This is a genomic window from Pantoea sp. B566 (assembly GCF_024793925.1).
Classification (GTDB): domain Bacteria; phylum Pseudomonadota; class Gammaproteobacteria; order Enterobacterales; family Enterobacteriaceae; genus Pantoea; species Pantoea ananatis.
On sequence record NZ_JANUQL010000003.1, the window covers coordinates 287046 to 344716 of the forward strand.

At 55.7% G+C, this 57671-nt stretch carries 51 protein-coding genes (2 of these 51 cut by a window edge); 35 read left to right on the top strand and 16 right to left on the bottom strand.

The features are described from left to right. Positions 1–21: the start of a LysR family transcriptional regulator gene (locus NYE92_RS03090; protein ID WP_014605897.1), read on the bottom strand. The gene continues 915 nt to the left of window position 1, outside the view; only the first 21 of its 936 coding nucleotides appear in the window; its start codon is at positions 19–21; its stop codon lies beyond the left edge, outside the window. A gap of 93 nt (positions 22–114) precedes the next feature. On the opposite strand from NYE92_RS03090, the gene NYE92_RS03095 reads away from it, so the two are divergent. Beyond that, positions 115–837 (top strand): SDR family NAD(P)-dependent oxidoreductase, encoded by a 723-nt coding sequence (locus NYE92_RS03095; protein ID WP_072136727.1) that lies wholly within the window; start codon positions 115–117, stop codon positions 835–837. Positions 838–1047: 210 nt separating this feature from the next. Then, complete coding sequence (locus tag NYE92_RS03100) at positions 1048–1785, top strand: hypothetical protein (protein WP_014605895.1); 738 nt, start codon at positions 1048–1050, stop codon at positions 1783–1785. A 333-nt stretch (positions 1786–2118) separates the two neighbouring features. Here NYE92_RS03100 and araA read toward each other — a convergent pair whose 3' ends face one another. Beyond that, entirely contained in the window at positions 2119–3609 is a 1491-nt protein-coding gene (gene araA / locus NYE92_RS03105; RefSeq protein ID WP_014593649.1) for an L-arabinose isomerase, read from the bottom strand. Positions 3610–3620: 11 nt separating this feature from the next. Continuing rightward, on the bottom strand, positions 3621–5306 hold the full coding sequence (locus NYE92_RS03110) for a ribulokinase (RefSeq protein ID WP_259018507.1): 1686 nt from the start codon (positions 5304–5306) through the stop codon (positions 3621–3623). 365 nt (positions 5307–5671) lie between these two features. On the opposite strand from NYE92_RS03110, the gene NYE92_RS03115 reads away from it, so the two are divergent. From NYE92_RS03115 to NYE92_RS03135, 5 genes are all read left to right on the top strand, one after another. Continuing rightward, the gene (locus tag NYE92_RS03115) at positions 5672–6655 is read left to right on the top strand and encodes an arabinose ABC transporter substrate-binding protein (protein ID WP_013025702.1); all 984 of its coding nucleotides are present in this window, start codon (positions 5672–5674) and stop codon (positions 6653–6655) included. 144 nt (positions 6656–6799) lie between these two features. After that, positions 6800–8320, top strand: coding sequence for an L-arabinose ABC transporter ATP-binding protein AraG (gene araG / locus NYE92_RS03120; RefSeq protein ID WP_024471580.1), 1521 nt, complete (start codon positions 6800–6802; stop codon positions 8318–8320). Positions 8321–8332: 12 nt separating this feature from the next. Then, on the top strand, positions 8333–9319 hold the full coding sequence (gene araH, locus NYE92_RS03125) for an L-arabinose ABC transporter permease AraH (protein ID WP_013025704.1): 987 nt from the start codon (positions 8333–8335) through the stop codon (positions 9317–9319). A 72-nt stretch (positions 9320–9391) separates the two neighbouring features. Beyond that, on the top strand, positions 9392–10309 hold the full coding sequence (araC, locus tag NYE92_RS03130; protein ID WP_014593654.1) for an arabinose operon transcriptional regulator AraC: 918 nt from the start codon (positions 9392–9394) through the stop codon (positions 10307–10309). A 78-nt stretch (positions 10310–10387) separates the two neighbouring features. Continuing rightward, positions 10388–11428 carry an oxidoreductase gene (locus NYE92_RS03135; protein ID WP_014593655.1) on the top strand — a complete coding sequence of 347 codons (1041 nt, stop codon included), beginning with the start codon at positions 10388–10390 and terminating at the stop codon, positions 11426–11428. A 43-nt stretch (positions 11429–11471) separates the two neighbouring features. Here NYE92_RS03135 and add read toward each other — a convergent pair whose 3' ends face one another. The 3 genes from add to manA all read right to left on the bottom strand — a co-directional run bounded on the left by add (position 11472) and on the right by manA (position 15489). Next, a complete protein-coding gene (gene add, locus NYE92_RS03140; protein WP_028715104.1) occupies positions 11472–12467 on the bottom strand; it encodes an adenosine deaminase in 996 nt (331 codons plus the stop codon). A 214-nt stretch (positions 12468–12681) separates the two neighbouring features. After that, positions 12682–14181: a YdgA family protein gene (locus NYE92_RS03145; RefSeq protein ID WP_013025708.1), complete on the bottom strand. Its 1500-nt coding sequence runs from the start codon at positions 14179–14181 to the stop codon at positions 12682–12684. A gap of 132 nt (positions 14182–14313) precedes the next feature. Then, entirely contained in the window at positions 14314–15489 is a 1176-nt protein-coding gene (gene manA, locus NYE92_RS03150; RefSeq protein WP_013025709.1) for a mannose-6-phosphate isomerase, read from the bottom strand. Between the two features lie 198 nt (positions 15490–15687). On the opposite strand from manA, the gene fumC reads away from it, so the two are divergent. Further along, positions 15688–17085 carry a class II fumarate hydratase gene (gene fumC / locus NYE92_RS03155; RefSeq protein ID WP_259018508.1) on the top strand — a complete coding sequence of 466 codons (1398 nt, stop codon included), beginning with the start codon at positions 15688–15690 and terminating at the stop codon, positions 17083–17085. A 33-nt stretch (positions 17086–17118) separates the two neighbouring features. Here fumC and tus read toward each other — a convergent pair whose 3' ends face one another. After that, positions 17119–18048 carry a DNA replication terminus site-binding protein gene (tus, locus tag NYE92_RS03160; protein WP_072136731.1) on the bottom strand — a complete coding sequence of 310 codons (930 nt, stop codon included), beginning with the start codon at positions 18046–18048 and terminating at the stop codon, positions 17119–17121. 198 nt (positions 18049–18246) lie between these two features. Between tus and NYE92_RS03165 the strand changes: the two genes are divergently transcribed. Both NYE92_RS03165 and NYE92_RS03170 read left to right on the top strand, forming a co-directional pair. Beyond that, positions 18247–19431 carry an MFS transporter gene (locus NYE92_RS03165; protein ID WP_015700351.1) on the top strand — a complete coding sequence of 395 codons (1185 nt, stop codon included), beginning with the start codon at positions 18247–18249 and terminating at the stop codon, positions 19429–19431. A gap of 187 nt (positions 19432–19618) precedes the next feature. Beyond that, on the top strand, positions 19619–20113 hold the full coding sequence (locus NYE92_RS03170; RefSeq protein ID WP_014605889.1) for an Rrf2 family transcriptional regulator: 495 nt from the start codon (positions 19619–19621) through the stop codon (positions 20111–20113). A gap of 142 nt (positions 20114–20255) precedes the next feature. Here NYE92_RS03170 and NYE92_RS03175 read toward each other — a convergent pair whose 3' ends face one another. From NYE92_RS03175 to NYE92_RS03185, 3 genes are all read right to left on the bottom strand, one after another. Continuing rightward, positions 20256–21545 (bottom strand): dienelactone hydrolase family protein, encoded by a 1290-nt coding sequence (locus tag NYE92_RS03175; RefSeq protein WP_041455899.1) that lies wholly within the window; start codon positions 21543–21545, stop codon positions 20256–20258. A 108-nt stretch (positions 21546–21653) separates the two neighbouring features. Next, entirely contained in the window at positions 21654–24809 is a 3156-nt protein-coding gene (oqxB, locus tag NYE92_RS03180; RefSeq protein ID WP_015700347.1) for a multidrug efflux RND transporter permease subunit OqxB, read from the bottom strand. A 12-nt stretch (positions 24810–24821) separates the two neighbouring features. Next, positions 24822–25976 carry an efflux RND transporter periplasmic adaptor subunit gene (locus NYE92_RS03185; protein WP_015700346.1) on the bottom strand — a complete coding sequence of 385 codons (1155 nt, stop codon included), beginning with the start codon at positions 25974–25976 and terminating at the stop codon, positions 24822–24824. Positions 25977–26278: 302 nt separating this feature from the next. Between NYE92_RS03185 and NYE92_RS03190 the strand changes: the two genes are divergently transcribed. The 3 genes from NYE92_RS03190 to NYE92_RS03200 all read left to right on the top strand — a co-directional run bounded on the left by NYE92_RS03190 (position 26279) and on the right by NYE92_RS03200 (position 27426). After that, on the top strand, positions 26279–26626 hold the full coding sequence (locus tag NYE92_RS03190; protein ID WP_013025716.1) for a helix-turn-helix domain-containing protein: 348 nt from the start codon (positions 26279–26281) through the stop codon (positions 26624–26626). Positions 26627–26722: 96 nt separating this feature from the next. Next, positions 26723–27160: a ribonuclease domain-containing protein gene (locus NYE92_RS03195; RefSeq protein ID WP_014605886.1), complete on the top strand. Its 438-nt coding sequence runs from the start codon at positions 26723–26725 to the stop codon at positions 27158–27160. 2 nt (positions 27161–27162) lie between these two features. Continuing rightward, complete coding sequence (locus NYE92_RS03200; RefSeq protein WP_013025718.1) at positions 27163–27426, top strand: barstar family protein; 264 nt, start codon at positions 27163–27165, stop codon at positions 27424–27426. Here the strand turns inward: NYE92_RS03200 and NYE92_RS03205 are convergent. The 4 genes from NYE92_RS03205 to NYE92_RS03220 form a co-directional block, all read right to left on the bottom strand. Next, positions 27423–29798, bottom strand: a complete 2376-nt coding sequence (locus NYE92_RS03205) for a virulence factor SrfC family protein (protein ID WP_014605884.1) — start codon at positions 29796–29798, stop codon at positions 27423–27425. The genes NYE92_RS03200 and NYE92_RS03205 overlap by 4 nt on opposite strands. Continuing rightward, entirely contained in the window at positions 29795–32758 is a 2964-nt protein-coding gene (locus NYE92_RS03210; protein WP_014593666.1) for a virulence factor SrfB, read from the bottom strand. Before NYE92_RS03210 ends, NYE92_RS03205 begins: the two co-directional genes overlap by 4 nt. 2 nt (positions 32759–32760) lie before the next feature. Beyond that, positions 32761–34110 (bottom strand): SrfA family protein, encoded by a 1350-nt coding sequence (locus tag NYE92_RS03215; RefSeq protein WP_022622749.1) that lies wholly within the window; start codon positions 34108–34110, stop codon positions 32761–32763. A gap of 162 nt (positions 34111–34272) precedes the next feature. Continuing rightward, a complete protein-coding gene (locus NYE92_RS03220) occupies positions 34273–35448 on the bottom strand; it encodes a benzoate/H(+) symporter BenE family transporter (RefSeq protein WP_015700341.1) in 1176 nt (391 codons plus the stop codon). A gap of 92 nt (positions 35449–35540) precedes the next feature. Between NYE92_RS03220 and NYE92_RS03225 the strand changes: the two genes are divergently transcribed. Together NYE92_RS03225 and NYE92_RS03230 are read left to right on the top strand one after the other, a co-directional pair. Beyond that, positions 35541–36086, top strand: a complete 546-nt coding sequence (locus tag NYE92_RS03225) for a helix-turn-helix domain-containing protein (protein WP_014593669.1) — start codon at positions 35541–35543, stop codon at positions 36084–36086. Positions 36087–36238: 152 nt separating this feature from the next. Further along, on the top strand, positions 36239–36796 hold the full coding sequence (locus tag NYE92_RS03230) for an isochorismatase family protein (protein ID WP_259018510.1): 558 nt from the start codon (positions 36239–36241) through the stop codon (positions 36794–36796). A gap of 908 nt (positions 36797–37704) precedes the next feature. Here NYE92_RS03230 and pqqU read toward each other — a convergent pair. Next, entirely contained in the window at positions 37705–39831 is a 2127-nt protein-coding gene (gene pqqU / locus NYE92_RS03240; protein ID WP_161611181.1) for a TonB-dependent receptor PqqU, read from the bottom strand. 313 nt (positions 39832–40144) lie between these two features. On the opposite strand from pqqU, the gene NYE92_RS03245 reads away from it, so the two are divergent. Together NYE92_RS03245 and NYE92_RS03250 are read left to right on the top strand one after the other, a co-directional pair. Next, positions 40145–41077 carry an NAD(P)-dependent oxidoreductase gene (locus NYE92_RS03245; RefSeq protein WP_409035016.1) on the top strand — a complete coding sequence of 311 codons (933 nt, stop codon included), beginning with the start codon at positions 40145–40147 and terminating at the stop codon, positions 41075–41077. Continuing rightward, on the top strand, positions 41074–41856 hold the full coding sequence (locus tag NYE92_RS03250; RefSeq protein ID WP_259018513.1) for a helix-turn-helix domain-containing protein: 783 nt from the start codon (positions 41074–41076) through the stop codon (positions 41854–41856). The genes NYE92_RS03245 and NYE92_RS03250 overlap by 4 nt, the downstream gene beginning before the upstream one ends. On the opposite strand, the gene leuA is transcribed toward NYE92_RS03250, so the two are convergent. After that, positions 41777–43492: a 2-isopropylmalate synthase gene (gene leuA, locus NYE92_RS03255; protein ID WP_259018514.1), complete on the bottom strand. Its 1716-nt coding sequence runs from the start codon at positions 43490–43492 to the stop codon at positions 41777–41779. The genes NYE92_RS03250 and leuA overlap by 80 nt on opposite strands. Before the next feature lie 186 nt (positions 43493–43678). On the opposite strand from leuA, the gene NYE92_RS03260 reads away from it, so the two are divergent. The 18 genes from NYE92_RS03260 to NYE92_RS03345 all read left to right on the top strand — a co-directional run. After that, on the top strand, positions 43679–44701 hold the full coding sequence (locus NYE92_RS03260) for a dipeptidase (protein ID WP_259018515.1): 1023 nt from the start codon (positions 43679–43681) through the stop codon (positions 44699–44701). Positions 44702–44846: 145 nt separating this feature from the next. After that, positions 44847–44918: a pyrroloquinoline quinone precursor peptide PqqA gene (gene pqqA, locus NYE92_RS03265; RefSeq protein WP_009090272.1), complete on the top strand. Its 72-nt coding sequence runs from the start codon at positions 44847–44849 to the stop codon at positions 44916–44918. Positions 44919–44970: 52 nt separating this feature from the next. Then, positions 44971–45888 (top strand): pyrroloquinoline quinone biosynthesis protein PqqB, encoded by a 918-nt coding sequence (gene pqqB / locus NYE92_RS03270; RefSeq protein ID WP_014593676.1) that lies wholly within the window; start codon positions 44971–44973, stop codon positions 45886–45888. Between the two features lie 3 nt (positions 45889–45891). Beyond that, a complete protein-coding gene (gene pqqC, locus NYE92_RS03275; RefSeq protein WP_013025732.1) occupies positions 45892–46647 on the top strand; it encodes a pyrroloquinoline-quinone synthase PqqC in 756 nt (251 codons plus the stop codon). A gap of 2 nt (positions 46648–46649) precedes the next feature. Continuing rightward, a complete protein-coding gene (pqqD, locus tag NYE92_RS03280) occupies positions 46650–46928 on the top strand; it encodes a pyrroloquinoline quinone biosynthesis peptide chaperone PqqD (protein ID WP_013025733.1) in 279 nt (92 codons plus the stop codon). Beyond that, on the top strand, positions 46915–48057 hold the full coding sequence (gene pqqE / locus NYE92_RS03285) for a pyrroloquinoline quinone biosynthesis protein PqqE (protein WP_013025734.1): 1143 nt from the start codon (positions 46915–46917) through the stop codon (positions 48055–48057). The genes pqqD and pqqE overlap by 14 nt, the downstream gene beginning before the upstream one ends. Beyond that, positions 48057–50318 carry a pyrroloquinoline quinone biosynthesis protein PqqF gene (pqqF, locus tag NYE92_RS03290; protein WP_259018516.1) on the top strand — a complete coding sequence of 754 codons (2262 nt, stop codon included), beginning with the start codon at positions 48057–48059 and terminating at the stop codon, positions 50316–50318. The genes pqqE and pqqF overlap by 1 nt, the downstream gene beginning before the upstream one ends. A 118-nt stretch (positions 50319–50436) precedes the next feature. Next, on the top strand, positions 50437–51021 hold the full coding sequence (locus NYE92_RS03295; RefSeq protein ID WP_022622759.1) for a YceI family protein: 585 nt from the start codon (positions 50437–50439) through the stop codon (positions 51019–51021). Between the two features lie 522 nt (positions 51022–51543). Continuing rightward, positions 51544–52524, top strand: coding sequence for a 6-phosphofructokinase (locus tag NYE92_RS03300; protein ID WP_014593680.1), 981 nt, complete (start codon positions 51544–51546; stop codon positions 52522–52524). Positions 52525–52533: 9 nt separating this feature from the next. Then, positions 52534–52848 (top strand): PTS sugar transporter subunit IIB, encoded by a 315-nt coding sequence (locus tag NYE92_RS03305; protein WP_013025738.1) that lies wholly within the window; start codon positions 52534–52536, stop codon positions 52846–52848. After that, positions 52841–54208, top strand: coding sequence for a PTS sugar transporter subunit IIC (locus tag NYE92_RS03310; protein ID WP_014593681.1), 1368 nt, complete (start codon positions 52841–52843; stop codon positions 54206–54208). Before NYE92_RS03305 ends, NYE92_RS03310 begins: the two co-directional genes overlap by 8 nt. Next, a complete protein-coding gene (locus tag NYE92_RS03315; protein ID WP_014605870.1) occupies positions 54195–55037 on the top strand; it encodes a class II fructose-bisphosphate aldolase in 843 nt (280 codons plus the stop codon). Before NYE92_RS03310 ends, NYE92_RS03315 begins: the two co-directional genes overlap by 14 nt. Positions 55038–55103: 66 nt before the next feature. Continuing rightward, positions 55104–55373, top strand: coding sequence for a hypothetical protein (locus NYE92_RS03320; protein ID WP_126842968.1), 270 nt, complete (start codon positions 55104–55106; stop codon positions 55371–55373). Between the two features lie 9 nt (positions 55374–55382). Further along, positions 55383–55820 (top strand): PTS sugar transporter subunit IIA, encoded by a 438-nt coding sequence (locus NYE92_RS03325; RefSeq protein ID WP_013025742.1) that lies wholly within the window; start codon positions 55383–55385, stop codon positions 55818–55820. Beyond that, positions 55817–56458: a glucokinase gene (locus NYE92_RS03330; RefSeq protein WP_116219722.1), complete on the top strand. Its 642-nt coding sequence runs from the start codon at positions 55817–55819 to the stop codon at positions 56456–56458. Before NYE92_RS03325 ends, NYE92_RS03330 begins: the two co-directional genes overlap by 4 nt. Beyond that, a complete protein-coding gene (locus NYE92_RS03335) occupies positions 56409–56876 on the top strand; it encodes a thiol-disulfide oxidoreductase DCC family protein (RefSeq protein ID WP_014605868.1) in 468 nt (155 codons plus the stop codon). The genes NYE92_RS03330 and NYE92_RS03335 overlap by 50 nt, the downstream gene beginning before the upstream one ends. Before the next feature lie 115 nt (positions 56877–56991). Continuing rightward, a complete protein-coding gene (locus tag NYE92_RS03340; protein ID WP_014605867.1) occupies positions 56992–57399 on the top strand; it encodes a hypothetical protein in 408 nt (135 codons plus the stop codon). A gap of 12 nt (positions 57400–57411) precedes the next feature. Further along, positions 57412–57671: the beginning of a sorbosone dehydrogenase family protein gene (locus NYE92_RS03345; protein ID WP_014593685.1), read on the top strand. Its footprint extends 1042 nt past the window's final position; 260 of the gene's 1302 nt are visible here — the first part of the coding sequence; its start codon is at positions 57412–57414; its stop codon lies off the right edge, out of view.

A 57671-nucleotide genomic window follows, 5' to 3' on the forward strand; every position in this document is an offset into this window, starting at 1 on the left:
CATAAAGTCAGACCCTTGCATCAGACGCAATCTATTATTGCATCCTGTGCGTCTGGCTCAACTGTTCTTTGCGCATTAAAGTCGTTATTTCCGCAACCAGCAGGAGTAACGTCTATGACGCTTTATTCATCTCAGGCCGACAAGCCCAAAATGTTATTAATAGGTGCCTCACGAGGTATAGGGTTGGCCATGACCAGTGAGCTGCTCAGCCGCGGCTGGGAAGTGACGGCAACGGTGCGTAACAGCCATCCCGAGGCTATGCAGGATTTGTCTGCACGTTATCCGCATGCACTTACCATTGAACAACTGGACATCAACGATACCGATCAAATTTCTCAGCTTAATTCGCGGTTGCAGCATCGTTGCTATGACGCGCTTTTTGTGAATGCCGGAACGGCGAATCCCAACCAGAGTGAGACGATTGGAGAGGTCAGTACCGAAGATTTTATTCACGTCATGGTAACGAATGCGCTTTCGCCAATGCGGGTTGTTGAAACCTGTCAGGATCGGGTCAGAGCCAACGGACTGATTGGCGTCATGTCATCCGGTCAAGGTAGCGTGGGGGATAATGTGAAAGGGGGAAGAGAAGTGTATCGCGGCTCTAAAGCCGCGCTGAATCAATATATGCGAAGCTATGCGGCACGGCAGGCGCGCTCTCATCCGGACCGGGCTTTATTACTGCTGGCACCGGGCTGGATCCGCACGGCTCTGGGCGGTGAAGAGGGGGCCTTTAGCCTTGAGGAAACCCTGCCTGATATCGTGAACGTCATCGAGCACAAGCGGGGCCGACCGGGGCTGGAGTATCTGGATCGCTTTGGCAAGCCGGTGACGTGGTAAACCGCCATTCAGTGATGGAAAGGGTGATATTCAGGCCTCTTCTGTGAGGGCATCCGTGGGCACTGCTGAACCACAGGTGCCCGTCAGCTGCCTGAAGGTTCCCGCGTACCATCATGCTTAACCGACACTAAGCCATGAGTATTCATCAAAAATTAATGAAAAAATCCTAAAGCTTTTTCCCTTTTACCCGTTATAGAAGCTGGAATCCGGTTGGAAATCCTTAAAGAGACAATCGGAAACAAGGGCTTTTTACGTAAAGGGAATGCGATAAATATGAGCAAGTTATTAATAACGGGTACGTTGTCATTAGTCTTTCTGGTGGGATGCGCAGGTAAAAATAATGCTCAGGTCGTTAAGGCCGATAACGGCAGCACGCTGACTGTTGAGACGATTTATGCGCCAGTGGATATGAATAACAATCATTACTCAGACGTAAAACTGCGCGAAGTCACACCGGTGAGTACGGGTGCGGGTGTGGGCATGTCTGTGCTAACGGCAGTGTTAGGTGGGGGAATCAGCACCGGCTCCTTTGACAAAAACAGTTATAAAGGCACCTCTGTTGATGCGCTGCCCGAACCTACGGCGCACTATTTTACCCCAAAAGCCGTAGTGAAAATAAAAAGCTGGCTCGATAAAAATGGCAACGGATATGCTTATACACAGCCGCTGTTCATTGCCGCGGCGCAATGGTCACTGGTTTATAGCGATATGTCGGCCAATAACAGCAACTACGATTTAACCTACCGCGTGCTGTTCTATAAACGTCCGGAAGGCGGCAATATTCTCAGCGCCTATGTGGTATCAGAGTGTGCACCGAAACCGGCGACAGCACCGCTCAGTGACTGGAAGGCCAACAATTACGCTAAAGTGACCCAGGAAACGCAAAAGCTGATGGATGCCTGTGTTCTTGAGCTTGATAATCAACTGCCACGTTTATTGAAAAAATAAATGCCAGGCCTGCCTGCCGCTGTTACGTGGCAGGCAATGAGTGATCCAGGCCTGTGCCCTTTGTACAAAGAACGTCTAGCCCGTATGTTAATTTCTGCTGCCAGATAACCCTTTTGCATCAGCCTACTGACTGCACAGAAACAGGCTCGAATTGACGCAGAACCTCATAACGAAACAGATAAAAAAGAAGAAGCAAAGCCGTGACTCAAGGCGTACTGATCCGATTGTATTACCTCGGGTGATTCACGGTTGACCGCCTGAGTTGATAAGGTCGGCGGCAAGCCATAAAAAAACGGGCCAGCAATCTGACCCGTTCGCAACGTCTCAGCAATCTTAACGCTTCATATGGTAGTACGCATCGTTCCAGCGCAGGGCATCCTTAAACGCAGGCAACTGGGTATGTTCGTCAATCACCAGCACCTCAATGCCGTGCATCTCACCGTACAGATACATATCATCCAGGCTCAGTGCCTGACTGAACACGGTATGGTGCGCGCCGCCCGCCAGGATCCAGGCTTCAGAGGCCGTTGCCAGCGATGGCTGAGCTTTCCACAGCGCACGGGCCACGGGCAGTTTTGGCAGAGGTTTGGGCTGCTCAATGGCGTCCACTACGTTCACCAGCAGGCGGAAGCGGTCACCCATATCGATCACGCTGGCGTTGATGGCACGGCCTGCCGGAGTTGAGAAGATCAGTCGTGCTGGATCGGCTTTGTTGCCAATGCCCAGGAACTGAACGTCAATCAGCGGCTTCTCTTCCAGCGCGATGGACGGGCACACCTCCAGCATATGTGAACCCAGTACTAAATCGTTGCCCGGTGAGAAGTGGTAAGTGTAATCCTCCATAAAGGAGGTTCCGCCGGGACGATCGCCCGCCAGCACTTTGAAAATGCGCAGCAGGGCGGCCGTTTTCCAGTCCCCTTCGCCTGCAAAACCATAGCCCTGGCCCATCAGGCGCTGTACCGCCAGGCCGGGTAGCTGGGTCATGCCATGCAGCGTCTGGAAGTTGGTGGTAAATGCCATACAGCCTTCATCGTCCAGAAAACGCTTCAGGCCCAGCTCAATGCGCGCGGCATCCAGAACGTTTTGCCGCTTTTCACCGCCGACGGCGGCCACATCGGTGAAGCGGTACTGGCTCTCATACTCATCGACCAGTGCATTAACATCGCCATCGCTGACGCCGTTAATCACTTCGACCAAATCGCCCACGCCCCAGCCATTGACGGCATAGCCAAATTTGATTTGTGCCGCGACCTTATCGCCTTCCGTTACGGCCACTTCACGCATGTTATCGCCGAAACGGGCCACTTTCAGGTGCTGACTGGCCTGTTTGGCCAGCGCGGCGCGCATCCAGTTGGCCACGCGCTGTTGGCTGTGTTTATCCTGCCAGTGGCCGGTCACCACGCTGTGCTGCAGGCCCATACGTGCGCCGATAAAGCCAAACTCACGACCGCCGTGAGCGGTCTGGTTCAGGTTCATGAAGTCCATGTCCATGCTGTCCCACGGAATTTCGGCATTGAACTGGGTATGAAACTGCAATAACGGTTTCGTTAATACGTTTAAACCGCCGATCCACATTTTGGCCGGCGAAAAAGTATGAAGCCAGGTAATGATGCCCACACAGTTTTGATCGTGACTGGCGTCACGGCACAGCGACAGCGCTTCATCTGGCGATTTCACCAGCGGTTTGAGTGCCAGGCGCACAGGCAGCCCCGCCTGATTCAGACCTTCCACCACCTGACGGGCATTCTGCTCAACCTGACGTAACGTTTCCGCTCCGTAGAGGTGCTGTGTACCAATGACAAACCACACGTTGAACTGTTGCATAAACCACTCCTTTACTTAGCGGAAGCGGAACGTGCGGCATAATGAGGTTCTGCCGTCACGCACCATTGTTGATAGCGTTGATAAAGTTCCTGATAGCGCGCGACGCGCTGCGGATCGGGCTGCAGCGTGACGTCAATCGGGCTGGCCATCACGTTCTGTGCCTGCTCGACGTCGCGGTGAACACCGGCGGCCACGGCGGCGAAGATGGCTGCGCCCAGGGCGCAGCATTCATCTGAAGAGACGATATCCAGCGGGCGATTCATCACGTCGCAGCAGGCCTGCATAATGGCGGGAGACTTACGGGCAATGCCGCCCAGGGTCAAAATGTTCTCAACCGGAATATCCTGCTGCTCGAAGCACTCCATGATGGCGCGGGCGCCAAATGCGGTCGCCGCAATCAGGCCGCCAAACAGGGCAGGCGCATCGGTGCCGAGATTAAGATCGGTGATCACACCTTTAAGGCGCTGATTGGCGTTCGGTGTACGGCGGCCATTGAACCAGTCCAGCACCACCGGCAGATGATCCAATTGCGGATTGGCGGCCCAGGCGTCAGTCAGGTTTTTGATCAGCGACTTTTGCATCTCTGCCAGTTGCGGTTTCAGTTCAGGATGGTGCTGCGCCGCCTGCTGTAACGGCCAGCCGAGCAGGCGACTGAACCAGGCATAAATATCGCCAAACGCCGACTGTCCGGCTTCCAGACCCATGGCGCCCGGCACCACGCTGCCATCGACCTGTCCGCAAATGCCTTTGATCGCGCGGTCGGCCACCTTCTCAGTATCCGCAATCAAAATGTCGCAGGTGGAGGTGCCAATCACTTTCACCAGCGTGTAGGGCCGTGCGCCTGCGCCCACTGCACCCATATGACAGTCAAAGGCACCGCCTGAAATCGTCACCTGCTGGGATAAGCCCAGGCGCTGTGACCACTCGGGACTCAACGTGCCCACCGGCAAATCCGCGGTCCAGGTGTCTTTAAACAGCGGGGAGTCAAGCTGCTGAGTAAGATGGGGATCGAGCGCATTCAGAAATTCCACATCCGGCAAGCCGTTCCAGTCGCCGTGCCACAGTGCTTTATGACCGGCGGCGCAGCGTCCACGGCGCAGTTTTTCTGGGGCAACGGTATCGCTGAGCAATGCCGGTACCCAGTCGCACAGTTCAACCCAGGAGACTGCGGCCTCGCGCACCGCTGCATCGTGACGCGTCACGTGAAGGATTTTTGCCCAAAACCATTCAGAAGAGTAAATGCCGCCAATGTAACGGCTGTAGTCGGTAAAGCGGCCGCTACGGCACAGCTGATTGATCTCTTCGGCTTCTTCAATTGCCGTATGATCTTTCCACAGCACAAACATCGCGTTCGGGTTTTCAGCAAATTCAGGCCGCAGCGCCAGAACCTTGCCGTCACGGTCAACAGGCGCGGGTGTGGAGCCGGTACTGTCAACGCCGATACCGACGACGGCAGCGCGTTGTTCTTCACTCAACGCATTTAACACCTCGAGCATCGCCTGCTCCATGGCATCAATATAGTCTTGTGGATGGTGACGGAAGCGGTTGCTGTGAGGATCGCTGTAAAGGCCTTGCTGCCAGCGTGCATAGTTTGCCACGGCACTTTGCAGCTCCTGACCAGAGTGACAATCCACCGCCAGCGCACGCACCGAATCACTACCAAAGTCCAGTCCCAGGGTGATGGCTTCAGTACGCATTTGAATCTCCTGTTATGAATAAACCTCCTTATCCTGTGATGTGTAAGAAATAACGGTTAGTCACGGCTGGCTGAGAATATGCACTTTTCTGCCATCAGCAGTGAAATTGTGATCCATTGCAAAAGTTAAGAGACGGTTAAATTCGCTGAATATATGGATCATTCTGTCGTGATTTTAAGATGTGATACCGCTCTACATTTTTCTTCTCCATTCCCGCTAAAAATAGGCCAACGTTTAAGCAGGCTACCATCGCGGCTCGCGCTAACGTCCTGATTTACTTCTGTACCCCTAAAAGAAAGTTAACTGGTAGCGTTTACACCAATTCGTTTTTAACAGCGATAAAACAACTAGCGCCGGAGAGCATCATGCATAAATTCACTAAAGCGTTGGCAGCCATTGGGCTGGCAGCGGTTATGTCACAATCAGCTATCGCCGAGACCATGAAGCTGGGTTTTCTGGTCAAGCAACCCGAGGAGCCGTGGTTCCAGACGGAATGGAAATTTGCCGATAAGGCCGGAAAAGATCTGGGCTTCGAGGTCATCAAAATTGCCGTTCCGGACGGTGAAAAAACCCTCAATGCGATAGACAGCCTTGCGGCAAGCGGCGCGAAAGGTTTTGTTATCTGTACACCGGATCCCAAGCTGGGCTCGGCCATTATGGCAAAAGCACGGGGCTACGGACTGAAAGTGATTGCGGTGGATGACCAGTTCGTCAACGCCAAAGGCAAACCCATGGATAGCGTGCCGTTAGTGATGATGGCGGCGACCAAGATAGGTGAGCGTCAGGGTCAGGAACTCTATAAAGAAATGCAAAAACGCGGCTGGGACGCAAAAGACACGGCGGTGATGGCGATTACGGCGAACGAGCTGGATACCGCCCGTCGTCGTACCGGGGGTTCGATGGATGCGCTAAAAGCCGCAGGATTCCCGGAAAAACAGATCTACCAGGTGCCTACCAAGTCCAATGATATCCCTGGTGCATTCGATGCGGGTAACTCTCTGCTGGTTCAGCACCCGGAAGTGAAACACTGGTTGATTGTCGGCATGAACGACAACACCGTGCTGGGCGGCGTGCGCGCAACCGAAGGACAGGGCTTTAAAGCCGCTGACGTCATCGGTATCGGTATTAACGGTGTGGATGCGGTGAGTGAACTGTCGAAGGCCAACGCAACCGGCTTCTATGGATCTCTGCTGCCAAGCCCGGATATCCACGGTTATAAGAGCAGCCAGATGCTCTACAACTGGGTGAGCAAAGGTCAGGAACCGCCGAAATTCACTGAAGTCACCGACGTGGTGTTAATCACCCGCGACAACTTTAAAGCCGAGCTGGCGAAGAAAGGGTTGATGTAACAACAGGCTGCTGAGGCAGCACAGGTAAAGTCATTATCGGGCCACAGAGAAAGCAGGGGTTTTACAGCGTTACCCAATGGGGTAACAGGATAAATCCTTAACTGCCGGTGGCCCGAATCATCAACGCCATTTTTTGGAGAAACCATGAACACTGATTCAGCCTTTCTGTCGTTTCATGGCATCAGTAAAACCTTTCCCGGCGTCAAAGCGTTACAGGACATCTCTTTTGAGTGCCACGGTGGTCAGGTGCATGCGCTGATGGGAGAAAACGGTGCCGGTAAATCGACACTGCTTAAAATCCTCAGTGGTAGCTATCTGCCGAGCGGCGGTGAAATTCGTATCAAAGGAAAGCCGGTTAATTTTCAGCACACCACTGACGCGCTGGACGCGGGCGTGGCGATTATCTACCAGGAACTGCATTTAGTCCCCGAAATGAGCGTGGCAGAAAATATTTATCTCGGTCAGTTGCCGCACAAGCGCGGGCTGGTCAACCGAAAACTGCTGCGTTACGAAGCCGGACTGCAACTGAAAAACTTAGGCATGGACGTTGATCCCGACATGCCGCTGAAATACCTGTCTCTGGGGCAATGGCAGATGGTGGAAATTGCCAAAGCGCTGGCGCGCAATGCGCGCATCATCGCGTTTGATGAGCCCACCAGTTCACTGTCTGCACGGGAAATCGATAACCTGTTCCGGGTTATCCGTCAGCTGCGGGCAGAAGGGCGCGTGGTGCTCTACGTTTCGCATCGTATGGAAGAGATCTTTGCCCTCAGCGACGCCATCACCGTTTTTAAAGATGGCCGCTATGTTCGAACCTTTACCGACATGGCCAACACGCATCACGACGATCTGGTTCAGGCGATGGTCGGGCGTAATCTGGGCGACATTTATGGGTATTCGCCGCGTGAAAAAGGCGCCGTGCGGCTCGAACTGCAAAATGTGGAAGCGAAGGGCGTCAGAACGCCGATTTCGCTCAATGTGCACGCGGGCGAAATTGTCGGCTTATTTGGCCTCGTTGGCGCAGGGCGCAGCGAGCTGCTGAAAGGGCTGTTTGGCGCAACGCGACTGCGTGGCGGTCAGGTGCTGCTGGATGGCAAACCGCTGAAGCTCAGTGCCCCAATCGATGCTATCCGTGCTGGCGTGATGCTCTGCCCGGAAGATCGCAAAGCCGAAGGCATCATTCCGGTACATTCGGTCCGCGACAATATCAACATCAGCGCCCGTCGCCATAACCTGACCGCCGGATGCCTGATTAAAAACGGCTGGGAAGCCACGAACGCTGACCGTCATATTCGTTCGCTCAACATCAAAACACCGAGTGCCGATCAGCTGATCATGAACCTCTCTGGCGGCAACCAGCAAAAAGCCATTCTGGGGCGCTGGTTGTCAGAGGAGATGAAAGTGATCCTGCTGGATGAGCCCACGCGCGGCATTGACGTTGGGGCCAAGCACGAAATTTATAACCTGATTTATGCGCTGGCAAACAAGGGCATTGCGGTGCTGTTTGCTTCCAGCGATCTTCCGGAAGTGATGGGCCTTGCTGACCGCATTGTGGTCATGCGTGAAGGGGCTATCGCCGGAGAAATACTGCATGACGAGGCTACGGAGCAGCAGACGCTGAGCCTGGCTATGCCTAAAACGACACAAGCGGCCGCCGTGGCCTGACAGGAGAGTACCGTGACTTCATCCACGACATCTAATACGCCGCCAGCAGCGCCACGCCGTGGTCTGCATTTTGGTCGCATCTGGGACAATTTCGGCATGCTGGTGGTCTTTGCACTGCTGTTTATTGCCTGTGCTGTGTTTGTGCCCAACTTCGGCTCCTTTATCAATATGAAAGGCCTGGGGCTGGCCATGTCGATGTCCGGCATGGTCGCCTGCGGCATGCTGTTCTGTCTGGCATCCGGCGATTTCGATCTCTCGGTTGCCTCCGTTATCGCCTGTGCAGGCGTAGTAACGGCGGTGGTCATTAACATGACCGAAAGCCTGTGGATTGGCGTGGGGGCCGGGCTGCTGCTTGGAATGGCGACCGGCTTTATCAACGGTTTCGTGATTGCACGACTGAAGATTAACGCCCTGATTACGACCCTGGCGACAATGCAGATCGTGCGTGGTCTGGCCTACATTTTCTCCGATGGCAAAGCGGTCGGCATCGAAGACGAGCGCTTCTTTGTGCTGGGCTTCGCCAACTGGCTGGGCGTGCCTGCCCCCATCTGGATCACCCTGGCCACCATGGTGATTTTTGCCTTCCTGCTGAATAAAACCACGTTTGGACGCAACACGCTGGCTATCGGCGGCAATGAAGAAGCCGCGCGACTGGCAGGCGTACCGGTAGTGCGGACTCGTATCATTATTTTTATCCTTTCAGGTCTGGTTTCCGCCGCGGCGGGCATCATTCTGGCGTCCCGTATGACCAGCGGACAGCCGATGACCTCCATCGGTTATGAGCTGGTGGTCATTTCTGCCTGCGTCCTGGGCGGCGTATCCCTTAAGGGCGGAATCGGTAAAATTTCCTACGTGGTGGCGGGCGTGCTTATTCTTGGCACCGTCGAGAATGCGATGAATTTGTTAAATATCTCGCCATTCTCACAGTATGTTGTGCGTGGTTTGATACTGTTAGCCGCGGTGATATTTGACCGCTACAAACAAAAAAATAAAGTCTGATTTGGCGTGAAACCTTCCCGCGGACGCGAAAGGCGTCCGCGGGTGATCACTCAACGACGAAGTGAGGACATTATGTATCACCGTGAATTACCGGCAGAGCAGCAAAATCCCCTGCTGCCCGGATACGCGTTTAATGCCTGGCTGGTGGCGGGGTTAACGCCTATCACCGCGGATGGTCCGCTGGATTTCTTTATCGATCGCCCGCACGGCATGAAGGGCTATATTCTTAACCTGACCATCAAAGGCAAAGGCCGGGTATTCGATGGCGAAAAAGCCTTTGATTGTGAACCCGGTGAAATGCTGCTGTTTCAGCCGAAAACCGCCCACTATTACGGTCGTGCCCCCGACAGCCCGCAGTGGTTTCACCGCTGGGTCTATTTCCGGCCGCGCGCTTACTGGCATGACTGGCTGCGCTGGCAGGATGAGCAGGAAGGTGTAGGGCGCCTGCGGTTGCCCGAATCCCTGCGTGGCGAATTCGATCGCCTGTTTGCCACCATTGAACAAACCCATAACTCCTCACGCCGCTTTGCCGAAGAACTGGCGATGAATTTGCTGGAGCGCCTGTTGCTGCGTGCGGTGGAGGAAGATCCGCGGAATCACCAGCAAATTCGCGATCCGCGCATCATCGAAGCCTGCCAGTATGTGAACAATCATCTCGCCAGCGAGGTGAAAATTGAAGAAGTGGCTCGCCACGTCTGCTTATCGCCTTCGCGGCTGGCGCACCTGTTCCGTGAGCAGATGGGCGTGAATTTGCTTCGCTGGCGTGAAGATCAGCGGGTGATACGGGCCAAGTTGCTGCTGCAGACCACGCAGGAGCCGATTGCCAGCATTGGTCGCGAAGTGGGCTATGACGATCAGCTTTATTTCTCGCGCGTCTTCCGTAAACGTGTGGGCGTCAGCCCCAGTGATTTTCGTCGACGTAATCAGGACGTGCACGATAATTTAGCCAGTCAGCACGCCTGGACGGTCGCCCGCAGCACAGTCTCCTGATTTTAAGGGGAATCCTCCTTGTCCTGACGAGACTATTAGTCTTAAATCAGTCTGGTTAGCGAATAGAGAGGAAAAGGAATGAGCGAGAAACTGCGAGTTGGACTCATTGGATATGGCTTTGCCAGTAAAACATTTCATGCCCCGCTGATTGCGGGAACGCCGGATGTTGAGCTGGCAGCCATTTCCAGCAGCGATGCCAGCAAAGTCAATGCCGACTGGCCCTCCATAAAGGTGGTGGCCGATCCTCAGGCGCTGTTGGACGATCCCACCCTACAACTGATTGTCATCCCCACCCCCAACGATACGCATTTTCCCCTGGCCAAAGCGGCACTGAATGCGGGCAAGCACGTGGTCGTTGATAAGCCCTTTACCGTGACGTTGTCACAGGCGCGCGAGCTGGATGCGCTAGCCAAAGCCAAAGGGTTGTTGCTGTCTGTGTTCCACAACCGCCGCTGGGACAGCGATTTCCTGACGCTAAAAGCCTTACTTGCCGAGGGCGAGCTGGGGGAGGTGCGCTATTTTGAATCGCACTTTGACCGCTTCCGGCTGGAGGTTCGCCAACGCTGGCGTGAAATGAAAGGGCCGGGCAGCGGCATCTGGTTCGATTTAGGCCCGCATCTGTTGGACCAGGCGCTGCAGCTGTTTGGACCACCGGTGGCGATCAATGTGGATTTAGCTGAACTGCGTCCCGGCGCACAAACGACCGACTACTTCCACGCCACGTTAACCTATCCGCAGCGACGCGTGGTACTCCATGCCAGCATGTTAGCGGCGGCAGAGTCACCGCGCTATACGGTTCACGGTACGCGAGGTAGCTACGTGAAATACGGTCTGGACCCGCAGGAAGATCGTCTCAAAGCCGGTGATTTTCCGCCGAGCGAAGAGTGGGGCTACGACATGCGCGATGGCACGCTAACGCAGGTTGAGGGTGATAGCATGACCGAGAAAACCTGCCTGACACAGCCCGGCAACTATCCGGCCTACTATGCGGGGATCCGTGATGCTATTAACGGACGAGGCGCGAACCCGGTCACTGCTGAAGAGGCAATTCAGGTGATGGAGCTGATTGAGCGAGGGCTACAGTCGGCAGAAAAACGCCAGACGTTGTCTTTAAAATAGTCAATACGCAAAAAAAAGGCCGCTGAATCAGCGGCCTTGTTGTTTACTGCACCTTCGCCCGAATGGCCGCTTTTTCCGCCTCATTCAGGAAGGCAATCGTCAGGCCATTTTCCTGGGCCTGTCGCATCTGTGCCTGGCTTAACCCTGCCGCCGGGGCGGCATGCAGGTATTCATGGGCCAGCTCAATGCCTTGTACCGCAGGATCGTCGGTGTTAATCGTAGCCAGAACGCCGTGCTCCAGGAAGACTTTCAGCGGGTGCTGGGCCAGCGAGGACACGGTACTGGTTTGAATATTGGAGGTCAGGCAGGATTCGATGCCGATCGCGTGCTCCGCCAGGTAATCCATCAGCGCGCGATCTTCAATTGCTTTCACGCCGTGACCGATACGTTCAGCGCCTAATTCGCGAATGGCTTGCCAGATGCTTTCCGGGCCTGCTGCTTCACCAGCATGAACCGTAATGCGAAAACCGGCATCACGCGCGCGGGCAAAGTGGCTGAGGAATTGACTCCCCGGCGCACCCAGCTCGTCACCGGCTAAGTCGACGGCGGTGATATGGTCGCGGAAGGCCAGTAAACCGTTGAGCTCATCCAGACAGGCCTGTTCGCCAAACGTACGGCTCATGATGCCGGTTAAACGCACGTCGATATCATGCTGCTGGCATCCGGCTTTTATGCCATCAATGACCGCCTCGACCACGCCTGCAATCGGCAGATTATGGGTCATCGCCATGTAGCCCGGCGAGAAACGCAGCTCGGTGTAATGAATGCCTGCTCTGGCGGCATCTTCCACGTTCTCCCGCGCCACGCGCTGGCAGGCGTCAAGATCGCCCAGCACTTTTACGCCCCAGTCCAGCTTTTGCAGAAAGCTCACCAGATCCGGCTGTGTTTCCGTTACCTGCACATGCGGGCGCAGGGCTTCAAGCGTAGTGGCGGGCAAGGACAGGTTAAACTGGCGGCCTAAATCAAGAATGGTTTGTGCACGGATGTTGCCATCAAGGTGGCGATGAATGTCGGTAAGCGGAAGTTTTGAATCAATCATGGAGTGCACTCGTCCGGGTATCTGTAAAGTGCAGAGCATTATAAAAATATCTTGCGCAACAACGCCAGCAATTTGCGCAACAAGTGAGTCAGGTGCTGATAAATTGCGCAAAGTTGCGTGATGGGCACTGAATGAATTTACCAGCAGCGGCACACCCGCCAGGCATTGGCATAAAAAAGGCGGCCAAAGGCCGCCTGATTCCAGAAGATAACGCTTATTCTGGCATGCCTTCGTTGGTTGGCACGCCCAGCATGTAACGCGACATAAACTGTTCCAGCGTCATTTTGTCGCCGTTCATATTTACCTGGCCGTTAGCATACTGCAGGCTGGTAACGATATTGTTGTCCTGGGTTTGCGTCAGACGGAACATCTGTCCCATCGCTGCCAGGCCTTTGACCTGCTGATCCGCCAGCTTCTGCGCGTCGTCCGCCTGATAGCCCTCAGCCAGGCCAATATGGCGCATGGTTTCGGTTGCCATTGGCATATTCACAGAGAGTTTTAAATCCAGCGTTTTCAGCACGCGATCAACCGATGCGGCCAGCGTCTGCGGCTCGCCCGTTACCGTCGACGGATCGTTAAAATTAACGTTAAGATTAAAGGTGCTTTCGCCTTTATCGTTCTTCCAGCTCAGCGGTGCAACGCTAACGGTAGGCGCACCTTTTAACAGGGTAGGCAGATTATTCAGCAGAATGGCACGAACACCGTTCTGGAAACGAACCGGATCATCTTCCACGCCCGGCTGATTCATCAGCGTGGTCAGCTGTGCGTTGTAGTTGTCAGAGAAGGTTTTTACGCTTTGCGCATCGAACTGAGACAGCTTCATTTTTAATGCGAACTGGCCCAGATTTTGTTTCTGTACTTCCACGCCATCAATTTTATAGTTGATGTCGCCACTGATTTTGCCCGCTTTATTATCAAAAGCAGAATCACCGACCATCTTATTCAGGATCACCGCGTCCTGTCCGTTAACGGCGGCAGCCAGTTTATCCACGCTGATTGACTGATCGCCAATGCGAACGCCTTCGCTGGTCAGGTGCGTATCGGCTTTAAGCTTCAGTCCGTTTAACGTAAACATGACCGGCTGATCGACCTGGTTTTTGCTGGTGATCGCAATACTGTCGATGTCGCTGTCCAGCGAAACTTTATCGCCTTTGTTATCTGCGCTGATATTCACCGTGCCGCCGCTGGTGGCCGCGCGCTGCGCCGTTTGTGCATTTTGATAATCGATGGGCAGAATATTTACCGCGGTATCGGTGCTTCCACTGTATCCCACGCGGGTTTCAGCATTGATAAACGACTGGTTGTTGGTCAGCTCAAACAGTTTTTTTACCGCATCGGTGTTTGCCAGCGTGGTGTGAACAGAGGCCATGCTGGGAATGAGGTTGAATTTTTTCAGCTGGGCAAACGGGAAAGGACCGTGATCGATCTGTTCATTCAGAATGATGCTCTGGCCGGGTTTTAGCAGCGGGTTGTCTTCCGTCTGCGAGCTCGCCTGGATAACCACATTCATTTTACTGCTGAAAATGCCGCGTTGATAATCCTGATAGCTCACTTTAAGACGACTGTTCGGGGCCATCGCCGTTAACTGGGCATTGGCGTTCTGGATCATCTGATCCATATTGCTTTCCAGCTTTTTGCCGGTAAACCATGCCGCACCTGTCCAGACTACGCCCAGAGCAACTACCACACCAACGGCAACTTGAGTCTTTTTCATTGCTGAATCGTCCTTATCCTTGATTTCACCCGCCTGACAGACCGCGCCAAACGGCGGATGAAAAAGCGCCCACAGGCATTTTTAGCTAATAGATTGAAATAATAGCAGTTAAGCGCGGTGACGTCAGCCGTCTCAGCTTAACTCATTAAACACGCGTGCAACACGGCCGTGACCTGCAATGGTCAGAGACGGATCGCTGGCTGCCACGAAACAGGATTCGCCAGGTTTGAGCACCAGCTGCTGCTGACCACAGACGAGCGTCGCCTCGCCTTCAACGCAAAACAGCAACGCAGCGCTGTCCTGATGGACAGAAAGCGGCTCATCAGTAAGCGCATGAATAGAGAACGAAAAATCCTCCACGGGTACGGGGAAATGCAGGCTGTTTTCGTGCTGCTCGGGTTGCGTGAGCAGTTGACTGGCCGGCTTTTCTTTAAATGCAAGGTTGGCCATCAATTCTGGGATATCGATATATTTCGGCGTCAGGCCCGCGCGTAACACGTTATCAGAGTTGGCCATGACTTCCAGCGCGACGCCGTGCAGGTAGGCGTGCGGGGTTTCGGCAAACAGGAACATGGCTTCGCCGGGTTGCAGCGTGATCACGTTAAGCAGCAGCGGTGAAAACAGGCCACTGTCTTGCGGATACACTTCCGCAATGTCGTTGATAGTCTGCCATGGCTCGCCATGATGCTGCTGTGCGGCGGTCATCAGTACGCGCAACGCCTGCGTTTTTTCATCATCCTCAAGGGAAAGCAGGGTGGAAAACAGCTGGGCAAGATTCGCCAACGTGGGCTGGCGCAGGAACTGGGCGATCTGCGGATGTGCCTCGGCAACCGGCTCCAGCAGCGAAACCATTTCGTTCAGTTCGCGAAAACCGTTGATGGCTTTGAAGGGCGTCAGCGCATAGACCAGTTCGGGCTTGTGGTTAGCGTCTTTATAATTGCGTTCTGCGGAATTGAGAGGGACTGACGCGGCATTTTCACGCGCAAACCCCTCTTCGGCGGCGCGTTTGCTGGGATGCACCTGAATGGACAGCGGCTGATCGGCACACAGCACTTTAAACAAAAAAGGCAGCTCACCAAAGCGCTTAGCAACGGCATCGCCCAGCATCTGCTGCGGATTGGCCGCAATCACATCACGTAACGAACGGGGCTTGCCATGTTCTTCCACAGTCGATGGGCTTTTAGGGTGCGCACCCATCCACAATTCAGCCATCGGTAACTGCTTTGGATTGGCTATGCCATACAGCGAGGTTAAAGCGGTTTTACTGCCCCATGCATAATTTTGCAGGGAGTTAATCATTTTTTTCATTTTTTTAATTGCCTTACTGGCGGAAAAAGACTGCGCTTATTAAACCAGAAACCGCCATTGAAAATACATATCCCGCGCAAGAAGGATGCTAAGCTCGGAGGATGTTAAAAAATTGTGTAAGTTTAACCGCGTCAGACAGGGGCTAATCGACAACCGATGACGCTAAGTCTTATCTAAAACTGTGCTAAGGAGAGAATCATGGCAGCCAATCGCGTTGAAAAAGATTCAATGGGGCCAATTGATGTACCGGCTGAGAAACTTTGGGGCGCTCAGACACAGCGCTCACTGGAGCACTTCCGCATCTCGACAGAAAAAATGCCTGTCGCGCTGGTTCATGCGCTGGCAATGACCAAGCGCGCCGCCGCGAGCGTTAACCGGGATCTGGGCTTATTACCGGCCGAGCGGGCGGAAGCGATCGTGAACGCTGCCGATGAGGTGTTAGCGGACAAGCACAGTGACGAATTCCCCCTGGCAATCTGGCAGACCGGTTCAGGTACCCAGACCAACATGAACATGAATGAAGTGTTGGCTAACCGGGCCAGTGAGCTGCTCGGCGGAGAGCGCGGTATGTCGCGCCTCGTGCATCCTAACGACGATGTTAACAAGAGCCAGAGTTCGAATGATGTGTTTCCCACCGCCATGCACGTGGCGGCCGTCATTGCGGTGCGTGAACATCTGATCCCACAGCTGAACGTGCTTAAACAAACGCTGAGCGCCAAATCTGAGGCGTTTAAAGACATCGTTAAAATTGGCCGCACCCATCTCCAGGACGCCACGCCGTTAACACTGGGACAGGAAATCTCGGGCTGGGTTGCCATGCTTGAGCATAACCTCAGGCACATCGAACTGAGCATTCCGCACCTTGGAGAACTGGCGCTGGGTGGAACGGCGGTAGGAACCGGGTTGAATACGCATCCTGAATATGCCGTTCGCGTGGCTAAAGCACTGGCCGACCTGACCGGACAACCCTTCGTGACCGCGCCCAACAAATTTGAAGCGCTGGCAACCTGCGATGCGCTGGTGCATGCGCACGGCGCACTTAAAGGGCTGGCGGCGTCGTTGATGAAGATTGCCAACGACGTGCGCTGGCTGTCATCGGGCCCACGTTGTGGTATCGGTGAAATCGCTATTCCGGAAAATGAACCGGGCAGCTCCATTATGCCGGGCAAAGTGAATCCAACCCAGTGTGAAGCCCTGACAATGTTGTGCTGCCAGGTGATGGGAAATGATGTAGCGATTAACATGGGCGGTGCGTCAGGCAACTTCGAGCTGAACGTTTATCGTCCGATGATTATTCATAACTTCCTGCAATCGGTTCGTTTACTGGCCGACGGCATGGACAGCTTTAACCACCACTGCGCGACCGGTATCGAGCCGGTGCGTGAGCGAATTGAACAGTTACTCAACGAATCGCTCATGCTGGTTACCGCGTTAAATACCCACATTGGTTATGACAAAGCGGCGGAAATTGCCAAGCAGGCTCACAAGCAAGGCTTAACGCTCAAAGCCTCGGCGCTGAAACTGGGTTATCTGACTGAAGACGAGTTTGATGCCTGGGTTCGCCCGGAAGAGATGGTTGGCAGCATGAAGCAGTGAGTCAGGCACGTCAGGGCCTTCACGGCCCTGATATCACACCAGACAATCAACCCATAAGTGCAGCCGGGGGATCAGCAAAGACAGCGGTTCGGCGGCTGGCTTATAACGATGCGTAATATTGTCGGCATCATAATTCAGCAGCTCACCCAACTGCGGCACCTGGCTGCGGTCGCGGCACAGCACCAGAATCGGTGACGGGCAGGCCAGCTGGGTTTGCTTTTTCTCTTCTGCGCGCCAGATGCGCGCAATAGGCTGCACTTTCACCGGGCGTTTAATCTTGAGACGTGCTGAGGCGGGCAGGGCGCGGACATCTGCCAGCTCCTGTTGAACCTTTTCTGCCCACTGTTCTCGTGTCCAGGGCGCCTGGGCGCGGCCCGCTTTCAGGCTTTTTTCCAGTTGGGCAACGATCTCTTCCCGTTTCACGTTTTTAATCACCTGCTTATTGGCCCAGCCAAAACGTACACTTTCCGGTGCCGGGATCGCGGTGATGGTCCGGTAGGCATTCAGGGTGATTAGCCCTCGTAAATGCTGATGGACAAACTCAAAGCGGGCTTCAGAGGGCAGGCCGGACTCCACCGTAATCAGGTGCTCCAGCCGGGCTTTAAGGTGATTGATTCCCGCGATGCGCTCAGTGAGCTCCGTTTCTTCCTGTTCGCTGCACGCAATACAAAGCGCACCTGGCAAGCGCACGGCGGCTTTAGTACTGAGCTTTTCCGACTGATGTTGCATAAACAGCCGGCAGTAGTGATTCATGGCCATGTCTCGCGCCTGAATGCCAAGCAGCTGCTCAACGGCAAGTTGCGTCACAGGATCGTGCTCATGACCTTTTTCGACGGGCGGTAAACGAAAGACCCGGGCAATCAATAGCGGTAGCGACTCAATCTGCTGCCGCAAGGCACCTAACGCCTGCTCAAGATCTTTTACGCATTGCTGCATGTCAGTCACTAAATCGTAGCGCGCCATTCTGTTCTCCATAGTTACAACATGCTCAATGTGGCAGAAGTCGCAAGGCGCTGCAATAGCAACTGTAGTTACAACATACTATTGGTCATGTTGTTAAAACCGTGCCGCCATTCGGCGCAGGCAGGAAAAAGTGGCCCCCGTTTTTTCCATTGCATTAACATGTTATAAAAACGCTTCGCTCGCTAACGGATTCCCGACATGGACGTAATCAAAAAGCCCGGTTCATTCAGCATTGTCCTTATGGGGCTGGTTCAGATCCTCTCCTGGGGCGGATCCTTTTATCTGATGGCGGTGATGGCCGCGCCCATCGTGGCGGAGACCGGTTGGTCGCAACAGTGGGTTTATGGTGGGCTCTCGTTAGGCATTCTGGTTTCCGGGCTACTGGCTCCGCGCTGTGGGCACATGATTGCCCGGACCGGCGGGCGTTTGATGCTGGCGTTAAATGGCTTTGTGATGGCGGCAGGGTTGATCCTCATGGGGTTCAGCCATCATTTACCTGTGTTTTTATTGGCCTGGGTCATCATTGGCGTGGGCATGGCGATGGGGCTGTACGATGCGCTCTTTGCCACCCTGGGCACTCGCTATGGCGGACATGCGCGCAGCGCGATAACCGGCATAACGCTTATTTCCGGTTTCTGCACCAGCCTGGTCTGGCCGGGAACGGCACTGCTGATCCACTGGCTTGACTGGCGCGGCGCCTGTTTTGCCATCGCCGGACTGTTACTGGTTTGCGTTCTGCCCGTTTATCTCTTTGCACTGCCGCAGAGCAGTCTGCCCGTAGCGGTTAAACGTCAAAGCCCGCCTGCCGCTGAGGCCGATTTGCCTGTGGTACTGTTTCGCCTGCTGTGTGCCATTTTCACCCTGGCATCGGTCATCATGACGGCCATCTCCGTGCAGCTTATTACCCTGCTGGAAGCGAGCGGTTACAGCCTGGCCTCGGCGCTGGCGATCAGCGCCATACTGGGGCCGTGCCAGGTGGCTTCGCGGATTATCGATATGGTTTTCAAAGGGAGTCATCCCATCTGGACCACGTTTTTTTCTGTTGGATTCGTCGCGTTGGGCCTGGTGCTGCTGGCGCTGTTTCCTCAAACGGCGTTGTTCAGCATGATCCTTTACGGTGCAGGCAACGGCCTGCGTGCGATTGTGCGGGGCACGTTGCCATTGGTGATGGTCAAACCGGAAGCCTATGCCGTGCTCGCAGGCAGAATGGCGCGTCCGGCGCTAATGGGCCAGGCAATAACGCCGCTGGTGTTTGGCTATGTGTTTGCCACCCTGGGCGCAGACGCCACCTTATGGCTGCTTTGCACGCTCGCCGTGCTGAACCTGCTGATGGTGGTGGCGTTAAAAAAACGGCTTCCCGCACCGGTCAACGCAGCGCCTTAAGCGAATCGGCAAGCAGAATGGCGGTAAGCACCTTGTGCTGTTGACGGCTTCAGTGTGGTGAATATGTGCCTTGTCGCGGGCCTCTTGCTTCTAAAAACCCACCGCCTTTGTTATATTTACAGCTGATTCATTGTTCACTCATGCGGCAATACAACAACAAAAACGCACCGCAATTCAGGATACAAAGATGCTTGATTATCGCTTCCCGACAGCTTTGCAAATGGTTCTGAGCGTGGCGATGGCGGAGCAAATGGGAAAACGCTCTACCAGCGCGATTCTCGCTTACGGGCTTGAAGCAAACCCGAGTTTTATCCGCAAGTTGATGGTGCCATTAACGCGTGACGGCATTATTGTGTCTACGCTGGGACGCACCGGCTCCATTCATCTTGGCCGACCGGCGGCAGACATCACCCTGCGTGATATTTATGTTTCCGTCACTGATGATAAAAAACTCTGGGCTGCGCGCCCGGACGTCGCGCCGCGTTGCCTGGTCAGCGCCAACCTGTGCTGGTATTTTAAATCTATCGCAGAAGAAGCCGAGCAGGCCTCACTCGCGGTCCTGGCCAAACGCACGGTGGCCGATGCCTTAAATGAGCTGAAAACCCACGATACCAGCAACTGCACCGCCGTACCGGAACCGGATGTGGCAGAGCCTGAAAGCGAGTGCAAAAAAAGCCGCTGATGCGGCTTTTTTTATGTGTTGATTGTCCCTCAAGGAAACAGCGCTTTGCCGCGCGTCACATTTTGCCCGTCACCATGATTATCCCCCTGTTACAGGGCACTGTCCTTTCTGCCCGGCCCATCATTTTTTTTAGCGTGCAGGCTTAGCGTAAAACAACCGCATCACCGATGGCATACAGCCTGCAACTGCCTTTATCACCACGGTTAAAGGTATTGCAATATTCAAGGGCGATGCTGGCCGCATCGTCGCCGGTTCTGGCCCAATAGGCGCTTCCCCATGCGCCCTCCGGACCGATCGCGAAGGCTTTTTCATACAGACGGGACGAGGTGTAATGTTTAAACGCCTCCGCCCCGGCTTTATTTAACGCCGCAGGCACGGGCAAGGTGGTGTCGGGAAGAGAGACAACCTCTTGGTAAGGCAGATGATGCGCCTGTAGAAACGCGGAAACCGTCTGCCACCAAAATGCTTCAGGCGCACTATCCATGAAAACATGCCCATTCTTACCAAAGGGGGGCATTTCACGAAATTCAGCGCTGCCGCCCTGACGTCGATAGGCGTCATAAAACGTTCTTCCCATGTCAGGCGAGAAATCCTGATCGTTGGCAGAGTAGAGCCAGAGCGAGGGGAGACGTGCCGTTGCACCGTAGCGTTCGAATGCGGTAAGCAGACCCGGTCCATCACAAAGCGATTTATCTTTATTCGCGCCCCGGCCGCCGTCAAAATTAATGACCGCGCTAACGCCAGGCGGATTCGCCGCGCTGGTTGCCAGAACGGCAAAGCCGCCGGAAGACATGCCAGCCAGAATCGCGTTTTCCCGCGATGCCCAGGGCTGTCTTTGCAGTACAGCCAGCGCGGCCAGCAGATCCATCCGATCTCGCTGCCCGGCCAGCTGATGGCGCGGCTGCTCACATGAACCGCCCGCATATTCTGCGTTTCCGCTTGAGTGGCCATAGCCTTCGCGTAACACCACCACTGCAGCATAGCCGTGGCGTGCAAACGCCAGAGCCGTGCCTGACATACGGTTTGGATTCATGATGCCGCGATCAAAGGCCCGGGAGCCTTCAGTCCCGTTAGTTATCAAGACCAGCGGTGCGGCACCGGTTCCGCTGGGTCGGGTTACAAAGGCATCAAGCTCAGCGAACTGGCCATTGCTCAGCGTCACCTCAAGGGTAAGGGGCGCTCTTATCAGTCCATCAAATTGCTGGTATTGCGAAAGGGGCAAGCTAATTGAAGGAAGTGAAATCACAAACAGGCACAGAATCATCATATTGCGCTGAAAACGAAACGGCATTCTGAACATTTCCTTTTGCTTTTTGCTTTTGAAGGTCACAGGAGCGGGCGACAGATTATCAATCATGCGGGATATCGCGTCCGTCACATTATCAGCCATAACTATGTCATGCATGCGACGGCGAAATTCTGCCTCGCCCATTAACGGGGTTTTATTTTTAAAAGCAAAAGCGGTGCGCTAAGCAGGTAGGAAAGCACGAAGCCGGAGGGATGACAGCAGGCGGTGTTCAATCGCCCGCTGTCGACTCCGTTATGGCGCGTTCTGTAAGCGCTGCTGAGCGGCTTTACGCGTCACCAGCTTGCGCAGCGTCACGTAGAACACCGGCGTCAGGAACAGGCCAAACAGCGTAACGCCTAACATACCGGAGAACACGGTAACGCCGGTAACGCCACGCACTTCAGCACCCGCACCTTCACCCAGAATCAGGGGGATCGTGCCGGCAATAAAGGCGATAGAGGTCATTACGATAGGACGCAGGCGCAGACGGCAGGCTTCCAGCGCCGCTTCTGTAATGCCTTTGCCCTGAATCTCCAGTTCGCGGGCGAACTCCACAATCAGAATGGCGTTCTTACAGGCCAGCCCCATCAGCACGACCAGTCCAACCTGCACGAATACGTTGTTATCCCCACCGGTTAACCAGACGCCCACAAGGGCAGACAGCATGGTCACCGGCACAATCAGGATCACCGCAAGCGGCAGCGTCCAGCTCTCATACAGTGCAGCCAGCACTAAAAACGCCAGCAGGACAGCGACAGGGAAAACAATCAGGGCCGTATTACCCTGCGTCGCCTGCTGATAGCTGAGATCGGTCCATTCGATATTCATGCCGTTCGGCAGCAGCTGACCCGACATCGTTTCAAGTTGACGCATCGCCTGGGCCGATGAGAGCACGCGTGGATCGGCATCGCCGATCAAGTCAGCCGCCGGATAGCCGTTATAACGAATCACCGGATCGGGGCCGTAGGCCGTGGTGATGTGCACCATGCTGCCAATCGGCACCATCTCACCGCGGTCGTTACGGGTACGCAGGTTCGCGATGTCCTCAACGCTGTCGCGGAATTCCCCGTCGGCCTGCGCCATGACGCGCCAGGTGCGCCCAAAACGGTTAAAGTCATTAACGTAGGATGAACCCAGATAAGTTTGTAGCGTACTGAACAGATCGGTTAACGCTACGCCCTGTGCTTTCGCCTTATCGCGGTCAACCTGCACCTCCAGCTGTGGCACGTTGGCCTGATAAGAGGAGATCGGGAAATGCATGCCCGGCGTCTGCATAACCGCGCCCGAGAGGGTGTTAATCGCGGTCTGCAGTGCGCCATAGCCCAGTCCGGCCCGATCCTGAACGTAAAGGGAATAGCCCGAACCCTGGCCTAGCCCCAGGATAGGCGGTGGCATAATTGAAAAGCCAAATCCCTGTTGAATGCGGGAAATTTTCGCATTGATCTCCGCGTTAATCTGCGCCGCCGTTAGTTTACGTTCGCTGAACGGCTTCAGGCCAAAAAAGACCGTGCCGCTGTTCGGCGTATTCGTAAACTGCAACGCGTTCAGGCCGGGGAAGGCCACCGCATAGGCCACGCCTTCCGTTTGCAGGCCGATTTCGCTCATCTGACGAATCACTTCATCGGTGCGCGCCAGCGACGAGCCTTCCGGCATTTTGACGCCGCCGATCAGGTAAAGCTTGTCCTGAGTGGGAATAAACCCGCCCGGCACCGCATGAAACATCCAGCCCGCGCCAGCCAGTAACACCAGGTAAACACCAAACACCGCGCCGCGACGACGCAGGGTTTTCCCCACCATCGATTCATAGCCGTGCGCGCTACGCTGAAAGAAGCGGTTAAACGGGCGGAAAATCCAGCCAAACAGCCTGTCGATCAGGCGCGTCGGCATATCTTTGGGGGCCTGATGATCCTTCAGTAACATCGCGGCCAGTGCGGGAGAAAGGGTCAGTGAGTTGATGGCGGAGATCACGGTTGAAATCGCAATCGTGGTGGCGAACTGTTTGTAAAACTGGCCGGTCACGCCCGACAGAAACGCCATGGGCACGAACACCGCGCACAGCACGAGGGCGATGGCAATGATCGGGCCGGATACCTCACGCATCGCCTGATGGGCAGCGGCTTTGGGTGACAGTCCCATCTCAATATTGCGTTCAACGTTTTCCACCACCACGATGGCATCGTCCACCACGATACCGATGGCCAGCACCAGTCCGAACAGGCTTAGCGTGTTGAGCGAGAACCCAAGCAGATACAGCACGCTAAAGGTGCCGACCACGGATACCGGAACCGCCAGCAGGGGAATAATGGAAGCGCGCCAGGTTTGCAGGAACAGAATCACCACCAGCACCACTAAAAACACCGCTTCCAGCAGGGTTTGCACCACAGCCTTAATGGAGTCGCGAACAAACACGGTGGGATCGTAAGGCGCAGCCCACTTCACATCGTTGGGGAAACGGGTGGCCAGTTCATCCATTTTGGCACGCACCGCGTTTGACAGATCGATAGCATTGGCGCCCGGTGCCTGGAAAATACCAATACCGACGGCGTCTTTGTTATTGAGCTGCGAACGCAGGGCATAGCTGCCTGAACCCATTTCAATGCGCGCCACGTCACGCAGCCGGACCAGTGAGCCGTCCTCTGACGTTTTCAGAATGATATCGCCAAACTGCTGCTCGTTTTCCAGCCGTCCCTGCATATTAATGGACAGCAGAAAATCGCTCTGTTTTTTTAACGGTTCCGCCCCAAGTTGTCCCGCAGAAACCTGTACGTTCTGCTCCTGCATCGCTTTCACAACGTCAGAGGCGGTTAAGCCGCGCGCCGCCACTTTGTTGGGATCGAGCCAGACGCGCATCGCGTATTCACCCGCGCCAAAAATCTGGATTTGCCCCACGCCCGGCAGACGGGCCAGCTCATCTTTGACTTTCAGCGTGGCGTAGTTACGCAGATAGAGCGAATCGTAGGTGTTATTAGGGGAAAACAGATGCACTACTAAGGTCAGGGTCGGCGACATTTTTTGCGTCGTGATCCCGAGACGGCGCACGTCCTCCGGCAACCGCGCCTCGGCCTGGGCTACGCGGTTTTGCACCTGAACCTGGGCCTGATCCGGATCGGTACCCGGGCGGAAGGTCACGGTGGTCACCAGCACACCGTCAGAACCGGCCACGGACTTCATGTACATCATGTTTTCAACGCCGTTAATCGCCTCTTCCAGCGGCGTTGCCACGGAGTCGGCGATGGCTTTCGGGTTAGCGCCGGGATATTCGGCACGCACCTGCACGCTGGGCGGCACCACGTCCGGATACTCACTGATGGGCAGCAGCGGGATGGCGATCAGCCCGGTCATAAAAATCAAGACGGACAGCACGGCGGCAAAGATAGGCCGATCAATAAAAAAGCGGGAAAAATCCATAACAACCTCAGGTTATCGCGCGGCAGTCGCGGCCATATCGACGGTTTTTGCCGTTACCGGCATACCAGCCATAAACACTTTTTGCAGGCCGGCAACGATAACCCGATCGCCCGCCTGTAAACCGGTGGTAACGATGCGTAATCCGTCCGCCATCGCGCCGGGATGAACATCACGACGTTGGGCTTTACCCTGTGCATCGACCACATAGACATACTTGCGGTCCTGATCGGTCAGCACGGCTTTGTCGTCGATTAACACGGCATTAAACTGCGCGCTACCGGGAAGGCGAACGCGGGCAAACAGGCCGGGCGTATAGGTGCGCTGGCGGTTGTCCAGAAGGGCGCGCATGCGGATCGTACCGGTGCTGGCATTAAGTTGGTTATCAAGAAAATCGACGTTGCCGCGATGTGGATAACCCTGTTCTCCGGCCAGGCCGATTTCAACGGGCAGGGCATGCCGCTGTTGTCCCTGACGTGCCATAGCCTGATAGTGCAGGAAGGTGGTCTCATCGACGTCGAAATAGACGAACATCTTGTCCTGCGAAACCAATGTGGTCAGTACGCTGGCGCTGTCGCCAGCGGTGACAAGATTACCGGCAGTAATCATGGCCCGGCTGGCCCGTCCGTCGATCGGCGCGGTGACGCGGGTGAAATCCAGATTGAGTTGAGCCATGTCGACAGAGGATTCGGCGGCCAGGACATCAGCCTGAGCCTGACTGGCTGTTGAACGTCGCTGTTCCCACATCTCGCGTGACACCGCCTGTGTACCCACCAGCTTCTCGGTGCGAGCCGATTCGCTGCGTGTCAGGCTGGCCTGACTGCGCGCGCGGGCCAGCGTCGCTTTTGCCTGTTCCAGTGCGGCACGGTAGCTGCGATCGTCGATGGTAAACAGAACCTGACCTTTCCTGACCTCGTCGCCTTCATGATAATTAACGCTGTCGATATAACCCGAAACGCGAGGCCGGAGCTGCACGCTTTCTACGGCTTCAACGCGCCCGTTGAAGCTGTCCCATTGACTGACAGGCTTCACCAACACATCCGCAACGCTGACGTCGGGCGGCGGCGGCGGGGCATTTTTAGCCTGGCCCGTGTCACAACCGCTTAGCAGACTAACCAGCAGCCCCATTCCCAGCAGGGAAGATCCCTGACGAACCCAGTGAGTAATCATTTTTGTGATCCCGCGATGACAGTGAAATAAGGCCCGAAGGCCAATATTTGCAACTTCTATGGTTGCAATTTATCGCGAGGAGTGTAGGCTTGTGCGACTAAGAACTGCAAGAATTACTGATACACTTTATGTGCGGTTTTCAACGCCGCGATCGGTGCCTGACAGCAGCCAAAAATAAGCCCCATAAAAAGTGCGGCATTTAATGTATTAATTAAACTTGCATTAAATGGCATTGTCAGTCACGCTTTAAGTGTAACTGCAACTGATACTAATACTGTTCGCGCCGCGACGGGAGAATAAACATGATGAGTAACGCTTTTATTCACGACCTGATTAGCTGGATCGATAACAATATCGAAGCACGTCTCGATCTCGATACCGTTTCTGAGCGCGCTGGCTATTCAAAATGGCACCTGCAACGGATGTTTAAAGAGCACACCGGCTATCCACTGGGTGAATACATTCGCATGAAGAAGTTGAAAAAATCGGCCGACCGTTTGACCAGCACCAACGAGCCTATCCTGAATGTAGCGATATCGCTGGGATTTGACTCGCAACAGTCTTTTAACCGCAGCTTTAAGCGTCAGTACGGTGTTGCCCCGGGTGCATGGCGCCGTCACACTGTGCCTTCGCAGTCAGCCATGCAGTAAAAGCAGTTTACCGCCAGGGCCAGGCAATCTGGCCCGCGCTTTTTTATCGCCCGCTAAAGCTGTTATCATCTGCATCCTGTTTAAAGGGATGCCATCATGTCAAAAAAACTGTGGGTTGGACTGGTTCTGATCCTTGTTCTCTGTTGGGTGGGGTTAAGACCTTATCTGACGTCTGCACCAGCCAAAACATCGGCCTCGGATATCGCTGCCTTAACGGATGTGCGAACGGTCGCCCGTTGGGTGCTGCAGCATCAGCAATTGCCCGATTACTACATTACCAAAAAGCAGGCGCGTCGCCTTGGCTGGAATCCAGCGAAAGGGGACTTGTGTGAGGTGTTGCCGGGGCGGGCCATCGGCGGCGATCGCTTTTCTAACCGGGAACGAAAATTGCCTGAACGCGCCGATCGCCAGTGGTTCGAGGCGGATGTGAACTACCGCTGTGGTCACCGTGAGGCTGACAGGCTGGTCTACTCCTCTGATGGTCTGGTTTTCCTCTCGACCGACCACTATCGCACCTTTAAGCCGGTTCAGTAACCATGCTGACCTTAAGCTTTGATCTGCGCCAGCTCATCGATCGCGAGGCTTTCTATCATGCGTTTGCGGCGCAGAGCGATTGTCCTGCCGGATTTGGCAATAATCTGGATGCGCTATGGGACTGGCTGACCGGAGGAATGGCGTTGCCCGCCACGATTCATCTGCTGCATGCAGAACGGTGCAATGAGGAACTGGCCCCCGTAGTGGCGTTGCTGGAAGAGGCGGCGCAGTCGCTGGCGGGCGAGCTGCGCCTGATTTACGGTTAGTGGCGCAGTGGCTTAAGCAGGGCTGTAAGTGACTCTCGCGCTGCAACCGGCAGGTCGCCCCCACCGGTATAGCCATTGTTTTCGATAATCACGGTGTTAAGCCCCACCAGCCAGTCGTAAATATAGTAGGCCGTATGGTTTGCTGGCGCGGCGGAAAGCTTCGTCAGGCGCTGTCCTGCACTGAAATTAACGCTGGGTGCCGGCGGGCGCGAGAAAACAGGCTGCCCGCGATTGACCCGGCTGCCAGGACGTTCCGATTCCGGACGCTGCAGGAAGCCCAGCCAGGCCACAAAATCCCCCAGCACCGTCATCGCGCGCGTGACCTGACGGTCAGCACGTGATTCATGCGTCATGCTCTGCGCATCGGGTTCATGCAGCGCCTGCTGCAGGGACTGCAGAATACCGGTACGAAAGCTGGCCGTGATCAACTCTTCGATCAACCACTCCATCGTGGCTTTATCAATATTCAGTAAAGCCAGCAGGCTCTGATTTTCCGGCAGCTGACGCAGGTGGTTAAGCCACAGGCTAAACACCTGACGCGGGAATTGTGCCGAGCCCTGACCGAAGCTGGTCTGCTTCGGGGCGGGCTGTTCAACTTCGTTATCGCTGAACAAATCAAATTCAAAGCCAATACCAAACTGATTTTCCGGGGCCTGAATGCTGGACGTCGCCGCCGGAACGGATGAGGTGGACTGGTTGAGCCAGAGCTGACGCAGGGCCTCGCGGGAGGGCTGTAAGCGCTCAAGCAGTTCGCCATGTAAACCGGTGCGGTGTTGTAAACACTTCAGCAGTGTATCGGCGATGCTTTGCTTGCGTGCCGCCTGGTCGGGCGATGCACCCGCTTCCGTCCAGGGCTGAAGGCGACGCTCGACAACGGTGTGCTGAATTTGTGCCAGTTGAGCGATCAGCATATCGCGACGGGCTTCAGGCTGCATTTCTTCCTGTAGCCAGTCAGACATCCGGTCCACGCCTGCGCGATCCAGTGCCAGCATGGAACCCCATTGCTGACCCGGCTGCCCCACCTGACGCTGCACTGCCTCGTCGACGTTGATCTGCTGATGCCGCGCATCGTAAGGGGTAATAGCCCAAATAAGACGGGGTTTCTCGCCCGCCTCATTGACTGGCTGGTGACGCTGCCATTCCCGTAACGCCTGACTGGCGACGTCAACATCCTGACGCTGGCTGGCGGCGGTGCAGATTAACAGCAAATCGATACTCTGGCGGGCGGCATAAATGCCCGGTATCAGTGTACGTTTGTGCTCCAGCAGGCGTGCGCGTAGTGCATCCTGCTGCTGCAGGCGCTGGCGCTCTTCACGCAGGGCCGGATCGCTGGGCGTACCCGGTGCGGGCAGCTCCAGCATGTCTGCGTCATCATAGAGCGCGGTGCGCGGGGTGGAGCTAAGGGGAATAGTGACCTCAAGCGTGAGCAGGGCAAGTAATCCCAACGCCACGTTCTGCGGTTTACCCAGACGGTTGCCGTTTAACGGGCAAACCTCGATTGGCAGCGACTGATCCTGCTCGCTGGCGGGAACAATCAGCTGCTCCGCGGGCAACAGGGCGTTATCCGTCAGCAGGCTAAGCGGAGCCAGTACCCGGGTGCTGTTACGAAGCTGATGGCGCAGATGCAGTAAACTCCGCACCAGCTCATTCAGGGCGGGCTCGGCTGGCCACAGCAGTGAAAACAGCTGCACGCGGTCGTCAACGCTCAGCCAGGGTGCCAGTTCAACAGCCTGTGGCCAGAAGTGGCGATCCAGCTGTGCGTCATACAGGTGATGACGACGGCACCAGGACCAGAGCGTGACCAGCGCGTCGCTCTCCAGACCCGGCAGTGGCGTGGTTAAGCGATGGCGTTGCAGGCGTTGCAACACGCTGTCAATTTTTGCGGTGTCGGGCTGGGTGACACCTCCACCACAGGAGATGGCCAGGCGCAGCACGTCGGCCTCGCTTAGCAGCGTCAGCTCAACGGGCCACTCTGAAGAGAGGGGTTCCCGCTGGTGGGTAAAACGCGTTGCGGTGGCGAAGTCGAGATTGCCGGGATTCACATTCTGAAAATAATTCACCGGTTTATCACTTAACGCGGTGATCAACTGGCCCTGTGCATCGGCCACCATTTCCGTCAACAGCCAGGCTTTACCCGCCTGGGACTGGCCAAACAGCGCCAGCGTCACCGGGCGCGCAACCTGCTGCGCCAGTGCCTGGGCCTGTACACGAGCCTGCCGTAGCTGCAGGGTCAGGGTTTCGGCTTCCAGAGCCAGACGGGGCGACTGCTCGCGGGTATTCTCAATCCAGGCCAGGCTGCCGTTCAGGGCGTCCTGCAATAAACTCAGGCGTTTTGCCAGCGTCTGCGGCTGGCGGGGTTTTACCGATCTCATCGTTTACACACACTCCCGCTGTCAATCCAGTATTGCGCATTGGCATTGCCCGTGGCGGAGAGAGTATTGAGTTTGAGGCTCAGATGTTCAAGCGGAACACGCGTGCCATCATCCAGTTTAGCCTCGCTTAACACCAGATTTTCAGGGCCGGGCGCACCCGGACCGGCCTTCACGGCGAGCTTGACGCGCAGGACACTTTCCCCCGCAACCTTACGCGCCAGCGCTGCATCATTGAGCGTCAGGCTGTAGAGGGGCGAGGCAGGCCAGCGCTCATTATCTAACTGGCGGAATCCCAGGCACACGTTGCCGCGAATACGAAAGCTGGTTTTGCGATCCAGCGAAAACTGCTGATCGTCGAGGTCGATTTCGCTGTAGCACAGGTTTTCGTCCGTCAGCGCCTGATTTTCGTCCAGCATACCGAGATAACGAATGGTTGAATAAGGCTCAAAGTCGCCTGCACGGAACCAAAAGCTGCTCAGGCGCAAATCCAGCGCCAGCAGGCACAGCATTGCGCCGACCGCGGCGGTCGATTTGGGGTTATCAATGCGACCATGTTTATTAAACGGATACCAGTCGCTGGTGTGATAGCCCTCAAGCGATAAAATACGGCTGCCCGGCAGCGGCTGCAGATGACGTACCAGCGCCTGAATGCCGGGGAAGCGCGAAGGACGTCCGGTCAGCAACAGGACGTCACACTGGTAGAGTGACACCACTTCACACATAGAGCGCAGCGCCGGAATGATTGCCATGCGATGTTGCATAAACTCACCGTGCAACTGAGCCATGCTGACCACCAGCGGCACCTCAAGCAGATCAAAACGGCTGTTGCCGCCGAGTTCACGCTGAATTTCACCGTTAACAAACGCCAGCACCGCATCGGCAGGGCGCTGATCGACCAGTTCACCGAACAGCGCATTGATCTCGGCGTGACTTTCCAGCGGATCCCAGTTTTCGTAGCGCTCCAGTACCGCCTGAGCCAGCGGGATAAACAGCTGCAGCGTCGCCTGCTGGCGTAACGTGGCCTGTCCGTCCATGCGGCTGTCGTGACCAAACAGCTTGTTGATCAGCGGCTCCGCCAGGGTCAGCCCGGCTTTTTGCAGGCTCTGTTGCAGAGCGGGTAAAATCCACAGTTGGATCACGTCCAGCAGAATATCGTCACCGGCGACTTTGAAGCCTTCACGGAACAGCAGGCGCGGGGTGATTTTGACGTTATTACCCTGGCCGTCGTCAAGACGATACTGGGTAATCGCTAAATCGGTGGTGCCGCCGCCTATATCAATAGAGGCAATACGCAGGCTCTTGCCCGGCAGTTCATCCGCCTCACGCGGGCGGTCGGGACGTGCCATGCTGCTAAAGAAATCTTCTGCCCGTCCGGCAAAGTTCACCTGCGTCTCATTAAACAGCCACACCATCTGGCCACAGGTGGCTTCGTCCCATTCCATCTGCACATCCGGAACGGGCTTGCTGCTCTGGGCCTGGCTCTGCTCGGTAAAATCCTCATCGGCCGGGTGCCAGCCCTCGGCTTTCCACACCAGCGCGATGGCTTCCTGCATGCGGCGGCGGAAGATCTCCCGTTCAGGTTTTGGCATGGCGGACGGCAGGGTCAAAATAACGTGGCGCAGCTGACGCGGGGCATGGCTTTGCGGCATACGTTGGCGCTGTGCCGCACTGTTCATTTGCATTAGCGCCTGAGCCAGCAACTCACACAACATAAAGGTCATCAGCGAACTGCGGCTGTAGTGGGCGGAGAACACCGGTAAGCGTTCATCCACGGGCAGGGCGTACAGCGGCTGACCTTCATCATTCATTAACGAGGTAAACGGCGCGGCGCAGGCCTGAGGTTCCCCCTGCGGGCTCTGCTGATTAAAGCGCCAGCCCGGCTGATAGCGTGCTTCATCCCACAGGTAACGGCGTGGACTGGACAGGCCGGTACTGCCTTCCAGACCGGCGCGTTGCAGGGCCAGGCGACTGGCTTCACGCCCGACGCGGGTTAACGAGGGCCACATAAAAGCCTGCTCGCGGCCGCTTTCCAGTGAAAAATTGGCTTTACCAAAACGCGCTTCGGCAAATTCCAGCCGGCTGTCGAACAGTTCGTTATACACCCGATGCGGCTGAGACAGGTCGCGCATTTGCAGTTCATAGGTCTGCTTCAGGCCGTTGCTCTCTTCCGGATGGTCTTCCACCAGAATGCCGCAGGTGTGGGAATTCCCTACGTCGAGAATAATATCGACGTTGACCGCCGGGGTTTGCAGCGTGGCGGCCTGAATGTGGATCTCGGTCAGGTTAAGCTGCTCGCCCAGTAATTCCAGCAGGTTAAGGTAATGCGCCTGATATTCAAACTCGCGCAGTGCCTGGCTGATGGCCTGCTCCCGGCGATCGGCTACGCGGTCGGTGAAGGACTCACGCAACCAGCCATCAACCCAGGTATGGTCAAGGAATTCGCCCAGCTCGTAGTTATGCCAGGCCAGCGCAAAGGTCACGCCGTTCTGCGCATCGGAAGGCGTGAGTCCGAGTTGCTCGCCGCCGTCTTCATCAGCGACGCAGCGGGTATCGAAAGCCAGCGTGACGCGGTGCGTATTGCCGGTGCTGTCGGGTTTATCCAGGGCCACCAGACGCATGCGCGCCCAGTTTTCAGGGCCGCCAATAAAGCGGCGGCCCGATGCGCAACGCAGCATCGGCAGGGGCAACCAGCAGGCTTCCAGCAGCGTCAGCGAGTCTGACAGGGCGATGTCGGTTTCAGGACGAACCACTTCAGGCGCGCCACCGTCCTGTGGGTAAAGTAAAAATTTGCCGCTGTTGCCGTCCACGTTCAGTCGCAGCAATGGGCCGTTTGCCGTCTGGCGCACAAACTGGCGTCGTGCCTGGGGCGCGGAAAGCTGCAGACCAAAATCCAGGAACTGCACGCCGCTGTTCTCAATCAGAGAAATTTTCTGCTTATCATCGATCAGGGGAGCCAACATAGTTACTTACTCTCACGCTTAATCGTAATGGGATACACACGATCCGCACTGTACTGCGCTTCACAGACGGCCGCGCCAATGCTGGAATGACACACTAACAATGGCATACGGTAACGGGATTTGTCCGCGCACCGGGCAGTAAAGCGGCTCTCAATCACCAGGTTTCCTGCGCTGGTCATCGCGGCCGTCACGTCGGCCTTACAGGTGGTATTGCCCTGGCTGATCTGCACGCTGCCTTTCCCTTTATTGAACTGGAAACGCATCACCGGCGGTTTACCGGTCGGGGTTTTGATCTGTTCAATATCCACACGCCAGCGGCCATCAATGACCTGTACCTGTCCATCGCGCACGGCATCCGGCGTCACCACCAGATCGTCGGGTTTGGCGGGCACAGCAGGCACCACCACATTTGAAAGGGTTGATGAGGGCGCGGGCGCAGCGGAAGTCGGTGCAGCCGCAGTTGATGCATTTGCGACCACCGCCGCCGGTTTCTGCGGCAGCGTGGCAGACAGTTTTTCAGCAGACGCGACGACTGCCGGTGGCTTAGTGGCGGTAACCGGCGCGGGAGCCGGCGTGTTTTGCGCGACCGGTTGCGTGACCGTCACCGGTTCTGACTGAGGCAGATGCAAGATCACAGCGGTCGCTGCTGCCGCGGCAACCGCCAGGGTTGGAAGTAAATACCACAGGCGGAAAGGCCGACGACGCGCTGTCGCCGTGGGCGTAGGTTCTGGGGCCTGAACCGCGCTTTCCTGGACCGGCGGCGTCACGATCTCCGGCTCCGGTGCGACAACAGGTTCGGGTTCAGAGGCGGCAGCGATCGTCACCGGTTCGGGCGGTGGTTCAACCAGCACGGTTGGCAGCGACTCTTCAAGACTGTCTCGCAGGCAGGCCAGCGCATCGTCGCGATTCCGCTCCTGCGCGTCAACAAACCCCCAAAAGGTTATGACGGGTTTGCCGTTGACCAGATAAACATATTGCTGATTGGGAAACTGCAAGCTTTTGCCTAACAGCGCGCCGAACAGGCGCATTGCCGGATTGGCCGCACCGCTTGCGCTGGCGCTGATGGCTTGCAGATCCTGCTGACAGGCTGTGAGATGTTGTAAAGCCTGGCGGCGTTCATAATCGCTGGCGCCCATCCAGGACTTAACCTTGCCCGGGAAGGGCGAGTACCAGTCAAGCCGGTCGCCACGTTCGTTCGTTTGTGGAATCGCCAGGCAATTTGCCAGCGCGCTCTGACGGCGCAAACGCAGGGTTTCACGGATTTGCAGGGCGGACGCATATACAGGCTGGCCGTTCTCGCCCAAAGCCAGAACCGCATCCAGATTGCCGCTGCGCAGAAAAGTTTTTGCCACCTGTTAAGCCCTTATCGGTCGTTGTCTGAGGCAGAAGATCGCGTGTTATCGTCGATTACGGTGATTTTACGTGGGACAATGGCAAATCAAACCGCTGAAAAAGGGGATAAATGCGTGGTTTTTTGACCCGCTGGCGGGAAAATAACCAATGCCCAGATGATGTTACGCTGTTTTACGCTTTAATAACAGATGTGCAACCACACCGCCGACCAGGCCCCAGAACGCCGCGCCGATGCCGCAGAGCGTTACCCCGGATGCGGTGATCAAAAAGGCTATCAGGGCGCTGTCCCGCTCCTCGGGCTGCTCAAGCGCCCGTTGCAGACTGCCGCCGAGCGTGGCAAGCAGTGCCAGCCCCGCCAGCACCTGCACCATTACCGCAGGCAGTGCGCTGAACAACACGGCAATTAACGCGCCGGAAAAGCCAGCCAGCAGATAAAAAAAACCGGCCAGCGCGGCAGCTATCCAGCGGCGACGGGGATCGACATCCACATCTTCTCCCATGCAAATGGCCGCCGTAATCGCCGCCACACAAACCGAAAACCCGCCAAACGGTGACAAGACCAGGGCAAGCAGTCCTGTCCAGCTCATCAACGCGGAGACCGGGGGACGGTAGCCATGGGCGTGCAATGTGGCGATGCCCGGTGCATTTTGTGACGCCATGGTCACCAGAAAATAGGGAAGGCCAACACCGATGAGTACAGGCCATGAAAAGGTCGGCCAGACAGGGCCGGGAAGGCTGAAACTCGCCGCATGCGCGGGAAAATGGAGGCTGTTTTGCCCGTATGCGACAGCCAGGCCTGCCAGCAGCGCGATCAGAATGGCGTAGCGGGCCAACCACCGGCGTGCCAGTAACCAAACACAGCACATTGCGCCCGCCAGGGTAAAATTTACCGCTAAATCGCTAAACGTCTGCAGGCCAAAGCGCAGTAAAATCCCGGCCAGCATGGCGGCGGCCAGCGAGGCAGGGATGTAGTTCATTAGTCGGGCAAACAGGCCCGTCACCCCGCACAACACAATCAGGGCATTGGCAAAAACAAATACGCCGACGGCTTCGTGTATCGATGCGCCCTGAAGGCTGGTGGCGAGTAATGCCGCGCCCGGCGTGGACCAGGCGGCTAAGATCGGCATCCGGTACGCCAGAGACAGCCCCGCTGAAGCAATGCCCATCGCCAGGCCAATGACGGAAAGCCAGCCGGCAATTTGCGCGGATGAGGCGCCCGCGGACAGGGCAACCTGATAGATAATCGCACCGGTACTGCTGTAGCCGACTAATACCGCCACCAGGCCGGAAACGGCCATGGGCAGGGTAACGGGAAAGGGTGCGTGGCGTGCTGACATGGTGTAACCCTCTTGTGCGTTATAGCGCACATCCTCGCACAGGGCGTTATAACGCACAAGTGTTACACTAGAGCGGTAAAGCAGGAGATAACATGGAAAATTTGCATCAATATCTTGGCGATGGGCTAAAACAATTGCGCCAGGCCAATGGCTGGAGCCTGAGCTTAACCGCAGAAAAAACGGGCGTCAGTAAGGCGATGCTGGGCCAGATTGAACGCGGCGAGTCCAGCCCCACGGTCGCGACCTTGTGGAAAATAGCGACCGGCTTCAACGTTCCGTTCTCATTTTTTGTTCATTCCGGGGCGCATTCCGCAGGCGAGGTGACCGGTTACCGGCAGCAGAATGCGCAGATGGCGGTTACGCCGCTGCTGCCTTACGACGCCCGGTTGCGTTTTGATTTACTGGCGGTTGAGCTGGCAGCGGGTGCGCAAAGCGACTCCACTGCCCATGAGAAAGGGGTGATTGAGCAGGTGGTGGTACTGGAAGGGGAACTGTTGTTAGGCGTGGAAGAGACCTGGCGACGGCTTAAACAGGGCGAAGCCTTTCAGTTCCGGGCCGACGTCGCTCACAGCTATCGTAATCCCCTTGACCGCCGCCTGCGGTTTCACAGCCTGATCCACTATCTGGGCCGAACCTGAGCTTACAAATTGAAACCAGCCGCGTCTGTTCAGGCCCGACCGGCATTTGTATACTTCATTTCCCTTGTATGGCGCGCTTTGCAGGCTGTCTCAACGCCCGCCGTCTGCGCCATACTGACGCTTTATCTGTTACCGATTTGTGAGGAATGACTATGGCTATAACCACACTTGATGCGAAAACCGCTCTGATCGTCATCGATCTGCAAGAGGGGATTGTTGCGCTGCCAGTTGTGCACGAGCCACAGTCGGTGATTGAACGCTGCGCGCGACTTGCCAGCGCTTTTCGTGAAAAGGATCTGCCCGTCGTGCTCGTCAACGTGGCAGGCGGTGCGCCTGGTCGCAATGAACAGCCGCGTCACGAAGGCGAGCTGCCTGCAAACTGGGCGATCCTGGTGCCCGCCATGACACCGCAGCATAACGATCTGACCATCACCAAAAAAACCTGGGGCGCGTTTCATGACACCGCGCTGCATGATGAACTGCAAAAGCGTGGCATTACCCAGGTGGTCATTTGCGGCATTGCCACCAGTATTGGCGTGGAATCGACGGCGCGTGAGGCGTACGCATCAGGTTACAACGTCACGCTTGCAGTGGATGCGATGACCGATCTCAATAGTGATACGCACGAAAACAGCATCAAGCGCGTCTTTCCCCGCCTGGGTGAAACGGGCAGCTATAATGATGTGATTGCCAAACTGAACGCGCTGTAAACCCTGTCAGGCAGGCCTGGGATTGAGCAGCATCACGCCCAGTCCCTGGAAATCGTTCAGGTTACGCGTGACCTGAATGACATCGTGCTGTAGCGCCGTTGCCGCAATCAGCGCATCGGTTGCGGAACGTCAGTCGGGCAGGTGCAGCATGGCGCACCGGCCTGCGAACGGACCATCGGCAACCTTCTCTGGCGATCCGCCTCAAGCTCCTGCGTCTGATACCCGTGGCGCAAACGTTGTGCCTGCTCCCCATCCCGCCCTTCAAGACGCAAAATACCTGTCTCTGTTTCCAGCCGCGTCAGCGCTGAAATGAACGTGCTGTCAAGGTCAATAGCATTAGCCCTGCCAGGACATTGGGATCAATACGCGGCGTGCCTGCCTTACGCAACCCAGAAAGGATCGGGTTATCCAGCAGATAACGCATCAGAAGCCGGCATCTCGTCCGGTGATGACAGGCCGTTCAGGTTCGAAATCGACATCTGCCGTTTCAGGCATTGCCAGCGTCATGGCCAGTTTTTTTTTACCGCCTGTTAACCTCGGATATGCCTCAACCGTTAACAGGATATGAGCGGTTTAGCGTGATCGGTGATGTACACTGGACCTTCCTCCGCCTCTTTTTTCGCCTTGGTAACATCCTGATTAAAGGCACGACTGAAACAGATTTTGCTGCTCAACGTGCGTGCTCCTTATGATGTCGTTACGTTACTGCATGGATTTTAGGAGCGTGGACTTTGTTTGAGCGAGTTTTGAACAAAAATTCGAGTGCTTTCGCAAATAGGTATTCTGGAGGCCGACGTTGACGGCGAAAGAGGGTAATGCGTCAGGGGATTGTGCCAGGCGCGATGAGAATAACATGAGAGGTCGCCACGCTGCGCCGCCGCGTTGTGCTCACGCGGCGGCCATGTTCACTACTGGAAAGCGTAACTGACCGTCAGGCCCACGCTGTAGTTGCGCCCCGGAGCCGGTTCAAAGTAGCGACCGTTGCTTTCATTGACGATCACCGAGCCAACGTAGTTGCGGTCAAACAGGTTATCCACCCGACCAAACAAATCCAGCGTCCAGGCATCGACAAGCCACTTATAGCCGCTGTTGACCGAGGTGATGGCATAGGAAGGCGCACGGACCGCATTGCTGTCATCCGCTGCGATATTGCTCATATAACGCCATTCCGCTCCAGCATAAAAGCCTTCTTCAGGCGCATAAGCCAGCCCGGTATACAGCATATTGCGCGCAATGCCCGGAATACGGTTGCCGTCGCAGCTGGCGTTGCCGCAGGCATTACTGCGGTAGCGCGCATCCAGCAGCGTATAGGCCATTTTCAGTCGCCAGTCGTAGTTAACCTGCTGATCAAACGCCAGTTCGAGGCCACGCCGACGGGTTTCTCCGGCATTTTTGTAAGTGGTGCGTCCACCGCTGCTGCTGTCGACAACAATTTCATCCTGAGTATCGGTCTGGAAAACGGCAGCGCTGAGCAGGCCATTGCCCAGACGTTTTTTGCTGCCTAACTCAACCGTGTCGCTGGTCGCGGGTTTCAGCCCCAGATTCAGGCCGGACTGATCGTCTGAACGATAGGACAGCTCATTAATCGTCGGGGTTTCAAATCCACGGCCGGCAGATAAATAGGCATTCCAGCTGTCGTCAAACGCATACTTCAGCGCGGCGGCGGGCAGCCATTTGTGATAACGGGCATCGCCACTGTCATCGCCGTTGCCTGGCGTGATGTAAAAGTCGTTGGAGTCAAAACTGACCGTACTGAAACGGACGCCTGCATCCAGCGACCATTTTTGACTGAGCTGCCAGGTGGTCTGCAAATAGGGATCAAGATTCCACATCAGGTTACGTTCGTTGCGCCGCATATTTCCCTGCTCACCGAACTGCGTCACGCCGTTGGCCGTAGTGAAATTCTCAAAACCTTTGCGCTGTTCGCTCATGGTTTCGTAATCCAGCCCGGCAGTCAGCGTGACCGGAACCGAAAACAGATCATCACGGTGTGTCCAGCGGGTATCAATGCCCTGATAGTGGCGGGTCAACGCGATCACGCCGCCGGGATGCGATGGGCTTCGCTGCACGTTGGCAGGAATGGACTGGAACTGCGTCGTTTCACGCATCCCGGCATACATCATCACGCTCAGGTCGTCGTTTTCGCTCATCCTACGCTGATAGTGCAGGCCGCCCTGGGTTTGATCGACGGTTTTGCGGGTGTTGTAAAGTGAGACATTACTGACAACCTGACGGGGATTCGCGCGCCACTGGTCAGGCGTCAACCCACCCGGGTCCTGCGCGTCGATATGTACGCTGTTAAACAGTAAGGTCAGGGTGCTGACGTCATCAATGCGTACGCCCAGCTTTGCGTTACCCAGATTTTTTTGCGCGGCGCTGTGGTCGCGATAACCGTGAGTGGTAAAGCGCGAGGCGGAAAGCGTGTAATTAACATCGCCGGCTTTGGTGCCGTCGCCGGTGGCGCCGCTGGCTTTCACGCTGTTGCGCCAGCTACCGTAGCTGCCAAACCAACTGCCTGCTTCAAGCGTGGGGGGCTGCTGACCGGTCTGAGTGGTAACGTTAATGACGCCGCCGGAGGCATTGCCATATAGCGCAGAAAACGGCCCACGCAGCACCTCCACCCGATCGACCGAACCGATATCAATATTGGACGTTTGTCCCTGACCATCCGGCATGGTGGCCGGAATGCCATCGACATAAATGCGCAGGCCACGGACCCCGTAAGTCGAACGGGAACCAAAGCCGCGCACGGACAACTGCAGGTCCTGTGCATAATTTTGTCTGTTTTGGATCTGCAACCCCGGTACGCTGGTCAGGTTTTCTGACAGGTTAACGCGCGGGGCGGCCTGACGCATATCGTCGCCGTTTACCACGCTCACGGCGGCAGGCGTATCAAGTTCATTAAGGCCTTTTGCTGGCGGCGCGGCGCTGACAACAAGGGTATTACCGCCATCTGCCGCAAACAGCGGCAGCGGAAAGAGGGCAGGCAGCACTAATAACGGCAGGCTTGCCTGGCGTGATCGCTTAATATTCATCTGTATTTGGCCTGAAAGCGTGGATCCCTGGGTATATGTCGCCTGCCAGAGTGACGAAAACAACGGTGGCTATCGGCAGGTCGCGAAAATGGTGGTACTAAATGAACCAACTGGAACAATCGCGACACATGTTACTGGTTTTGTCAGAGGTTTGGAAAGCGTAAATGATTGGCCGGTTTATGTGATCGCATCGTCGCCAACCTTGTTATTCTCTGACCGGCTCGACGCCGCGAAGAGGTCTGTCGGGCCACGATGTCTTCATGGCCCGTTACGCGCGGGTCACGGCGTGCCGACGGGACGCGGCGGGTAACAGATGCTACATTTGAGCCTGCGCCGTCAGGTACACAGAAGACGGATACCCATAATCAGAACGAAGGAAATCAGCATGAAACAACCTGATGTTGCAGTACTGGGATTAGGGGCGATGGGGCATGCCTTTGCCGCTAATTTACTGAAAAAGGGGTTCAGGGTGTACGGCTGGAACCGCACCCGTGCGCGGGGGGAAGATTTGATTGCGGCGGGGCTGACGTTAACCGATTCCGCAGCGGAAGCCGTGCAGAAGGCGGACGTGGTAATTGCCATGTTGTCAGACGGCGAGACCACAGAGCAGGTCCTGCACGAGGCGAAAGCGGCGCTGAAACAGGGCGCAACGCTGTGCCAGATGAGCACGATCGGCGTTGAAAAAACGGATGCGCTGATCACTTTCTTTGCTCAGGCTCGTCCCGATGTGGTGTTTATCGACGCGCCGGTTTCCGGTACCAAGGCGCCCGCAGAGAACGCCCAGATTCTGGTGATGGCCAGTGGCGATCGGTCCCGTGCTCAGGCCGCAGAGGCCGTCTTCGACGCGATAGGTAAAGGCACGCAGTGGCTGGGTGAGGCGGGCAAGAGCTCGCGCATGAAGCTAGTCATCAACAGCTGGCTGATTGGTCTGATGCAGAGCCTGGCCGAAAGTACCCGGCTTGCCGACCAGTTTGGTTTCTCAACCGACGATCTGTGGCAGGTGCTGGACGGTGGCCCGCTGGCGGCGCCTTATGCCAAAATGAAGCTGGGCATGATGGCCAGCGATGATTATACCCCGCAGATGCATCTGCAATGGGCGCTTAAAGACGCGAAGCTGGCACTGGACGCCTCAGACAGTTCATTGCCCGCGCTGGAAAATATCGCCAGCGTCTGGCAGCAGGCCGTGGAAGCCGGTCATGGTGAAGAGGACTTAGCCGTGATCTATAAATATCTTAAGTCGCAATGAGTTCAAGGGTCAGTTTTGATTTCAGCACGCGCCCGCTGGTGCCGCTGGCGCACGACTATTCGCATGGTGCGACAGAACCCTGGCACCATCACAGCTGCGCGCAGCTTATTCATACGCTGAGCGGCGTCGTGCGCGTGGAAACAGAACAGGGCAGCTGGACCGTACCGCCAAGTCGTGGCGTCTGGCTGCCCGCTTTTACCCGTCATCGCTTGTACATTACCGGCGCAGTCGCCGCACGCACGCTGTTTATCGATCCCCTTGCCAGGGCCGATCTTCCCGCCAGCTGCAAGGTCGTGCAGATTTCAGCGCTGCTGCGCGAGCTGATCATCCACGCCATCGATTTGCCCGTGTCCTATGCGCCAGCCAGCCGTAGCGAGCGGATTTATGAATTGATTCTGGATGAAATTCGCGGCATGGATGCGCTGCCTTATGCGTTGCCCCTGCCTCAGAGCCCACGTTTACGGGCTCTGTGCATGCAGATTCAGGCCGATCTGGCGGGCGACTGGTCTCTGGCGGCGGCCAGCACCAGGCTCAACCTGTCTGGCCGGACGCTGGCTCGCCATTTCGTGCGTGAAACCGGCCTGCAGTTCAGTGACTGGGTCCGGCGGGCGCGCGTGGCTGTTGCCCTGACGCGTCTGGCGCAGGGCGACAGCGTATTGCGCGTGGCTTTGGATCTGGGCTATGAAAGCCCGAGTGCCTTTAGCGCCATGTTTCGCCGTCTGCTGGGTGTATCGCCAACGGACTATTTTCCTGCGGCAGAAAGTGGCTTGCCGCGTTAAGCAACGCCTGCAGTGCGGCGCGCGACGTATCATTGTCGATGCTGACGCCCCAGTGGCGTTCGCCCTGAAGGTTGATGCAGCTGACATAGGCAACTGAGCGGCTGTCGCTACGTTTTCCCAGCGTATGTTCATGATAATCTTCAATGGTCAGCGCCAGGTCGAGGGACTGACGGAGTGCCGTCACAGCGGCGGAAAGCAGGCCATTACCGCGGCCTGTCAGACGCAGAGTGCGGCCCTGATGATGGACGTGGGCACGCAGTTGCGTCTGCTCGCCCGACTCGCTTTGACTGTGCGCTTCCATCAGGCGCAGAGCGGGCTGCTCAATCTGATAGTGACGGCAGAAAAGCTGCCAGACAGCGTGCTGCGTCATTTCTTTACCGTGCAGATCGCTCTCCTGCTGAACGCAACGGCTGAAATCCTGCTGCAGAGGGCGGGGAAGTTGCAGGCCATGATTTTGCTCCAGCAACCAGGCGGCGCCGCTTTTACCCGACTGGCTGTTTACCCGAATCACAGCTTCGTAACTGCAGCCGATATCGGCAGGGTCGAGTGGCAAATAGGGGATCTGCCACTGCGTTTCCTTATGCTGGCGGCGGTAAGCGAATCCCTTCTTAATCGCATCCTGATGCGAGCCGGAAAAAGCGGTAAATACCAGCTCCCCGGCATAGGGATGACGGGGATGAACCGGCAGTTTATTGCAGTCGGTCACCACCTCAATAACCCGCGCCATATCACTAAAGTCCAGTCCCGGCGCAATGCCCTGGGTATAAAGATTTAACGCCAACGTCACCAAATCAACGTTACCTGTACGTTCACCATTGCCAAACAGGGAGCCTTCAATCCGATCCGCGCCTGCCAGCAGGGCAAGTTCCGCGCAGGCGACGCCCGTTCCTCTGTCGTTATGAGGATGAACGCTGATACATACCGCGTCGCGTCGGCTAAAGTGACGGCAGAAAAACTCTATCTGATCGGCATAGACGTTGGGCGTATTCACTTCAACAGTGGCGGGCAGGTTGATGATCATGGGACGTTCCGGGCTGGGTTGCCAGACCTCTGCTACCGCCTCACATATCTCCAGCGCGAAGGCCGGCTCTGTAAAACAGAAGGTTTCGGGTGAATATTCAAAGCTCCACTGTGTGTCAGGCGCGGCCTCACATGCAGCACGAATCTGTCTTGCGCTCGTGGTCGCCAGCGCCACGATCTGTGTTTTACTCTGATTAAACACGCGTTCGCGAAATAAGGGAGCGGTGGCATTATACAAATGCACAATGGCGCGCGGTGCACCCTCTAGTGCGCAGAATGTTCTGTCAATCAGGTCGTGACGTGCTGGCGTTAACACCTGCAACGTCACGTCATCAGGAATGCGCTTTTGTTCGATAAGATCCCGCACAAAGTCAAAATCCCTTTGCGAGGCAGAAGGAAAGGCGGCTTCAATCTCTTTAACGCCGCAGTCCAGTAATAATTGCCAGAACTGCAGTTTCTGCGCACGATTCATCGGTTCTGCCAGGGCCTGATTGCCATCCCGCAGGTCGGTAGACAGCCAGCGCGGCGCGCGGGTGATCTGCTTTGAAGGCCACTGGCGAGAGGCCAGATCAACGGACGGGAACGGACGATATTTCTCAGCCGGATGCATCAACATAGTCATCTCCTTGTAGGTGTTAATCCAGTGTGGCGTGGCGTTACGCCCGCCGCGCGCGGAAAACTGACAACCTGAAGCGCAAAAGTGACAATTTTGTTGACGCCTTGTGGCGCTGAGTGCGCAGGCGTTTGCTGAAGGGGAAAGAGAGCGGTAGCATAACCTGATGTTTCTCAAGGTGGTTCCCCTATGCTGGTTTTCGACGGGCACAACGATCTGTTACTCAATCTGTGGCTGTACCATCGCGATGCGCCCGCAGAGGCTTTCTATGCGGGTGTGCCAAAAGGTCACCTCGACTTTCCTCGTATGCAGCAGGGCGGTTTTGCCGGTGGGCTGTTTGCTGTTTTTGTGCCGCCGCAGGACTATCTCGCTCAGGTCGCCCCGGCTCGCGCCGCGCAAGAACCCTATGATCCGCTGACAATCATGTGGCAGCAGCTGGCGATACTGCAGCAGATCGCTGCGCAGTCAGCGGGCCGTGCCAGGCTATGCCACAGCGCTGCAGAGATTGAAGCCTGCCGTGCTGAGGGCGTGTTGGCGCTGGTGGCGCATATTGAAGGGGCCGACGCGCTGGATGCGGAGGGCGAAACGCTAAACGCCTTCTACCAGGCAGGTGTTCGCTCTATCGGCCCATTCTGGAATCTGAAAAATCGCTTCGGCGAAGGGGTTAACGGCAGTTTTCCAGGTTTGCCGGATACGGGGCCAGGCCTGACGGCAGAAGGGGAAGCGCTTATCAGGCAGGCCGCTGCCTTAAACATGATGATTGATGTGTCGCATATGAATGAAAAAGCCTTCTGGGATACGGCCCGGCTTTCCGCTGCGCCGCTGGTGGCCAGCCACTCTAATGCTCACGTTTTATGTGCTCAGCCGCGCAACCTGACCGATAACCAGCTTAAGGCGATCCGTGCCAGCGGTGGGCTGGTTGGCATAAACTTTGGCAATGCGTTCCTTCGTGCTGATGGAAAACGCGACAGCGATACCGATCTGACAGAAATCGTCAAACATTGCGATCACTTAATTAACATAATGGGCGAAGATCACGTGGCATTCGGTTCAGACTTTGACGGGATCTCGCCGCCTGAGGCATTAGGTGACGTCAGCGGTCTGCCGCGATTGCTCGCCGTTTTTCGCGACTCGGGCTATGATCAACGCATGCTGGAAAAATTAACGTGGGGAAACTGGCTGCGGGTTTTGCAACACACCGGACTGCACTAACATGTTTTCTTACGGGCTTTTCATTGATTTCACCTGGCCGTCTGCGTGAAAATAGTGTGACAAGGTTCGCATTTTAACCCCTGTCACAATGCTGTCTTGCAGTCATTCATTTGTCTGTTTATCTCAATCTATAAGGAAGAAAGTTATGTGGAAAAAACCAACGTTTGTTGACCTGCGCCTCGGTCTGGAAGTGACGCTGTACATCTCCAACCGCTAATCACTTGCCCGCCGTCTGTGCGGGCATTTTGTTTCAACACCTGGTTCCTTTCATGTTTATTAAAGTCCTTGGATCGGCTGCAGGCGGTGGATTCCCTCAGTGGAATTGCAACTGCCCCAACTGTGATGGTGTGCGTAACGGGACTCTGCAGGCCAGCCCGCGCACCCAGTCCTCCATCATCATCAGTGATAACGGTGAAGACTGGGTTCTCTGCAATGCCTCACCTGACATCAGCCAGCAAATACTGCACACGCCTGAATTAGTGAAAAAGGGCGTTCTGCGCGGGACCGCGATCGGCGGCATTATTCTTACCGACAGTCAGATTGACCACACCACCGGGCTGCTCAGCCTGCGTGAGGGCTGCCCGCATCAGGTGTGGTGTACACCCGAAGTGCATGACGATCTGACGACCGGTTTCCCGGTGTTTACCATGCTGAAACACTGGAATGGCGGACTTCAACACCGGCCCATTCGTCCGTTAACGCCGTTTAACGTGGATGTGTGTCCGGATCTCCAGTTTACCGCTATTCCGATCCTCAGCAATGCACCGCCGTATTCACCTTACCGTGACCGTCCGTTACCGGGCCACAACGTCGCGCTGTTTATTGAAAACCGCGCCAACGGCCAGACGCTCCTTTATGCCCCGGGGCTTGGGGAGCCGGATGCGGTGATCCTGCCCTGGCTTGAGCAGGCCGACTGCCTGCTGATTGATGGTACGGTATGGCAGGATGATGAATTACTGACCGCGGGCGTGGGTAAAAATACCGGCAAGGCCATGGGCCACCTGGCGCTGGCCGAAGAGCAGGGGCTGATGGCACTGCTCGCCCGTCTGCCAGCAAAACGAAAGATTTTAATCCATATTAACAACACGAATCCCGTTCTCAACGAACAGTCACCTCAGCGGCAGTACCTGACACAACAGGGCATTGAGGTGAGTCACGACGGGATGGCGATACATCTTCAGGACTAAACGATGCTGATTACGGAAACCCTGTCGCCGCAGGCCTTTGAACAGGCGCTGCGTGATAAAGGCGCCTACTACCATATTCATCACCCGTACCATATTGCGATGCATAACGGTCAGGCCACGCCTGAGCAGATTCAGGGATGGGTGGCGAATCGCTTTTACTACCAGACCAGCATTCCACTGAAAGACGCGGCGATCATGGCCAACTGCCCCGATCCGGCAACCCGACGTAAATGGGTACAACGCATCCTGGATCATGATGGCAGCCAGGGCGAAGATGGCGGCATTGAGGCCTGGTTACGCCTGGGCGAAGCGGTGGGCTTAAGCCGGGATGAACTGGTCTCGGAGCAGCATGTCCTGCCGGGCGTCCGGTTTGCGGTTGATGCCTATGTCAGTTTTGCCCGTCGCGCGAACTGGCAGGAAGCGGCCTGCAGCTCGCTGACCGAGCTGTTTGCGCCTCAGATTCATCAGTCGCGGCTCGACAGCTGGCCGCAGCACTATCCGTGGATCAAAGAAGAAGGTTACTTCTATTTCCGTAGCCGCCTGAGTCAGGCCAACCGCGACGTGGAGCACGGCCTGGCACTGGCGCTGGCGTTTTGCGACACCGCCGAAAAACAGAACCGCATGCTGGAGATCCTGCAGTTCAAGCTGGACATTCTGTGGACCATGCTGGATGCCATGACCATGGCTTACGAACTTCAACGCCCGCCTTATCATAGCGTGACGGATAAAGCGGCCTGGCACACAACCCGACTGGTATAACGATGAACGAACACACAATTGCCGCCTTTCGCCGGGGCTACCGTATGCAATGGGAAGCGGCACAGGACAGCCACGTCGTGCTTTACCCGGAAGGCATGGCGAAACTCAATGAAACCGCCGCCGCCATTCTGGAGCTGGTTGACGGCAAGCAGGATATCGCCGCGATCATTGCCATTCTGGATGCGCGTTTCCCCGAGGCCGGCGGTGTGGGCGAGGATGTCAAAGAATTCCTGCAGTCAGCCTATGAACAGAAGTGGATACAGTTTCGTGAACCAGCATAAACCCGGCGTCAATCCGCCCCTGTGGCTGCTGGCCGAGCTGACGTACCGCTGTCCGCTCCAGTGCCCGTACTGTTCAAATCCACTGGATTTTGCCCAGCAGGAAAAAGAGCTGAGCACTGAACAGTGGATCGACGTCTTTCGCCAGGCACGCGCCATGGGCAGCGTTCAGCTCGGCTTTTCCGGCGGGGAGCCGTTAACGCGCAAAGACCTGCCTGACCTGATCAAAGCGGCACGTGACTTAGGTTTTTATACCAACCTGATTACCTCCGGGATTGGCCTGACGGAGAAAAAGCTTGAGGCTTTCAGCGACGCGGGACTGGATCATATTCAGATCAGTTTCCAGGCCAGTGATGAAACCCTTAACGCGGCGCTGGCCGGCTCTAAGAAGGCGTTTCAGCAGAAGCTGGAGATGGCGCGCGCGGTCAAAGCCCACGGCTATCCCATGGTGCTGAACTTCGTGCTGCATCGTCACAATATCGATCAGATCGATAAGATTATCGACCTGTGCATCGAGCTTGAAGCCGATGATGTGGAGCTGGCGACCTGTCAGTTTTACGGCTGGGCGCAGTTAAACCGTGAGGGATTGCTGCCTACCCGTGAGCAGATCGCCCGGGCCGAAGGCATCGTGAATCAGTACCGTGCGCGCATGAGCGACAGCGGTAGCCTCACCAATCTGCTGTTCGTGACGCCTGACTATTATGAAGAACGTCCCAAGCCCTGCATGGGCGGTTGGGGCGCGATCTTCCTGAGCGTCACGCCCGATGGCACCGCGCTTCCGTGCCACAGCGCACGCCAGCTGCCGGTGGCTTTTCCCTCTGTGCTTGAACAGAGCCTGGAGGATATCTGGTACCACTCGTTTGGCTTCAACCGCTATCGCGGCTATGACTGGATGCCGGAACCCTGTCGCTCCTGTGACGAAAAAGAGAAAGATTTTGGCGGCTGTCGCTGTCAGGCCTTTATGCTTACCGGCGATGCAGACAATGCCGATCCGGTCTGCAGCAAATCGCCGCACCATGGCAAAATCCTTGATGCCCGCCGTGAAGCCGACTGCAGCGACATTAAAATTGGTCAGCTTCAGTTCCGCAATCGCAGCAATTCTCAGCTGATCTATAAAACGCGGATTCTGTAATGCATTCACGCTGCCTGCAACTCAATGGACTGAACGTAACGCTGTGCCACCAGCCGGACGCCACCCAGGCGGCGGCGCTGGTCAAAGTGGCGGCAGGCAGCCATGACGAGCCAGAGCGCTGGCCTGGACTCGCGCATTTGCTGGAGCACCTGCTTTTTACCGGCAGTCAGCGCTGGCCGCATGATGGGCGGCTGATGAGTTGGGTTCAGGCGAACGGCGGACAGGTGAATGCTACCACCCAGGCACGCGAAAGCGCCTGGTTTTTTGAGGTCACCCCCGACAACTTCAGTGAAGGCCTGTTGCGCCTGCAGGATATGCTGAGTGCGCCGAGCCTGACCCGCGAGGCCATCAGCCAGGAAATCGCGGTGATTGATGCAGAGCACCGCCTGCTGCAGCGCCATGCTGCGGCCCGCGCGGAAGCCGCCATGTTTACGCCAGTGACGTCTCCGGCGCAGTTTAAACGCTTTCATGTCGGGAACAGGATGTCGTTCGGTGACAACGTCACTGATTTGCAGGCGGCGCTGCGGGCTTTTCATCAGCGCTTCTTTCACTCAGACAACCTGACGCTGTGGCTGCAGGGCCCACAGTCGCTGGAACAGCTCACCGCGTTGGCGAAGGCGTTTGCCGCTGCGTTTCAGCCCCGCAACAGTGCCAGGCGGCCCGATGCCCCGGTAATGCTTTCGCCCAACAGGGCGCTGGCGTTACAGCAGGAAGGGCCATCAGCACTCTGGCAAAGCTGGATTTTACCCGCGCAACTTCGTGACAGCGTCACTTTACTGCGCGAGTTTTTCCTTGATGATGCCCCAGGCGGGCTGCTGGAAACGCTGTATGCACGCACGCGGGCCAGCCAGCCTGACGTGAAATGGCTTTATCAGTCGGACGCGGACATGTGGGTAGCGGTCACGTTCGTCACGGAGGATCCGGCCGCTGTTCCGCCCCTGATCGCGTCCTTTCTTGAGGCGCTGCGCCATACCACGCCGGTGCAGCGGCAGCACTACTGGCAGCTGGCGCAGCAGCGCCTGGCCCCACAGTCGCCCCTGCTGCAACTTCAGGCGCGCGCGCTGGGCTTTGCGGCCGTGGGCGACTGTCCCGACCTGGACGCCTTACTGAACGAAATGCACGCCGCCACAGCGACCACGCTGATGAGCGCCGCCGAGGTTAAAGGTGAAACGCACAGGGTTCAGGGTTATGACCTGTCACTGACAGCTTGGCAAAAGCCCGTGATGAATTGCCCGCCCGTCAGGTGGACATTTTACCCGCAGCCGAATCTCTTGCCGCTGCGTGCAGAGCCGACCGGTCAGGCCGTGTTACCCCATATCACACCGGATGAGACGCAGGGCACGCTGGTGCTGCGTCCTGAACTTTATACAACATGGGCAGCCGGCGCGGCCTGCGAGCCTGAGTTACGCCCCGTGTTTGCGGTGCTGCGGCATTTTTCCGGCAGCGGAGAGTGGCGTGAGGTGCAGGGCGTCTGGCAACTCACCCTGCGCCTGCCGTCAGACAAGACGCTGCTCAGTGCGGCACTGGGGCAGCTTGTGCAATGCCTGATGCAGACACACAGCGTATCCACGCCGGTGATACCGGGCATTGCGATACGCGAACTGCTGCGCCAGCTGCCGCAGCGGCTGGCGACGTCACTCAATCCGCAATGCTGGCGTGCCGTCCTGCTCGGGGGCAATGCCGAACAGCATCGGCTCGTGTCCCGGCAGTTGAGTGTGCTGACGGTGAATTCCCCCACGCGCCCTGAGTACCGCTGCGTAGGCGGTGAAACCTGTATTCCCCATCCCAGCGATGACAGTGCCGTTCTGCTGTTTATTCCCCTGGGCGACCCGCAGCAGGTAGCCGCACTTCGCGCGCTGGCGCTGATCTGTGAGCCGCGCTTTTATCAGCGCTACCGGGTAGAACAGCCGATCGGCTACGTCGTCAGTTGCCGCTACCATCGCAGTACGGATAGCGATGGTCTTCTCTTTGCGCTTCAGTCACCGGATTGTCCGGCATCGACCCTGATCCAATACTGCGAAGACTTTCTGCGTGACATAGCGATCTACATTGCCCAGCAGGCAATCGATCCGCTCAAAACGCCGCTTTTGCAGGTGAAAGAAGATGCACATGAAGTGGCGTTACGCCAGGCGAATGGGTTGCCAAACCTGGAGGCGGAGAGGATAGCCGCACTCACTGAGGGAGAGGTGAAGCAGTTACAACAACAGTTACTGACCGATCGGCACCGCTGGCAGATCCTGTATGCTAAAGGTAAGAACTAGAATAATCACACACTGATATTGCTGAATAATTTTGATTGTTTACGCCAAATCTGTTCACTTTTACTTCCTGCTTATATGGCTCAGACTCAAGGTGATGTCATAAAATAAGGAAGTAAAAGTGAAGAATGTAAAACGTTTCACGCTGCCACTGCTCGCAGCTGCTGCACTGTATGTTCCGGTTTCTCAGGCTGAAGCCATGCATTATCAACTCGACCCGCAACATACCTCTGTTGTGGTAAGTTGGGAGCACTTCGGCTTCTCCCATCCGACTGCTGACATTCCAGACACGACAGGTTCTCTGGTTTTTGACAGCAGCAAGCCTGAGCAGTCGCGCGTTGACGTCACGTTACCGGTTAGCAAAATCGACAGCCATGTTCCTGCCCTGACCAAGGAATTCAAAGGCGCGGAGTATTTCGACGTGGCGAAGTATCCCAGTGCAACCTTCCGCAGCACCAAAGTCATTGCCAAAGGCGATAACAAATTTGATGTTGAAGGGAACCTCACTCTTAAAGGCATTACCAAACCTGTGACGCTGCATGCCACGCTGAATAAGCAGGGTGAGCATCCGATGGTCAAGAAGCAGGCGATTGGTTTTGACGCCACCGGTACCATTAAGCGTTCTGACTTCAAACTGGACAAATATGTACCAGCAGTCAGTGATGACGTGACACTGACTATTTCTACGGAAGCTTACGCCAAGTAAATTCCGCTACTTTTCCGGCCCGGCACCCAGGTGTCGGGCTTTTTTTTTGCAGCAGATTACGCCGCCGCCGGCCAGGCTAAGCGCCATTCGTCGTCCTTCCACTCACCCCTCGGCATCCTTTCGCCCTGCGACAGTACGCGCTAAAAAATGCATCTCATCATGGTGTTCCTGCGGATTCACCACGCCATCGTCTGTTTCGGAAATAACAGATCGCCTGCCGAACCTAAAAAAATGAGGTCAGAATCACAAATTCACATCGAGATTTTATTGGCAACGGCGTGATGCCGTATTGACAGAAAAGTTATTCCGATCCCTGTATTTAACCTGTTGTTTTATAACGTGAAGCTAATCGTCTTTCCTGAATCAGTAAATGTGATTTGTTTCACATAAATAAGCTGGTTCAAGGGGCTGTCAATATATTGCCTGCATAAATTCCTCTCGTTTTTGTGATCTCACTTGCAAATACCAGGCTGATATCCCGAAACAATAGCTTCAGACGCATTAAGCCAGAAGGATGTCAGGATGAGAATCGGAATGGTCATTAGCGGCGGCGACGTCACCGGCATTAATAATTTCATTTTCCAGATAGCCAGGATGACGCAGGCGGAGATGATATTATTTAACGGTGGCATTCCAGGCTTGCTGGATAATGTCTGTCAGGAAATTTCTCAGCGCGATTTAGTGGATTTTTCCATTACTTCTCTTCCGGTAATGCAGTCAGGCCGAACCGCGCGAAAATTAATTCGTAGCGAATATGAAACGATCGCCCGGCAGTTAAAAGCATTACGCATCGACGTATTAATTCTGGCTGGAGGCGACGGATCGCTGCAATTTCTGCATACGCTCAGTGAATTTGGTGTGAACTGTTTTGGCATCGGCATGACGATTGACAACGATGTCTACGGCAGTGATTACACCGTGGGCTTTTCCACCGCCTGTGAGCAGGTATTAAAAGAGGTGGCAAAGCTCAGAAACACCGGTCGGGCATTAACGGGCCGGGTATTTATGGTGGAACTGCTCGGCGGCTACTGTGGTGAATTGACGCTCCAGTCAGCGCTCAAATCCAACGCCGACTTTGCGCTGATCCCGGAATGCCAGATCCCCACAAACGTGCTGGCAGAACGCATCACTCAGCGCCTCAGCGAACAAAACAGCGTGGTAATCCTCTGCTCAGAAGGTTACACACGGGAATATTCACCGGGCTTTCAGGGGGCGATTGACACATTAATTAAGCAGCTTGAACCGTTGATCGGCGTGCGCATTCGCAAAACGATCGTCGGCTATGGACTGCGAAATGGCGATCCCACCTGTGAGGAAATTTATCAGGGCACCATTATGGCAAGTGAAGTGGTTCGTTGTATTCAATCCGGAATGCGCAATAAAGCCGTGATTATTAACGGCAGTAATAAGCCTATTCCGATTGACTTAATAAGCATGAAAAAACGCCTGGTCGATACAGAAGGGCATCATTATAAACTCGCTAAACAACTGCATATATTGTGAGGAGAAAACATGCTGAAAATTTTATGTGTTTGTGGTTGTGGTCTGGGGTCAAGTTTCGCTATCGAAATGAGTGCGAAAGCCGTTTTAAAAAAACTGGAGATTGACGCCGACATCGATCACACCACGATTTCAGAAGCTAACGCATTTAAATCCGACATGATCCTGACGCAAAAAGCCTTTGCGGATGTCTTAAATGCCGACGCCACACCAGAACAGATTAAACGCGTAATTATATTAAATAAACTCACCGATAAAGCTGAAATTGAGCAAAAAATCGTGGCTTTCTTAAAAGAGCGTAATGTGAAGGTTGCTAATCATGAATAGTGTAATTAATTTTCTGGTTAAAGACTTACTGGGGCAGGCATCCATTCTGATCGCGTTTATTGCGCTAATCGGACTGGTCCTGCAAAAAAAATCTGCCGGCAAGGTGGTAGAAGGCACGTTTAAAACCCTGTTGGGGTTCTTAATCATGATGGCCGGCATCAACATCATCGTGGGCGCGCTGACCTTCCTTAACAGCATCTTCACCCACGGTTTTGGGATGCAGGGCTACATCACCGACGTGGCGGCGATTGCTGGACTGGCAAACCGCGAGTTGGGATCGGAAGTGGCCATGACGCTGCTGGTGATCTTCATCGTCAACATCATCATTGCCCGCCTGACACCGTTTAAATACATCTTCCTGACTGGCCAGGCGCTACTGTGGATGGCCACCATTGGCGCGGTTATCGGCTATAAAGCCGGCCTCACCGGATTACCGCTCATTTTAACCGGCGGTATTTTTGGCGGCGTGATGGCTGTTGTGATGCCAGCGCTGGCGCAGCCGGTGGTGCGTCGTATCACCGACTCGGACGATGTCGCGCTCGGTCACTTCTGCACCATTGGTTACCTGCTCACTGCGGCAGTGGCGAAGGTGGTCGGAAAAGGCTCACGCTCGACGGAAGACTTAAAGCTGCCCGATAACTTTAAGTTTCTGCAGGACACCTATCTGTCTATGGCGGTGGTGATGGTGCCGATGTACCTGATTCCTGCCGTGGCGGCAGGCCCGGCTTTTATCGCTCAGTACAGCAGCGGCACCAACTACCTGATGTATGCCTTTATGCAATCCATCCAGTTTGTGGCAGGCGTGTTTGTGCTCTACAGCGGCGTGCGACTGCTGCTGAACGAACTGGTGCCGGCTTTCCGCGGTATTGCCATGCGGCTGGTGCCGGATGCGAAACCCGCCCTTGACTGTCCCGTTATGTTCCCTTATGCGCCAAACGCGGTCATTGTCGGCTTTCTCGCGACAACGCTGGGCTCTGTGGTGGGGATGCTGGTTTTCCCGATGTTTGGTCTGGCGATGATTTTGCCCGGTCTGCTGACTAACTTTTTTGCCGGCGGAACGGCAGGCGTGTTCGGTAACGCGCTGGGCGGACGACGCGGGGCGATGATCGGCGGATTCGTCCACGGCCTGTTTATCACTTTCCTGCCCGCCATTCTGGTGCCGATGCTGGAAAGCTACGGTTTTACCGGCGTGACCTTCAGCGATTCCGACGTCATCAGTACCGGCCTGGTGCTGGGACATGCTTTCCAGAATAACTGGCTGTTCGTTGCCGTGTTCATTGCTTTTGTTACCGCTATCGCCTGGTTTGTTAACGGAAAATCCACTAAACCCCGTGAGGAAAACGTGCATGAAACTTTATAACTTTACCGAATTGCTGAAAATTGCCAAAGAACGCCAATTTAAAGCGGTAGGGTCATTTAATTTACACTGCCTGGAAATGTTACCGGCTTTTTTTAAAGCCGCCGAAAATACCAACAGCCCATTGATGATTCAAATTTCAACCGGTACAGCGAAATATTTGGGACATGAATTACTGGTGGATGCAATTAAATCGCTGTCAAAGAGTAAAAATATTCCGACCTGTTTGCACCTGGATCACTGTTCCGATTTAGACGCGATTCAGACGGCAATTCAAGCCGGGTTCAGTTCGGTCATGTATGATGGGTCACATTTACCGCTTGATGAGAATATTGCCAATACCCGCAGGGTGATTGATATGGCCCGCCCCGTAAATGTCTCTGTGGAAGCGGAGCTGGGCGCAATTGGCGGCTCTGAAGACGGGAAATGTGTGGAAATGAGCGATATTGCGTTCACCACGGTAGAGGATGCCAAACGTTTTGTGAATGAAACCGGCGTGGATATGCTGGCCATTTCCATCGGCACGGTTCACGGGCTCTACACCGGCAAAGCCCATATTCAGCATCAACGGCTGGCGGAGATTACGGCTGCCACGGCTACGCCGCTGGTTCTGCACGGTGGTACCGGGGTCAGTGACGAGGACATGCGCCTGGCGGTGGGCAGCGGTATCGAAAAAGTGAACGTGGGAACGGAAATGAATGTGCAGTGGGTCGCCCAATGCAAGGCAACGTTTGAAAAAGGCAAAGTTAACGACAGCGTGCGTAATTTCCTTGTGCCTGCGAATAATGCAGTGACCAATGTATTAGTAGAAAAAATGCAGCTGTTCCGTTAAGCACTTTTATTATCCCGACGTGAATAAACCTGAAGTGCCCTGGCGCTTTTCGGGGCAGGAGACGCTATGTTTGGATTCATGAAAAAGAGAGTGGAAAATACGGCCTCAGAGGATGCAGAACGCGATCGTCAGGCAGAGCAGGTCAGTCAAAAAATAACGGTGCTGGAAGCAAAGCTGGCAGCGAATTCAGGCGACACTGAAACGCAAAAACAATTAATGCTGGAATATAACCGTGCATTATCATTGTTTGCGAAAAGTCGCCTTTACCGGGATGACATTGATCCTCTTTTTGTGAAAATTGATGAATTACGCAATCTGGTGCGTAAATCAGTTTAAGGAGCAGTAATGACCATTAAACAGTTATTACAGGAAGCCAATGCTGTTCAGGTAGGTATTGCCGCCAGGGACTGGCAGCAGGTTATCGCCATGGCGGCCAGGCCGCTGGTGGAGGGCGGCTATATTCAGGCCTCTTATCCTCAGGCGGTGATCGAGAATACGCTGACTCACGGTGCCTATTACGTGTTTGAAGAAGGTATCGCCATCCCGCATGCCCGCCCGGAAACGGGCGTGATTCGCGACTGCTTCAGCATGGTACTGCTTTCGGAGCCGGTCTCGTTTGACGGCAGCGACAAGGCGGATATTGTGATCATGTTTGGCGCCCGTGACAGTAATGCCCACATAGAGGAGGGGATTCGCGCGATTGTCACCCTGCTAGAGGATGAAGAAACGTTGGTCAGGTTACGTCAGGCCAGCAGCGTCGCGGAAGTGATGGAGATCCTATGACCAGTGAAACTGTCACCAAGCGGGTGGTGTTGGTTAACGGCATTCCCGCCTCAGGCAAAAGCACGCTGGCCCGTGCGCTGTCACGGCGTTTTTCCCTGCCGGTTCTCACGCTGGACAGCCTGAAGGAGCCTTTTATGTCCAGCTTTGCGCCGGTCGATCGCCAGCGTAACCGGCAGTTGGGCTGTGCAGCGTATCAGGCTATCTGGAACATTGTCGCTCAGTCGCCGGCTGATTGCGTCTTCCTGATCGATGCATGGTTTGGGTTTCAGCCCAAAAGCGTACTGGAGCAGGGATTAAAGCGGGCTGGCGTGAGCGAGGTGCTGGAGGTCTGGATGCAGATAGCACCGGACGCCGCCGTCGCGCGCTATCAGTCACGGCTCACGCAGCGCATGCCGGGCCATCCGGGCGCAGAGTACCTTCCCGAGCTGCGTCGCCTGGCGGAGGAGGCGCAGCCGATGGCGCTGGGGCCGCTGTTGAAAGTCAATGCCAGTGCCATTGACGAGCACGCGGTGGGCCAGTGGCTGGCTCAACATCTGAGGTGGGCAGGCTATACTGCTTCTGTTAAGGATGAAACAGAGGAAGAGCAGCATGCCACAGCCACCCTATCTGCAAACGGGCGAGAGCGTCGTGCTTTATGATGGCGTATGTAAACTCTGTACGGGCTGGGTGCGTTTTCTGCTGCGCCATCGGCTGGCGCGGCAGGTTCGTTTTGCGTCCGTGCAAAGTGAACAGGGCAAAGGGCTGCTGAAATGGGCTGGCCTGCCCGAGGATAATATCAATACGATCGTCTACATCCGTAACGATGGTCATTGGCTGCGTGCCCAGGCGGTGCTGCGGGTGATGCAGCAGTTACCGCTGCCGTGGCGGGCGCTAAGCGTCCTGCGCGCGTTTCCCGACCCCATCAGTAATTTTTTCTACAACGGTATCGCGCTCAACCGCTACAGGCTGTTCGGGCGCCATACCCTGGAACAGGCGATTACGGCCGATTATCCGGGACGTTTTCTCTCATCGCCGCCTGACAGCGGTGCGGGTCAGGTTAAATCCGCGATAATGTGAATTAAAACCGTCATTTTTCTTCAGATTTACTAATATTTTACAGGCAGGTTTACGGCGTGATGGAAAAGTAATGCGCTGTGCTTGAGCTGTAATATTATTCAAAATGGAGAAAAACATGCGCAATACCTCTGGACGTTCGGCCGTCGCCGTGACGCTGTATGCTCTTCTGGAGCCTGTACCGCTTGGCTTTTTCGTGGCGGCCTGGCTGTTCGATATCATCTATATGAAAACCTTTATCATTCTCTGGTCAATCAGTGCCAGCTGGTTAATCGCTATTGGCCTTGTGATTGCCATCCTGCCCAGAATAATTAGTCTGATTTATATGTTTCGCGGCAGCACTGCGCCAGAGAAAACCCATTTCTGGCTCTCTCTGGTCGCCATCATTCTGGCCATTGCCAATGCCTTTATTCACAGCCGTGATGCGTATGCCGTGGTGCCAACGGCGGCGATTCTGTCGACCCTGGTCGTGATACTGCTGCTGCTGGCGAACGTGCAACTTGCGCTACGTCAACGTACTGCTTAAGGAGAAGCCATAATGAAAATGCCGCAACAATCCCTTATTGCGCTGACGATGATGGCCCTGCTGGCGGGTTGTGATACCGGTGCGACGATCGATCCGCAAAAGCAAATCGGTGCCAATCCCGAGTTACCGGAAGCCAAAAACTTTATGGTGCCGCCCATGCAGGTACCGGAAGGCGCACCCTGGAAGAACGGTGAAAAGCCAACGGTGGCGCAGGGGCTGAAAATTGAAAAGATTGCCGACCATCTTCAGCATCCACGTCAGGTTTATGTTCT

Excerpts from the sequence above, each read along its gene's own strand:
- NYE92_RS03315 (WP_014605870.1), top strand. The coding sequence starts at position 54,195 with ATGAAACTTTATAACTTTACCGAATTGCTGAAAATTGCCAAAGAACGC.
- NYE92_RS03205 (WP_014605884.1), bottom strand. The coding sequence starts at position 29,798 with ATGAGATCGGTAAAACCCCGCCAGCCGCAGACGCTGGCAAAACGCCTG.
- fumC (WP_259018508.1), top strand. The coding sequence starts at position 15,688 with ATGGCAGCCAATCGCGTTGAAAAAGATTCAATGGGGCCAATTGATGTA.
- NYE92_RS03210 (WP_014593666.1), bottom strand. The coding sequence starts at position 32,758 with ATGTTGGCTCCCCTGATCGATGATAAGCAGAAAATTTCTCTGATTGAG.
- NYE92_RS03300 (WP_014593680.1), top strand. The coding sequence starts at position 51,544 with ATGAGAATCGGAATGGTCATTAGCGGCGGCGACGTCACCGGCATTAAT.
- NYE92_RS03110 (WP_259018507.1), bottom strand. The coding sequence starts at position 5,306 with ATGCGTACTGAAGCCATCACCCTGGGACTGGACTTTGGTAGTGATTCG.
- NYE92_RS03195 (WP_014605886.1), top strand. The coding sequence starts at position 26,723 with ATGTCAAAAAAACTGTGGGTTGGACTGGTTCTGATCCTTGTTCTCTGT.
- NYE92_RS03325 (WP_013025742.1), top strand. The coding sequence starts at position 55,383 with ATGACCATTAAACAGTTATTACAGGAAGCCAATGCTGTTCAGGTAGGT.
- leuA (WP_259018514.1), bottom strand. The coding sequence starts at position 43,492 with ATGTTGATGCATCCGGCTGAGAAATATCGTCCGTTCCCGTCCGTTGAT.
- manA (WP_013025709.1), bottom strand. The coding sequence starts at position 15,489 with ATGAAAAAAATGATTAACTCCCTGCAAAATTATGCATGGGGCAGTAAA.
- pqqU (WP_161611181.1), bottom strand. The coding sequence starts at position 39,831 with ATGAATATTAAGCGATCACGCCAGGCAAGCCTGCCGTTATTAGTGCTG.
- NYE92_RS03310 (WP_014593681.1), top strand. The coding sequence starts at position 52,841 with ATGAATAGTGTAATTAATTTTCTGGTTAAAGACTTACTGGGGCAGGCA.
- NYE92_RS03175 (WP_041455899.1), bottom strand. The coding sequence starts at position 21,545 with ATGGGCGAGGCAGAATTTCGCCGTCGCATGCATGACATAGTTATGGCT.
- NYE92_RS03115 (WP_013025702.1), top strand. The coding sequence starts at position 5,672 with ATGCATAAATTCACTAAAGCGTTGGCAGCCATTGGGCTGGCAGCGGTT.
- pqqD (WP_013025733.1), top strand. The coding sequence starts at position 46,650 with ATGAACGAACACACAATTGCCGCCTTTCGCCGGGGCTACCGTATGCAA.
- pqqC (WP_013025732.1), top strand. The coding sequence starts at position 45,892 with ATGCTGATTACGGAAACCCTGTCGCCGCAGGCCTTTGAACAGGCGCTG.
- NYE92_RS03220 (WP_015700341.1), bottom strand. The coding sequence starts at position 35,448 with ATGTCAGCACGCCACGCACCCTTTCCCGTTACCCTGCCCATGGCCGTT.
- NYE92_RS03230 (WP_259018510.1), top strand. The coding sequence starts at position 36,239 with ATGGCTATAACCACACTTGATGCGAAAACCGCTCTGATCGTCATCGAT.
- NYE92_RS03330 (WP_116219722.1), top strand. The coding sequence starts at position 55,817 with ATGACCAGTGAAACTGTCACCAAGCGGGTGGTGTTGGTTAACGGCATT.
- add (WP_028715104.1), bottom strand. The coding sequence starts at position 12,467 with ATGATTGATTCAAAACTTCCGCTTACCGACATTCATCGCCACCTTGAT.
- araC (WP_014593654.1), top strand. The coding sequence starts at position 9,392 with ATGTATCACCGTGAATTACCGGCAGAGCAGCAAAATCCCCTGCTGCCC.
- pqqF (WP_259018516.1), top strand. The coding sequence starts at position 48,057 with ATGCATTCACGCTGCCTGCAACTCAATGGACTGAACGTAACGCTGTGC.
- NYE92_RS03165 (WP_015700351.1), top strand. The coding sequence starts at position 18,247 with ATGGACGTAATCAAAAAGCCCGGTTCATTCAGCATTGTCCTTATGGGG.
- NYE92_RS03340 (WP_014605867.1), top strand. The coding sequence starts at position 56,992 with ATGCGCAATACCTCTGGACGTTCGGCCGTCGCCGTGACGCTGTATGCT.
- NYE92_RS03245 (WP_409035016.1), top strand. The coding sequence starts at position 40,145 with ATGCTACATTTGAGCCTGCGCCGTCAGGTACACAGAAGACGGATACCC.
- NYE92_RS03170 (WP_014605889.1), top strand. The coding sequence starts at position 19,619 with ATGCTTGATTATCGCTTCCCGACAGCTTTGCAAATGGTTCTGAGCGTG.
- NYE92_RS03200 (WP_013025718.1), top strand. The coding sequence starts at position 27,163 with ATGCTGACCTTAAGCTTTGATCTGCGCCAGCTCATCGATCGCGAGGCT.
- NYE92_RS03190 (WP_013025716.1), top strand. The coding sequence starts at position 26,279 with ATGATGAGTAACGCTTTTATTCACGACCTGATTAGCTGGATCGATAAC.
- NYE92_RS03260 (WP_259018515.1), top strand. The coding sequence starts at position 43,679 with ATGCTGGTTTTCGACGGGCACAACGATCTGTTACTCAATCTGTGGCTG.
- NYE92_RS03335 (WP_014605868.1), top strand. The coding sequence starts at position 56,409 with ATGCCACAGCCACCCTATCTGCAAACGGGCGAGAGCGTCGTGCTTTAT.
- NYE92_RS03305 (WP_013025738.1), top strand. The coding sequence starts at position 52,534 with ATGCTGAAAATTTTATGTGTTTGTGGTTGTGGTCTGGGGTCAAGTTTC.
- oqxB (WP_015700347.1), bottom strand. The coding sequence starts at position 24,809 with ATGGATTTTTCCCGCTTTTTTATTGATCGGCCTATCTTTGCCGCCGTG.
- araG (WP_024471580.1), top strand. The coding sequence starts at position 6,800 with ATGAACACTGATTCAGCCTTTCTGTCGTTTCATGGCATCAGTAAAACC.
- NYE92_RS03095 (WP_072136727.1), top strand. The coding sequence starts at position 115 with ATGACGCTTTATTCATCTCAGGCCGACAAGCCCAAAATGTTATTAATA.
- araA (WP_014593649.1), bottom strand. The coding sequence starts at position 3,609 with ATGCAACAGTTCAACGTGTGGTTTGTCATTGGTACACAGCACCTCTAC.
- pqqB (WP_014593676.1), top strand. The coding sequence starts at position 44,971 with ATGTTTATTAAAGTCCTTGGATCGGCTGCAGGCGGTGGATTCCCTCAG.
- NYE92_RS03135 (WP_014593655.1), top strand. The coding sequence starts at position 10,388 with ATGAGCGAGAAACTGCGAGTTGGACTCATTGGATATGGCTTTGCCAGT.
- NYE92_RS03185 (WP_015700346.1), bottom strand. The coding sequence starts at position 25,976 with ATGATTACTCACTGGGTTCGTCAGGGATCTTCCCTGCTGGGAATGGGG.
- NYE92_RS03250 (WP_259018513.1), top strand. The coding sequence starts at position 41,074 with ATGAGTTCAAGGGTCAGTTTTGATTTCAGCACGCGCCCGCTGGTGCCG.
- NYE92_RS03225 (WP_014593669.1), top strand. The coding sequence starts at position 35,541 with ATGGAAAATTTGCATCAATATCTTGGCGATGGGCTAAAACAATTGCGC.
- NYE92_RS03145 (WP_013025708.1), bottom strand. The coding sequence starts at position 14,181 with ATGAAAAAGACTCAAGTTGCCGTTGGTGTGGTAGTTGCTCTGGGCGTA.
- NYE92_RS03320 (WP_126842968.1), top strand. The coding sequence starts at position 55,104 with ATGTTTGGATTCATGAAAAAGAGAGTGGAAAATACGGCCTCAGAGGAT.
- tus (WP_072136731.1), bottom strand. The coding sequence starts at position 18,048 with ATGGCGCGCTACGATTTAGTGACTGACATGCAGCAATGCGTAAAAGAT.